This is a genomic window from Psychrobacillus sp. BL-248-WT-3, from assembly GCF_012843435.1.
Lineage (GTDB): Bacteria > Bacillota > Bacilli > Bacillales_A > Planococcaceae > Psychrobacillus.
In genome coordinates this window covers 1-56,497 of the sequence record NZ_JABAFC010000017.1, presented here as the reverse complement: position 1 = coordinate 56,497, position 56,497 = coordinate 1, and the positions used below count along the sequence as shown (strand labels likewise).

The following is a 56,497-nucleotide window of genomic DNA, read 5'->3' as shown; positions in this document are numbered from 1 at the left end:
TAGAAGCGATGCCACGAAGCTCTGCATCCTTGATCACCATACCAGACGGCATGACTGCTCCTACTTTAGCTACTACTACCTTTTGTCCAGCATCCACGTTTGGAGCTCCACATACAATTTGTAGCGTTTCGTTGCCCACGTTTACTTGACACACCTTTAGTTTATCGGCGTTTGGATGTTGTTCTAATGATTCGACTAAACCAACTACAAACTTAGGAGATAAATCGACCTCTAATTGGTAGTTTACATTATTAGTATTCAATACCTCTTGAATTTTAGCCACAAGCGCTTCATTTAGATCAACTTGTCCGTTTGCTTCTAAAGGTGCATATTTACTGAAGCCAAATATGTTAATGGCAAGAATCTCAGAAGTTTGCGCGTCCTTGACAAGCGTCACATCTCCAATAATGTCAGTAGTAACCTTTTCTGTTTTTTCAGGCGTGATTTGGATTAACAAAACGTCACCTACACCAGCTGCGTTGTAAAAAATATTCATTTGTCTTCTTTCTCCTTTGTTACTCGATTTTTAGCCAAGATAAAAATAGGCTCTAAATCTCCCTTTTCGTATATAAAAGATAATGAGGTGATCGGCACAGTTCCTACTGTAAAGAAATGCATAGTCATTTGAGCTAATACATCGTAGCCTGTCTCATTTCTTATATCACCAATAATCATAACATCTTGATGGGGTACAGAAACAGTCATATCTCCAGAAATCTGTTTTTTCATATCTTTTAGAAGCGATTCGTTCAATATTCTGCTTGCATCATAGCCATCATTATTGTTAAAAAAGTAAAAAGTATTACCGGCAACTTCATCTGTCTTATAATTTGTTTTTAAGTTTCTGACTTGGAAAAGAGCTCTCTCACGTATTTCAGTCTCACGCAAGCCCCAGCCTGATAACATTTTCTCATCTATTAAACGATACGTGTTACCTAAATCTAATACATAATAGATTCTTGTTTCTGCTGTATGATCCTTCGTAACAAAACGATTGCCCTCATTTGATTTTAAAGGAAAGGATGTTGAACGAATAACTGGGTACACAGCAAAATTCGGGTCCAGCAGTCCCTCCATCTCCTTTTCCATCGCTAAAAACGTTTCTAATATCGTGTAAACTACCTCATCTATTGCCTTTTCTTTTTTGGTCTCATATCTTGCCAAAATCGGAGGAATGGATAGATCTATTCCTTTTCCTAGTTCCTTATGCGTTAGGCGCAGTTTGTTTGTTTCACGATTGTAATCATACGTATATTTATCTTCTGAAATTTTTGTTTTAAATATGTTTATTAACTCAAGAGCTTTCAAAGTATCCTTCCTTTCACAATTCTTTCGCTACCTATGTGCATTCTATCTTTGGGGAGCATATAAAAACAACTATTATGTACTAAGTACTACTCCTATTTACAAAATGTAAAAACGGTTCACAAATGTGAACCGTTTTCTATTAAATAGATTGAAGAAATGATTCAATTTCTTCTCTTGTTTTGCGATCCTTGCTTACAAAACGACCTACCTCTTTACCACGGTCATAGGCGACAAAGCTCGGAATACCTAGAATATCTAACTCCACGCATAAATCTATAAACTTGTCCCGATCAACTGAAATAAATTGAAATTCAGAAAATTGTTCTTCGATTTCCCCCATAAAAGGATCAATAAAATGACAATCAGGACACCAGTCAGCGGTAAATTTAAATACAACTCTTTCATTGTCTCTCAATTGTTTAAATTGTTCTATAGAATTTAGATTTTCCATGTTACCCCTCCTACTTCGTTTGAATAGATCTTACAATCGTCATCATCTGTTCTAGATTATCTGATACGTCTTTCTCTTTGGAAATCGTAGTTAACTTAGTTCCACCTATACTGGATACCAACTCATATCTATCTTCACTATTCTTCAGAATCGCTGCATAACCAAAACGATTGTCCGCTTCAAAGGTCTCTTCCTTAATAATATTTATATTCTTATTAGACATCATTAAGTCGTAATACAATTTACTCGTAGACAATTCATTTGGGTTTATAAACAAGATATAAGAGTCTTTTCCTTTTGATAGTAGAATATTAGTTTCATCAGAATCTTCTTCAACAGAATATCCACTTGGTAAAAATAGTTTAATGTCATTTACTTCTTTGTTAGGATCTTCAGCATCCTCCGTAAAAGCCTTCTCTGCTTTTTCTAGGCCTTTAACAGCTTGTTCATCTAAAGATGCACAGCCTGCACATAAAATGACAACTAGTGACGCGAGAATTCCTCGCATCCATTTTCTCGTCAATTTCGTTCCTCCATTCAAAGCATAACTGCTATATATTTTATCGATGATTTAATTTACTTGCAACTAGTATAGCTTATTGTTCTAGATAGGATTTCATTCATATAAATCTATTTTATCATGCTTTAGCTTTAAAAAGAGTTCATATTGACCTATAAGTAATAACATGATGTGCTCAAACATATCATTTCTTTTTATTATACCATTAGTAAATACACCAATAGCTCCTTCGTTGTGACGAATCCCCTGCTTGTTGGTATAGACGTCCATTATAGGACCTAGTTCCCCTCCAGCTCTCAGCTGCTCTGCAATTTCCACGGGTAATGGTACACCAGCTCCAGTAGCAGTAAACACTTCCCCTGTTTTGATTGCTAGTGCTCCCCAGTTGCAAATGTACATAGTTCCATCGATTTCTTGTACTCCACCCTCTAATCCAATACTGAATGTTCCATCTAAAATATCCATTGCATGTTTGGCTCGGTTGATAGCACCTTGTCTAGTCACCTCATTACTCATTGGTTGGTCGGACACTAAAGAGGGCACGTCCTGATTTATAAAAATAGCATTGGGATAATATAATCTCCCTACTGTTTCTACTGCCTTAGTTTTAGCTCTATTATTAGTTGCAATCAGTATTTTATGCATCATTTCATTTCTCCTTCTTTAAAACAGAAACTGTCTTGGCCATAACTCTAAAAAAAAAATGCCACAAGGGCATTTTTTTATACATTAGCTTTAATCGTTTCTAGAGTAGTGCGGTCACACGCCTTAACTAGCTTCACGATTAATTCTTTCGCTGCAGCGTAGTCATCAGTATGAATGATAGATGATGATGTATGAATATAACGTGAACAAATACCAATAACTGCGCTCGGAACTCCTTCTAGTGAAGTATGGACACGTCCTGCGTCTGTACCACCTTGGGAGATAAAGTACTGATAAGGTATGTTATTCGTTTCAGCCATATCTAATACAAATTCTCTCATACCTCGATGAGTAATCATAGATCGGTCAAAAATACGTAGAAGTGTACCTTTCCCTAATTGACCAAACTCATTTTTATTACCAGAAGCATCATTTGCTGGACTAGCGTCTAAAGCAAAGAATAGATCCGGCTTAATCATATTTGTCGAAGCTTGTGCACCGCGAAGTCCAACCTCTTCCATTACGTTTGCACCGGAATATAGCATGTTCGGTAATTGTTCATTTTGAACTTCTTTTAATAATTCGATTGCCAGACCACAGCCATAACGGTTGTCCCAAGCCTTCGCCATTATTTTCTTATCATTTGCCATTGGAGTGAATGGGCAGACAGGGACAATTTGATCGCCAGGCTTGATACCCATACGTTTAACATCCTCTTTGTCATCTGCACCCACATCAATTAGCATATTTTTAATATCCATTGGTCTATTACGAACCTCATCACTCAACAAATGAGGTGGAATGGAGCCTATTACTCCTGGAATTGCTTGGTTATACGCAATGATTTCTACACGTTGAGCAAGTAAAACTTGGTTCCACCAGCCTCCCAGTGGCTGAAAACGAATCATACCGTTATCCGTAATACCGGAAACCATAAATCCTACCTCATCCATGTGTCCAGCAACTAAAATCTTCGGTCCATTTTCGTCACCTTTTTTTACCCCGAATATTCCACCTAAATTATCCTGTACAATTTCATCTGAATATTTAGTTAGTTCACTTCGCATAAAGGCACGAACCGCATGCTCATTTCCTGGCGCTCCTGGTAACTCAGTTAACGTTTTAAATAACGCGCGTGTTTCTTCATTCATTATTAAAGCCTCCTAAAGCCTCGTAAAGTTAATATTCACTCTTTAAATACATTCCCTCTCTATTGTAATAAAAGATTGAAGGGTTTACTACTAATAAATTTCGACATACGAAAAATTTTACGAATTCCATTTATATGATAAACTAAAATAAACACAAGGGAGGAATTAGAATGAAATTAAGAGACTATATGATGGGATTAGGTACAGGAGTTGTATTAGGTATTGTTGCAAGTCAGGCTGCCACTAAAATAAATCCAAACAAACCAGCAGATCTAGTGCTTAATAATATAAAGAACTCCTTTAAAGAAGAAGGTCCAATCGATGGGTCCTGGATTTATATGAGCCCAGAGCCGTTCCAAAAAGAAGCAATCCGTTTTGAAGTGTATAAGGGCGGAATATCTAGAATTAAAAATGGAGAACTAGAGCAATTTGAATTTGCAGCTGACTCTAAAACAGGTGCTGTAGTAGACATAGCAAAGGTTTAATCATGTCCTTTTAGTTATAAAGCATAAAACCTCTTATTAGGTGTAAATTATCCGTAGGAGGTGATGTTTCATGAGTAGTAAGAACAACAAAAAAACCATGAATAAAAGAACACATAACAGCCAGGAGCTATACAAAAATCCTACAGTTAACCCCGATACAGAACTCGGGATAGACTTTGCCGAAGTCTCTAAAAATAAGGTGACAAAACATATTACAAAAGAATCGAATAAATAATGCAAAGGTGAGTTTAATAACTCACCTTTTTTTAATTGTGGAAGTGTTGCGCATATGAGGCGAAGTATTGCGGGAATTGGGTGAAGTGTTGCGCCTTAGCTCCAAGTGTTGCATATATCAAAAGTGTTGCGCCTATACTCCAAAGTGTTGCGAGAAATGAGTGAAGTGTTGCGCTAATTTGGGTAAGTGTTGCGAGTATTGCTTCAAGTGTTGCGCATACGGAAAGTGTTGCACTAATTCACAAAGTGTTGCGCATAATACTTCAAGTCTTGCAGAGTCCTTAAGAGGGTGCGCGCCATTACACCGGAATTATTATCCAAATAATTGAAACATTCCTTCTCTTTCTAACGTATCCCTTATTAGAAAGCGAGGTGAATTTTTCAAAATGGGTAAAAGTACAAATATAATTTTTGTAGTCCTTCTGAGTTTTGTGATCAGTTACATTTTATCATCAGCATTTGCTCACTATGGTTTAAACACATCGAACTTAATCACCGGGTTCATCATAATTGGTTTGACACTCTCTGCTGTTTCTTTGTTTGGAAAACTATTTTCTGAAAAAACAGTTGTAGGAGAATAAGATCTTCACTCAAAAAAACCAGCTATAAATGCCAATAGACATTTATAGCTGGTGTATTTTTAGGAACGCGTTCTCTCTAATTTTTCTAGAACTTCCTTGCCATCCGTGGACCATTTAATCATACGGTGATAGGCATCATGGTAGAAGCTGAACCAATAATTGTTTTGTAATGCTTCGTGGACCCATTTTTGCTTAGCAAATACCGAGGTCATTGGGTAGTCATCGTAAGCCAATACCCATAATGGATTTTGATGTGCATGTGTTGGCATAAGGTCTGCCATATGGATGATTGTTTCATCCTTTTGCTTTAATAGCACAATACTATGACCATCACTATGACCACCTGTATGAATCATCTCAATATCTTCTAAAAGCTTAATAGAATCCTTGAATGTAATGACCTGTGATTGAATGGGCTCCCAGTTTTCCTTCCAATATGTATTGCTTGAACGGACATTTGGGTTCTTCATTTCATTCCACTCTACCTCTGAAACATAGATGGAAGCATTCGGAAAACTGGAAACTAATTCTCCATTTACCCATTTAGTTAGTCCACAAGCATGATCGAAATGTAAATGAGTCATTAAAATGATGTCTACATCCTCTGCAAGCAGACCTAGCTCGACCAGATTGTCATCTACCACTGACTCATCTGTAATGCCATAATTTCTGATTTGCTTGTCTGAGAACTTTCCAAATCCTAGGCCCGCTTCTAGCAAAATGTTCTTCCCTTTATGTTGAATCAATATTGGATCGGAAGGAAGTTCAATTTGATTTTTTTCATTGACCGGATATTTCTTTTCCCATAAAGGCTTTGGCACTACTCCAAACATGGCTCCCCCGTCCATATGTGTCGTACCACCTTTTAACCAAGTTAATGTCATCTCGTGAAATTTATACGTATCCATACTTTCATCCCCTTTGAATAGTATTGATCTTTTATTTTTGGCTAATAAATCTAGCCTCTAGACGATAGATTGGTTGACCTTTTGCAGAGAATTTCTCTTCATATTCAGTCATAATATTATCTTCTGGCATATTCGCATGTAAATCAAGCGATACATACGTCAATAGCATTCCATAGGCTGACATGCTTGTTAGAGAATATTCGAATAGACCTCGATTGTCTGTTTTGAAATGAATCTCAGCATTGTCTACTAAAATAGATTCATAAAGCTTTAAAAAGCCTTCATGAGTTAAACGTCGCTTTGCATGTCTAATTTTTGGCCATGGATCAGAGAAGTTTAAATAGACGCGGTGGACATCATTTTTTTGAAAATATTTTGCTAAGTCCGCACCATTAACTTTTAATAGACGCAAATTTGGTAAAGGCTGAGCTTCTATTGCATTTTCTAATGCAGAGACAATGACACTGTCATAAAGCTCGATTCCTATATAATTGATGTCGGGATTTTGTTTTGCCATTCCAGTTACAAATTGGCCTTTCCCAGTTCCTACTTCTATATGAAGTGGATTTTCGTTATCGAACACTAAATTCCATTTTCCTTTTTGTTCTTCCGGATTTGGAATCACTATTTCTGGATGAGAATTTATAAAATCCTCGGCCCAAGGTTTGTTTCTTAATCTCATTACCTTAACTCCTTTTACTTGGTGGTTTTGCTAATTTCCATGCATTATGCTCTACTCTAAATGTATAGATGCTTCCAGGAATTGTCATACAGGAAAATTCTCCGTCAACGTGCCCATACACTTGATCATTCATTTGAATGGCAAACTCGCTTGCCTGAATTTGTTTAACTTCTTTATAAGCCGTATGTTTGCCATAAAACACTGTGCCAAATATAAATAACAGCTTAGCCCGCTTCAAATGATGCACAACGGTTAGTTCAATTAAAGCATCGTTTGGTATAGAGGAAGGAGAGATTTTCATGCCTCCTCCAAAATAGGGTTGATTACACACAGTAATAAACCAAACATCTTCAAACTTTATCGTATCTCCTTGATTTAGTAAAGAGAAAGAGAATTTTTTAAACTTAAATAACTCTTTCACAAGATACAGAATGTACACTAATTTACCTAATCCTAGTCTATTTAACCACTTTTTCCATTTAGATTGATTGGCTGCGTATACAACATGTGCATCAAAGCCAAAGCCCGCATTATTTATGAAATGAAACGTATCTGAATTAGTGTGTAATACACCGATGTCCATCTGTTCTGCTGTCTGATACTCTAAAACATATTCTGTTAGCTGCTCGAGTGTTTGAAACACAAAAAAAGCCCGAGCAAAATCATTTCCACTTCCAGCAGAAACAACTCCAACTCGAACATGATTATACCCTATAGTACCTGAGAGGATTTCGTGCGCGGTACCGTCTCCACCGATTGCTATAATAAGAAGAGGGTCTTGGCTAGCTTCTGCATATTTTTTCGCTATATCGGTTGCATGCCCACTATATTCAGTTTTAAGAAGCGTAAAAGCGAAAGGGAGATGGTCTTGCCATGACTCCCAAAGCTTTTTAGCTCTCCCCTGACCTGCTATTTCATTAACAACAATTAGTACATCATTCATTTTCTATCTCGCTTTCCAGCTCCCAGCTTGCCCTAGAATAGGAGGTTGTCTGAACCAGATTAAGTAATGCCTGCGCTGCCTTAAACTGCATATGCTTCATCGGAGATGGAGACGATTTTAAAGCTTGAAACCATGCAGGAAAGCTTCTAGTATCTACTAATTGAGTCTGATAGGCAGAGCCTGGATAATCGATGTAACCATTTCTGGATAGAACTACTTTTCGGATAGGCAAATCAATATCTTCCTTTTTAAAAACCTGCAATAGAATAGATTCCATTCTATTAAGACTGATAATCGGACTTAATACCTTACTTTCGCTCTTTCCACTTTTCTTCACCCAAAAACGATCCCCACTTCCGATAAATGCATCCAAGTCTCTGCCTTCTAACATGACTATACATATAATTTCAGTAGGCAAAACGATAATAACATCTAATTCCACAGGGGCTTTTTTCAGTTTAAGGATTGGGTAATAAAACAGAAAATAATTATCAGGTAATTGTAGTGTGAGAAGTCGTAACAAGCTATCTCTCATATACTTTGGATCTACATAGGATTTTTCCATTAAAGTAGAGCTAGCCCATTTTAATTGAAAATGAAATAATTGGTCTAAATACATTCGTCGTAGCTCTTCTTTAGAACTCGGGTTATAAACAATATTAGGTTCGAAAAAAAGAGTAGTAGATTCTTCTGGAACTTCTTGATCCTCTACCTCCTTTTCATCCAATATCTCTGTAGAGGTTTCTTCTTTGTTTCGAGAAAACAATTTAGAGATAAAGGATTTTTTTTCCTCTACCTCTAAATCCTCCTCCTGCTCCTTCTCCATCCACGATGTATCTAGAGCTCCTCTTTCATAAGAAGCGTTGACTCGCTCCCATTGTTGTTTTTTTAAACGAACAAATTGAGTAGGATACCGCTTTAAATCAATTTGATAGCGGGATATATAATCCTGTAATTTGACTAACTGAGCCATTCCATTACCTCCCTCTCACACGTTTATACTGGCAAATTGCTCGTAACGTGGAGTGCTTGCAGGATTTATTTTGTAAATGATAAAATCGCGAACTTCAAAGGACTGTTTCTCCAGGTTAAACGAATCGTACATACAGGTCTCAGTTGACTTCCATTTTTTCGCAACGGTTACATGGGCATGGAAGTCCTTTGAAACGTTTAACTCTATATACCCCAGAACTTTTTGCACAACTGCATGCTGAAGTCTTTGCAATTCCTCATTTTCATCGACAGCGACATAAACTACTCGAGGGGTTTTAGCACTCCCAAAATGGGCTAGTCCCGCTGTTGTTAAAGTAAATGCTTCCCACTTTATCTCTTTCAAGGATTCGATTAAGTCTGCTAATATAGATTCATCTACTGCAGCTAAGTATGCCAGCGTAATATGAAGGTCCTCAAGAAGAGGCAACGTTTTATGTGTTTCATGCATATTAGTTGCCTTTCTAGCCTCTATAATAGACCTTCCTATTACCTCAGGAACTTTAATACCTATGAAATAATGGTTGCTCATACATTTAAAGTCGTAGGAATTTTTTGTTCAAAGGCTTTCTGGAGCTTTCTTGTTAACTCTCCAGGTTTTCCGTTTCCAATAACATTCCCATCGATTGAGATAACTGGCATCACCTCTGCACTAGTTGAGGACATGATGAATTCATCCATTTTCAGTGCTTCTTCTTTAGTAAACGCCTCTTCCACTACCTTTAATCCAATCTCTTCACAGCAATCTAACAATACTTTTCTAGTAATACCATTTAAAATCAGGTTGCTCACTGGATGTGTATACAAAACACCATCTTTAATGCCGTACATGTTTGAGGAAGAACCCTCTGTTACCGTATCACCACGATGTAAAATAGCCTCAAAGCAATCTTTCGTAACAGCTTCCTGTTTAGCGAGTACATTGCCAAGTAGGTTTAATGATTTAATATCACATCTTAACCAACGAACATCCTCTACAAAACAAGCCTTAATCCCACTTTCAAGCTGAGCAAGTGGACGTGTTGTTTCTTTCGTATAAGCTGTCAGCACGGAGCTAACTGCTGGATTAGGAAAGTTATGAATACGAGGGCTATCCCCACGTGTTACTTGTAAATAGATTTGACCATTTTGAACTTCATTCGTTTCAATTAGCTCATGTATCATTTGATGAAGTTTGTCTTTCGTATAAGGAATGACTAAGTTAATTTTATCAGCACTGGAATACAGACGATCAATATGCTCAGTCGCAGTAAATAAATCTCCGTTATAAATTTTAATAACTTCATAAATACCATCGCCAAATTGATAGCCTCGGTCTTCAAATCCAATCTTCACTTCATTTTTTTCTACGATTTGGTCGTTCCACAAAATTTTTGTCATAATTATTCATCCTCTCCTTATTTTTTACCAGCAAGCTCCACTATTGCATCTGCATAAATCGCAGTGGCTTTTATCAAATCCTCAATGTCCACATACTCATCTACCTGGTGAGCTATATCTGGTCTGCCTGGAAACAACATCCCAAACGCAACGCCTTTTTTTAGCACTCGCGCGTATGTTCCACCACCGATAGATAATAGTTCTGCCTTTTCTCCTGTTTGACGCTCATATACCTTTTGAAGGGTTTGAATCAGTATATCCTCTTTATCGACATAATGTGGCGTAGAGTTAGAGCCTAAATCAAGTGTTATACCTGTATTTTGTAACTTTTCTCTACAAGCACTTAGTTTTTCCTCAAATGGATAGCTAACTGAATAACGTAGACTTACTTGAGTACAAGAGCCTTGGGCAGGTGCATAATGAATAACTCCTGCATTTAATGTAGTTTCACCAGACACTTCATCTGCATAGTTTAAGCCTAATGCATGACCTCTGCTTTCTTCCCCGAAAGCCATAACAAGGAACTCACAGAATGCTTTAGAATGTGCGGTTAAAGGCAATGACAACAAAAATTTAGCAAGGAGGATTCCAGCGTTTACTCCATGGTCTGGCTCCATAGCATGAGCAGATTTACCACGAACTAGCACCTTAACAACTGGGCCTTCTGGAAGGACTTCGCCAGTAATTCCGTGTTCACTTGCAAAGTTATTAAATTTTTCTTTAATAGAATGAACCCCTCCAAAAATATAAGCGAATGCTTCATCTGGAACCATATTTGTACGCTTACCAGCCTGGAAAAACTGGATTGTTTCGGTCTCAGAAGAACCTGTCTGAGAAAAGATTAAATTAGCAATTCCTTTTTCTGCATTGATAATCGGAAAGTCAGCATCCGGAGCAAAGCCTAGGTCAGGCATCTCTTCTTTCTCAAAATAACGAGTCACACATCTAAATCCACTTTCTTCGTCTGAACCTATGATCAGCCTTACACGTTTCGAAAGCTCAATCCCAGATTCTTTTACTAGCTTCATCGCCATCCACGCCGCAATCGTAGGACCTTTATCATCAATTGCTCCTCGACCGTAAATGCGATCATCTGCAACAACACCTTCAAATGGAGGGTAAGTCCACCCTGTCCCTTCAGGTACTACATCCACATGACAAAGTATTCCTAACAATTCCTCGCCACTGCCCATTTCAATGTGACCAGCCATATTGTCTATATTTTTTGTAACAAAACCTTCTTTTTCCCCTTCGTTTAACATATATTGTAGTGCCTCTAGTGGTTTTACACCGAAGGGAGCTTGCTCTGTAGCCTCTTTTTCATCTAAAACACTAGGTATTTGAATTAAGGCTTGAAGCTCTTTTATAATATCCGTCTTTCTTTGTTCTGCTATATCTAACCAGTTCATTGTAATCCTCCTATGTACTATTGCATATTTCTTATTTTACACTTATTTTATTCAAACACACAGTAAAAAGAAGGTTTTTTTGACTGCTGTTAAGTTACTACATTATTTGTTCTCATTAACCAATAGAACCATACAATACTCCACCTATTTGTGGTTATTCATTTATCAATATAATTTTATTTTGTTACATAGAAAATTCAGTTATAACGGCTTTTTCTACTAGTTTCATATAAATTTCATGTATTTTTTTGTAAATAATCAGTAATTTTTATAGAAATTTCTTTGCAATTCTACTATAATAAAATTGTCAGACAATATAATTCTGACTACCAAAATTGTAAAGGGGCTGTCATTTGCAATACTACTGTTGCTTTTCGCCCAAGTCGTCCGCTAGTCTTGCCACGAGATATCAAGATGAAGGAGTGGTTATTTTTGAAACCTACTACTGATCGGATGCTCACTCGAATCAAAGATATGTATATGTTCATCCGAAACAACGGAACTGTTACTACACAAGATCTGGTCGATGAATTTGGCATCACTCCTCGAACTATTCAGAGAGATTTGAATGTACTTGCGTTTAATGATTTAATCATTAGCCCAACAAGAGGCAAATGGACCACGACGAACAAACGAGTTAAAATGACATCTTAGATACACCATATGAAAAAGAATGACCACGCCTAGGCATGGTCATTCTTTTGTTATAGACTTAATAATTCCTCTTCCGTTAGCTCTCTGTAGGACCCTTCTTCCAATGACTCATCTAGCTTCAAAGCACCCATAGACAACCGTTTTAAATATACGACTTCCTTATCTACTGCCTGGAACATTCTTTTCACTTGATGGAATTTACCTTCTGTGATGGTTAACTCAATTTCAGAAATTTGGTCACTCTTTAAAATAGTCAGGTAGCCTGGCTTCGTGTGATACCCATCATCCAAAATGACTCCTTCTTTGAATGCTACTATATCTTCTTCTGTTACTCTACCTGCTACTTTCGCATAATATACTTTAGGGACATCCTTCTTAGGAGACAATAATCGATGTGTTAGCGCTCCATCATTAGTTAAAAGCAACAGTCCAACCGTATCCTTATCAAGTCTTCCGACAGGATAGGGCTCAAAATGCTTAACATCATCATCTAATAGGTCAATTACAGTTTGATCTCTAGAATCCTCCGTTGCAGAAACTACTCCTGGTGGCTTGTTCATCATTAAGTAGATAAACTCTCTATATTCCACTATCTCTCCATAAACTGTTACTTTATCCTCTAATTCATTGACGTGATTAGATCCATTTTTAGCAACTACATCGTTTACTTCAATTGCCTTTGATTTAATAAGAACCTTTACTTCACTTCTTGTACCGTATCCCATATGAGATAGAAATTTATCTAATCGCATTTATTTCTCCTTAAAGCCTAATTTTTTCGCAATACGTGTAACTTTCTCACCTAGTAATTTCTGAGCTAATCCAAGTCGAAGCGTCACATAGCCATAAAAGGCTGCTCCCACACCAGCACAAACTATAATAACTAGCAGCGCCTCCATTTTACTATCGATTACAAATAGGTTTTGTAACCCTGACTTTACTACATACACAAGTACAAGCATAACAGCATTGATGATGAGGATGAGAAGAATTCTTCTTGCTACCATCGTAGACTTATAATGCAACGTTTTTCGTATCGCAAACAAGTTCAATCCTATAGCTACTAAATAACCACATGCAGTCGCCATAATTGCACCATCTGTTTCAAATGCTTTGATGAAAGGTGTGTTTAACAACAGCTTTGTCAAAATACCTAATAAAAGATTTAAAATGATCAGCTTTTGACGATCAATACCTTGTAGGATTGCAGTAGTCACTGGATACAAGGCAAATAAAATGGCTACCGGAGCATAGTGTGCTAACACCGTTGAACCGGTTTCACTCTGTTCATAAAATAAATGATAAAACTCCCCTGATAATACAGCAATTCCCAGGGCTGCTGGAACAGTAAGAAATAATAATATTTGAAATGACTGATCGAGCGATTTTCTCACTTGAAGAAAATCTCGTTTTGCATAATAGCTCGTAATGTAAGGTATTAAAGCCATGCTAAATCCAGTAGCCAACATCACGGGAATCATTACCAATTTATGTGCAGAGAAATTCAACATTCCTAATAAAATATTGGAAATATCCCCGCTTATACCGATAATAGACATAGCACTGTTAAAGGTGATCATATCGATGAATTGGAAAAGTGGGTTAATAACCCCAACTAGAGCAAATGGAACCGTATAAACTAAGATTTCCTTGTAAATATTTCTAAGAGAAACATCCGAGCTCGTTTTACCAGAATCATTCATCATTACATTAAATTCAGGTCTAAGCTTCTTCCAATACCAATATAGAACGACCATGCTCGCCAATGCACCAAGGAAGGCTGCAAATACTGCAAAGGAAACTGCTGTCTTTTCTGTGCCCTTCATTATGTATACTACAAAAAAACCTCCAGCTAACACAAACAGAATACGTACAATTTGTTCCCAAAGCTGTGAAATCGCAGTAGGTGTCATACGCTGATAGCCTTGGAAGAAACCTCTTATTAAACTCATAAGTGGAACAACTATAACCGCAAAGCTGACATATTTTATCACTGAAGCTACGTCACCTACAGAAAAATCAGCTTCATCATCCTTAATAATCATATGTGCAATAGGATCTGCTAAAAAGAAAAGCAGTAGAAATCCTAAAATACCAGTGATACTCATTAAAAGCATGCTGGATTTCATTAGCTTCCTACCTGTCGCATAGTCCCCTAATGCATTGTATTTCGATACAAACTTGGAAACCGCAACCGGTACCCCTGAAACTGCTATTGCTAGCATGATTGAATAGGGAGTATAAGCGTATTGATAAAGGGCAATGTACTCTTCGCCGATTATCTGATAAAAAGGAATTACATAAAGAACTCCTAAAATCCTGGATAATAAGAGACCAACCGTTAAAATCATTGTCCCTTTTAGTAAATTCGATGCCATCTAACCCGTCCAATCCTTTAAAATGTCTATATTACAGTTTACAACTGTCTCATCAAAACTACAATCATGTATAATAAAGAAAAAAGTGAAAGTGTGAATATACTATGTATGACGTAATAATAATTGGTGGGGGTCCCTCAGGACTTATGGCCGCTGCTGCAGCAGGTGCTGAAAACAAAAAGGTTTTATTGATCGAAAAAGGCAACAAGCTAGGAAAGAAATTAGCAATATCTGGCGGAGGACGATGCAATGTTACAAATAGGCTTCCTCAGGAGGAAATTGTTAAGAACATTCCCGGAAACGGTCGTTTTTTATTTTCCCCGTTTTCCGTTTTTAACAATGAGGATATTATCGCATTCTTTGAGAATTTAGGTGTCCCATTAAAAGAGGAAGACCATGGTAGAATGTTCCCGGTCTCTAACAAGGCAATGGATGTTGTGAATGCCCTTCTGGACGAATTAAAAAGATTGAAGGTAGATATTAAGCTAAACGCTCCCGTTGCTAAATTATTAATGAACGAAGAAAAGATAATCGGAATTCGATTGGCAACAGGCGAGGAAATTACTGCTGGAGCAGTAGTAGTGGCTGTTGGCGGTAAAGCTGTTCCTCAAACCGGCTCTACAGGAGATGGCTACCCGTGGGCAGAGAAGGCTGGTCATACGGTAACTGATTTATATCCAACGGAGGTGCCTCTGTTATCTAGTGAGACCTTCATCAAATCGAAGGAGCTCCAAGGCTTAGCCTTAAGAGATGTAGCTGTTTCTGTTCTAAATAAAAAAGGAAAAGTAATCATTACCCATCAAATGGACATGCTCTTTACACATTTCGGCTTAAGCGGACCTGCTATTCTACGTTGCAGCCAATTTGTTGTAAAGGAAATAAAGAAAAATGGTGGCCCGGTTTCTGTAAGAATTGATAGCCTTCCCCACTTGAACGAGGAAGAAACATTCCAAACACTTCTGTCTTCTATTAAAGACGAGCCTAAAAAAGCAGTTAAAAACGTCTGGAAAGGATTAGTTCCTGAAAGGTGGCTATTGTTTTTGTTAGAGCAAGCGAAAATTCAAGAAAGTGAGGATGGCCAAAATCTTTCTCACGAGAAGATAAGATCTCTTGCCCATCTTTTTAAACAATTTATCGTTAACGTTCACGGCACCCAGCCACTAGAGAAAGCTTTTGTTACAGGCGGTGGAGTTTCCATCAAGGAAATTGAGCCAAAAACGATGGCATCTAAGAAAAAAGAAGGATTATATTTCTGTGGTGAAATTTTAGACATACATGGATATACTGGTGGCTACAATATCACCTCTGCCCTTGTTACTGGGAAGCTAGCCGGGATGAGTGCTGCAAAAAGCCTTCTAAATTAATTGGATAAAATTTGGATTCTTTTATAAGAATGCATTGAATTTTTAAATTATTTATAATACAATGGTCTTTAATGAGCGATGACGAAGAGTAGTAATCATATGTGACGCCATAGAGAGCTGACGATTGGTGCAAGTCAGTGCAAAGCATATGATGAATGGGCTTCTGAGTTCCAAGGCCGAAATGGCAGTAGGCCTTGGCGTTTGTCTACGTTATAGGACTAGCAGCTAATCACTGCAAACAAGTGGATTACAATAGTAATCAATGAAGGTGGCACCACGGCTCTCCGTCCTTTTTGGATAGAGAGCCTTTTTGTATTCTTTTGTAAATGAGCCGAGCTGAGAAAGAGGAGAGTGTAGAGAATGACAGTTGAGACGAGAAGCTATGAAATGAAAGAAATCCAAGGAGATATGATGACTCCCATCTCCATTTACCATGCACTAAAAGGAAAAAAGAAAATGCTATTTGAATCCTCTGCTAAGCATGAGGAGAGCGGTCGGTATTCGTTTATCGTACTTAATCCGGTTGCAGAAATAATAGGTAACCAGTATCACTATGTCTTTACAGATGAACACAGAAAAGAACACACAGGACATGGTATTTTAGAAAAACTAAAAACCATTCTCCCTGAACACAAGGAGCAATACCCCTTCTCTTTTTTTGGAGGAATGCTAGGTTATTTTGGTTATGAAACCGCATTTTACAGTGAACAGATTGGAGAGTATCTCCCCGATGATTTAAATATGCCTGATATACATGCTTTGTTTTATGATACCTTTCTTGTTTACGATCATTTGAAACAAACCATAACTATTGCAGCAATCGATTTGTTCCAGAACGGTCGCACTTCTAAAAATATGATGGATTCGATTAATGAAATATATGAGGATCTTCAAGCAAGTGCTTCCCACCAAGAGGAGGAGTTAGCACAGAAGCTTTCTTTTAAGCCTTCGATTCAGAAAGAAGAATTTAAACAAATGGTAGAGAAAGCTAAGCAACATATTGTACAAGGCGACATATTTCAAGTAGTGATTTCTCAGCGTTTTAGCTCCCCTTTCACTGGGAATCCTTTCTCTCTTTATCGACAGCTTAGAACTTCTAATCCGTCACCTTACATGTTTTATATGGATTTCGGAACGTACGTCGTTTTCGGCACCTCTCCCGAAAGTCTTGTAAAAGTAAAGAATGGATATGTCACGACAAACCCTATTGCTGGTACAAAGCCTCGTGGAAAATCTCCCGAAGAAGATCAGCAAAATGCTGCTAGTTTATTGATAGACGAAAAGGAAGTAGCAGAGCATCGGATGCTTGTTGACTTGGGAAGAAATGATATAGGTAAAATATCAGAAATTGGTACGGTCCAAGTAAACAAGTATATGCAGATTGAATTGTACAAGTACGTCATGCATATAGTTTCAGAAGTAACTGGTCGTTTAAGAAAAGACACTCATGCGTTAGACGTTTTGGCTGCCTGTTTACCCGCTGGTACCGTTTCAGGAGCTCCTAAAATCCGTGCCATGCAAATTATAAACGAATTAGAATCTATAAAGCGCGGAGTATATGCAGGAGCAGTTGGTTATATTTCAGTTACAGGAGATATGGACCTCGCCTTGGCCATCCGAACAATGATTGTAAAAGACCAGATGGCTCATGTTCAGGCAGGTGCAGGAATAGTATATGATTCCATTCCGGAAAATGAATATGACGAAACCTTAAACAAAGCAAAAGCACTATTGGAGGTGATTCGATGATCCTTCTAATAGATAATTATGATTCCTTTACGTACAACCTTTATCAACAATTAGGAATGCTTGGGAAAGATGTTATGGTTGTCAGAAACGACGCTATTACCATTTCAGATATAGATGAGCTTCATCCAGAAGCAATTGTCATCTCTCCTGGTCCAGGTAATCCATTAGATGCAGGTGTTTCTATTGAAGTGATTCAAGCATTATATAAGAAGTATCCTATCCTAGGAATCTGCCTAGGTCACCAATCTATTGGGGCTGCATTTGGAGCAAATATAGTGCAGGCTAGAACAATTATGCACGGTAAAACCTCCACTATATCGCATACACAAAATGAATTATTTTCCGTCTTTGATAGCCCTATCTCCGTCATGCGTTATCACTCTCTAGTAATTGAAGAGAACAGCCTACAAGATTGCTTTGAGGTACTGGCTAGAGCTGAGGACGACCTGGAAATAATGGCTATTAAACACAGTGACTACCCTCTGTATGGATTACAATTTCATCCAGAGTCTATCGGAACTGAGCAAGGGACTCTACTGATGAAAGGTTTTATAGATACGTTAAATTAACCTTCGAAGGGAGATTTTAATGGTAGCTGCGATTGGTATTATTATTGTTCATGTTGTTGGGTTACTTTCATTGAAATTCATGTTTCGAAATGAAGAAGGCGCATCCTAATTTTTTATAGGAAAAACAGACATAGAAATATGAATAGAAGCTATGAAAAATTAAATGCTTTTATATAAGGGAAGTAGAATTGATTTTCGCTTTCGGCGGACGCTTTTTAGCGGGGGGAGCGATAAGCCATCACCCATCGCATACGCGCGTGGTTGTGATGTCTTATCTGTCTCCCTCCTCCCGCTGGAGTCGTCGCCTGTCGCTACAATCAATAACCTGTGAATGCTCGTGTTTAATAAGTAAAACGTTAATAGTGAAAGCAATGGTATATATAAAACAGAAACGATGGACAACCATAATATTTAAGGGGTTTATATAAAATGCGATTTAATGCAGTGGATTTGAAATTTCCATTATTTTTTAATTTCTTTATCATGTTAGTTGTTTTTATATTATCTAAATGGTTGATTTTCTTGGTCTTAGCTTTCATGTTTCTTATTTCTACACAGCTAAAATACCAATTTGTTATAAATGATCATCACTTGTCTTTTATAGTTTCTCTATTTGGCTTAGATATTTCCCAAAGAAAGGTGAATAAAGAAAATATAAAATTAATTGAATTTAAAAGAATAGGCTGGCACCAAAAGTCAGTGTTTGTTAGGTTAAAAAAAGGATTTACATGGAAAGTTTTTCGTTTTCAACCAGATAATTTTGATGAATACTTAGAGAGCTTCGCTACTACTAACTCAATAAAAATAAAAAGGCATAAAAATTATTGAATTCTTGGGTGCTTAGAAATCTCTTTTTATTATTGAACTATATCTATAAGTTAGGGGGACCATTCAAATATTTGAGAAGTTTAATTTCGATATAATTTATAGTGAACGCGATGATTTCACTCCTCTAGTGGTCATGATGTGTGGTGTAGCTGGTTCCGGCAAAACTACATTCTCACAACAATTAGAAAAAGAAGGCTTTGTGCGTCTTTCTATTGATGAGGAAATATGGGCCACTAATGGTCGGTATGGGATCGATTTCCCGATGGAAAAGATTGAAGAATACAAGAAAGATGCTGAAAGGAAACTGCGGAATTATTTAATTAAGTTAATTCACGATAATCGGCAGGTAGTAATTGACTTCAGTTTTTGGGATCGTGCAAGAAGGAATGAATATAAGCAACTAATTGAAAAGTCCGGCGGTAAATGGAAGCTTATTTATTTAAAAGTTCACGCTGATGATTTGCGTGAACGGCTTAAAATTCGAAACAAACGCTTTGATGCTAATGCTTTTCCTATTACAGAAGAAATTTTAACTTCCTACCTTAATGGATTCGAAGTACCAATAGGTGAAGGAGAAATTGTAATTGATAATTAGTTTATCAAGCCAATACAAAAAAGCTGCTTATCTCACGAGGAGATTAAGCAGCTTTATTATTTATTAAATTACGATGTTCACCATTTTACCAGGTATTGCGATGATTTTTTTGATCTCATTGCCATCAATCCATTGTTGAACCTGTTCAGATGCTAAGGCTAATGCTTCTAGCTCATCCTTCGTAGCATCCTTAGAAACGACAAGCTTCGCACGAACCTTCCCTTTAATTTGGACCGGGATTTCAACTTCATTGTCCACTAGCTTCGACTCATCAAACGTCGGCCAAGATTCATAAGCGACAGACCCCTCATGACCTAGTATGCTCCAAAGCTCTTCAGAAATATGAGGTACGATAGGAGAAATAAGCTTAATGAAGCCCTCTACATATTCTTTAGAAATTTTCTCAGCTTTATATCCTTCATTGATGAATACCATCATTTGAGAGATTGCTGTATTATAGTGCATTCCTTCGTAATCCTCTGTTACCTTTTTAACCGTTTGGTGATATACCTTTTCCATGTTGTCAGATGAAGTATCGCTTACTTTAGGGCTTAGCGTTCCTTCCTCTGTTACGAATAGTCTCCAAATACGATCTAGGAATCGACGTGAGCCGTCTAAGCCGTTTGTGGACCATGGTTTAGAAGAATCAAGTGGTCCCATGAACATTTCATATAAACGAAGTGAATCTGCTCCATGGCTTTTCACGATATCATCAGGATTTACTACATTTCCTTTTGACTTGGACATTTTCTCGTGATTTTCCCCTAAGATCATTCCTTGATTGAATAACTTTTGGAATGGCTCTTTTGTTGCTACAACACCGATATCATAAAGGAATTTATGCCAGAAACGTGCATATAGCAAGTGAAGTACAGCATGCTCTGCTCCACCTACATAAAGATCCACTGGCAACCATCGTTTTACTAGCTCAGGGTCAATAAGCGCTTCGTCATTATGTGGATCGATATAGCGAATATAATACCAGCAGCTACCTGCCCATTGAGGCATAGTATTTGTTTCACGACGTCCTTTTTTACCAGTGACTGGATCTACTACATTTACCCATTCTTCAATATTAGCTAATGGAGACTCTCCTGTTCCACTTGGCTTAATGTCAGTAGTCACAGGAAGCATAAGCGGAAGCTCTGATTCGTCTACTGGAGTAGAAGTTCCATCTTCCCAATGAATGATTGGAATTGGCTCTCCCCAATAACGCTGACGGCTAAATAACCAGTCACGTAGACGGTAAGTAATTTTCTTCTCACCTTTTCCATTTGCTTCAAACCATTCAATTGCTTTAGCGATTGCGTCTTGTTTATTAAGTCCATTTAAGAAATCCGAATTAACAAGTACGCCATCCTCTGTGTAGGCAGCTTCTTCAACATTTCCACCAGAAACTACTTCTACAATTGGAAGATCAAATTGTTTTGCGAACTCATAATCACGCTCATCATGTGCTGGAACTGCCATAATAGCACCAGTTCCATATGTCGCTAAAACGTAATCAGCGATCCAGATTGGCATTTTTTCACCACTAACTGGATTAATTGCATAAGCACCAGTGAATACACCTGTTTTATGCTTAGCAAGATCGGTACGCTCTAAATCACTTTTCAATTTAACTTGATCTTTATATGCTTGCACTGCCTCCATTTGCTCTGGAGTTGTAATAGTATCCACTAATTTATGCTCAGGTGCCAATACCGCATACGTTGCACCAAAAATCGTATCGGGACGAGTTGTAAATGCTTGGAATGATTGATCAGTATCCGCAACTTCAAATGTAAGCTCTGCACCTTCTGAACGTCCAATCCAGTTACGTTGCATTTCCTTTAAGCTCTCAGGCCAATCAAGGTCATCTAAATCCTCTAACAATCTATCTGCATAAGCCGTAATACGAAGAACCCATTGACGCATTGGACGACGTTCTACTGGATGTCCTCCGCGCTCGGATAGCCCATCGATTACCTCTTCATTTGCTAGTACTGTACCTAATGCTGGACACCAGTTTACCGGCACCTCATCCACATAAGCTAAGCCTTTTTTATAAAGCTGAATGAAAATCCATTGTGTCCATTTGTAGTAGGAAGGGTCCGTAGTATTAATTTCACGATCCCAATCATAGGAGAATCCAAGATCCATCATTTGACGTTTGAATGTTGCAATATTTTTTGCAGTGAACTCCGCTGGATCATTACCAGTATCAATTGCATATTGCTCAGCAGGAAGACCAAAAGCATCCCAGCCCATTGGGTGAAGTACGTTATATCCTTGTTTGCGTTTATATGCACTTAAAATATCTGTTGCTATATATCCAAGCGGATGTCCAACATGCAGTCCAACTCCAGATGGATATGGGAACATATCTAATGCATAAAATTTTGGTTTGGAAGGATCGTCAATCATTTTATATGTTTTATTTTCTTTCCAATACCTTTGCCACTTTTGCTCAATTGCTTCATGATTAAAGCTCATTTTTCTTCCTCCTTCAGGTAATGATGTTGTCTAAACCGTCATTTTACCAATAAAAACAACACCAAATAAAAAAACTCGCCCCTTAAAAAACTTAAGGGACGAGAGATATACTCACGCGGTACCACCCAAATTAGTGGAAAATTCCACTCAACTTGTCTCCTTAACGCGGAAAACGGTATAAGCTACTAATCGTTCACTTATACAGACTCAAAGGCGAGTTCAATAATTCGTAACACTAACTTGCACCATACGTTAGCTCTCTTTAGAAACGAGTGTTATTTACTATTCCTTGTCTTAGTCGAAAATTATTTATGGTTATTGCATTAATTCTAATTGAAATGAAAAGAAAACACAAGATGCACTCTCATCAAATATCGTAGAAATTAGAAAATTAAATAGCTACATTCTCTTTTACGTCTTTAATGATTAAATCAGCTTCCGTAGCATCTATAATATCTTGCACAGAATATCCCTCAAATACTTCTTTTAATTCTAGCCCATCTTCTGTTACTTCAATCATTGCCCGTTCTGTTATGATTTTATTCACAACGGCTTTACCTGTTAAAGGAAGCTCACATTGTTTTTTAATTTTTGCAGAACCATCCTTCGCGCAGTGGTCCATAATTACGATAATTTTTTTGGCACCATGCACTAAATCCATTGCGCCGCCCATTCCTTTAATCATCTTACCTGGAATCATCCAGTTAGCTAAGTCTCCCTTTTCGGAAACCTCCATTGCCCCTAAAATTGCAACGTCTACGTGCCCCCCGCGTATCATGGCAAATGACTCAGCACTTGAAAAGAAGGAAGAACCCGGAATGGTAGTAACTGTTTCCTTCCCGGCGTTGATAAGATCTGGATCGACTTCTTGCTCAGTTGGATATGGCCCGATACCTAAAAGACCATTTTCTGATTGAAGCACAACTGTTTTATCTGGAGATATAAAGTTGGCAACTAAGGTTGGAATACCTATTCCTAAATTCACGTAGTTCCCATTTTCAATTTCTTTTTCTGCTCTTCTCGCAATTTTTTCTCGTGTATTCATCCGAATCTCCCCCTTATGAACGTGTCGTTAGACGTTCGATTCTTTTTTCCTGTTCTGCTTGGAACAGACCTTGGACATAAATACTTGGCGTATGTATTTGAGCTGGATCTAAATCGCCTGTCTCAACGATTTCTTCTACCTCAGCAATTGTAATTTTCCCTGCAGCAGCCATCATTGGATTGAAATTTTGAGCTGTTTTGTTATAGATTAGGTTACCAAATTTATCTGCCTTAGCTGCGCGAATCAACGCAAAATCTGCTCTAAGTGCTTCTTCTAGAACGTATTCCTTGCCGTCATACATTCGTACCTCTTTCCCCTCTGCAACAACCGTCCCTACACCTGCAGGAGTAAAGAACGCAGGTATTCCTGCTCCACCAGCACGAATTTTTTCTGCTAAAGTACCTTGAGGAGTCAACTCTACTTCAATCTCTCCTGAAATTACTTGTCTTTCAAACTCTTTATTTTCCCCTACATAAGAGCCTATCATTTTTTTTATCTGTTTATTTTTAAGTAAAAGGCCTAGACCCCAGTCATCTACTCCACAGTTATTAGAAATTACGGTTAAATCCTTTACCCCTTTTTCAACTAACGCTAAAATTAACTGTTCTGGAATACCAACAAGTCCAAAACCACCTACCATCAACGTCATGCCATCTTCAATACCTGCAACGGCATCTTTTGCTGAATTGTATATTGGTTTCATGCTCCCCATCCCCTCTCAAAATAATTACTACTCTATTATATTCTCAAAAATCCAACAACTCCGCAAATTTTTTACATTAATCTCTAATTTTACAGTCGATTTCTATAACATTAAAATAGGAGTAAAAACCTCATTTTTCGAATAATACTAATTAAAATAAATCGGAGTCTCTCACTATCTTCTTACCATCTACGTAACTGTTCCATTAAATTTAAATTTTCTTCAAGATCAAGCATTCAAGTCTATTCCATGCCATTCACCAAAGATATTACGTGTTGCTAAATCTCTTAATCACTAAACTCGAAGTCTTCCTTCATTTCATATAGCTGAAAATAATCCTCCTTAATCACAATTGAGATAATAGTTTCCCCTTTACTAAAAAAATGGACATGCCCATTTTGTTCACTTTTTAGCTCTTCCCAACCCCAATTTTTAATTTCCTCAAAGTATTCTTTAGGTCGATAAAGTCCTTGTTCCCCACCAATATTCTTTAAAATATACTTTTCACCCTTTTTAATATTAGGATTGTCAAATTGATCTGTGCTTGATTGTGCATTAGCTGGTACTGGAATCTCTTCATTTATTCCTGCTTTTTTATAACCGCTAGCATCGTTAATCGATGGTGAACATCCGAACAACAACATTAGGCAAATGACGCATGTTACATATTTACTTATGTTCATTAAATCCCCCCTAACATTACTTTAATAAGTTTCTTAGTTTATAAAGTTGATATAGAGCTCTTTCAATATTAGACTCTTAGCCAGCCTCGGAACCCCCTAGATCCATAGTAGGAATCTGCTCCATTGTGGTACATAAAGACAGTATCATAGCGACAATCACAAAAGATAGCTCCACCAAGTTTTCTAATATTGTCAGGTGTTTTTACCCAACTAGAAGTCTTTAAATCGAAATTTCCAAGTTTCTGCAAATCTCGGTATTGTTCTTCTGTTAAAAGCTCAATACCCATGTCTGCAGCCATTTCTACTGCGCTATTTTCAGGTTTATGTTTTTTTCTTGACTCTAGTGCTTCCCGGTCGTAACAAACACTTCGACGACCTTTTGGACTTTCTGATGCACAATCATAGAAAATATATTCGTCGTGTTTCATATCGTATCCAACGACATCCGGCTCTCCACCTGTTCTTTCCATCTCATTAAGAGACCACAGTTTTTCTGTATGAGCTTCCAGCCTTTTTTGAACTTTAGACCATTCCATTTCTGTATGACGATTCATATTTGCCTCAAAACGATATTTTAATATTTGGAGTAGCTCTTCACGTTGTTCCGATGATAGCTCTTTATGTTTTTGAGTCACAATCGTTTCTCCCCTTGTCATTAGTGATTTAACCATTTAGAAAGCTATTAGCGTTGAGTTAGTATCATTTTCATCAGTTATATATTCTATGTTTGTGTAGCCAGTAGCTAATGCCTTGGAGAATATATGCTGAATGGCTAGTTGATCCTTTGAATAAATGATTACGTCTGAGCAATCTACCAGCAGGATTAAAAACTGACATTCACTTTCCATAAATTCTTGATAAGTTGCGACTTCCCTTACATCAGCCCTTTTTGGAAATCCCTTTAAATCAACAAATATAAGGTAATAATCTTTTTTTGAAATTTGTTTCCATAATTCTTCACCATTTATTGAGGAGCTATTTGGAAACAGAGGGTTTCCTAAAGTATTATTTTCAATAAAATATGATTCTCCATCACCTATTTTCCAAGTTAATTCCCTAATATTAATACACTCTAATATTTCCCATAAATGTTTGCCATAAGAATTTGGAATTTTAAATGATATACCTCTCACTAGTAATCCCCCTAGCTCTTTTTTAATAACATTTGGGCTATCGAAAAAAAGTCTATAAAGCTTTGCTCAGGTCGGTGTTGATTATTAAGAAATGATATAAGAACAGTGTTTTAAAAGTCATTTCTCTCCTTGCAGTAAAATAACCGTTAGCTTACCAAATTTCGCTTATTCAGCCTTTTTAAAATAAACCAAGCAACGATTAAATAGAGAACGTACAAGAAGATGGCAATTGCTTGATTTAATAACCATGGTATAGTTGCTAAAAATACTTCTGCTCCAACAGATTGGAACCAATCCAAAAGAAAAAGGAGCAATATAAGACTAAGAACAAACATAAAGAAAAAGCCGTTTTTGTGGTTTTTAGAGATTTTCATAATTGCAAAACCTGAAAAAAAACTAATAATACCTATGACCAATAAAATTATGAAAAATATATTCACAACCGTTTGTATATCCATATTCTACATCACCCTTCAACATAATTTATCAGTTACTTCATAGATTCCTCTCACCTACTTATTCGACTTGTGGACTAAATAACCTTTCATTTTATTTCCAAAGTTTATCTTTATATTCGAAAAAGGCCTAAGCCACTAAGGACTTAGGTCTAAAATATTTTAGCTTTGTTAAAGTTATTGGTTGATTTTGACTAACCATTCTTTTTTATAGTTACTGTAAACATTAAAAAAGGAACTTTCAAATGCCTAAAAACATAAATAGATGATGTAAATGGGGTTGGTGACAGTTTTTCAGCTTTGTTTATGCGAGTAAATTGATTAGCGCTTTATCGATCCTAAAGCTGTTCCCATTTATTGATTGGAGCGCCAGACGGCGACTCCAGTGGGATGAGTGAGACAGATAAGACATCACAACCGCGCGCGTTAGCGACGGGTGATGGCTTATCGCTCACCCCACGGAAAGCGTCCGGCTGGGGCGGAAATCAATTCTACTCTCTGATTTAATATTTCTTTGCATCCTAAATCAACCATAACCTTTAACATAGCCAATATTTTTAACCTTTCTCATTCAAGGCTGCTTGTTTTTTTAATGGTATATCGTATAGTAAGCTGGTAATAATTGAAATAAATATTAGACTGGCTAAAATTAATATCATGACTGGAGTGCCATGCGCTTCAACTAAAACTCCTCCTATTAATGGTCCAATCATACGTCCCACGGTCGCCATACTATTTACAATGCCTTGGTAGAAGCCTTCCCTGCCTTTTGGAGCCAGCTGGCTAGCAATAGTTGGAACTGCTGGCCAAACGAACATTTCCCCAAAAGTTAGAATAACCATTGCCGTGACAAACATCGTATAGTCTTCCGCAAATGCTACCACTATAAAGGAAATCATGAATATGACAAGCCCTAAAATCATCTGCGTTTTTATCTTATGTTCTAAACGATTAATAATTGGTTTAATAATCGGCTGCGCAACCAAGATCAGTATCCCATTGACCGTCCATAAAAGACTATACTGCTTTAATGTAATTCCTAAATCTAGTACATAGGTTGATATAGTCGAAGTCCATTGAACATAAATGATCCAAGTAAGCATATAACCAAATGTTACAATCATCATTGCATAAAAAGGTGCCATTTGTTTAATTTTCTTCTCTTCTCCTAAAATAGAGGCCTGATGGTTTGAAACGTTAGACATGTTTCCATAGAACTGACGAGCGATAACAAAAAAGAACACATAGGCGAGTAGATTTGCTCCAAAAATATTATTTATATTATGATCTGCAACTATTCCAGCTAAGGCTGGACCAATAGCAACACCTAAGTTTTGAGCTAAATAAATAGCATTAAATGCTTTACGTCCACCTTCCGGCCATACATTCCCCACCATCGCATACATGCTTGGGAAGATGATACCACCACTAAATCCGAGAATAGCGACTAGCCATACATATTCTGGCCAATCATGCCAAACGGTTAGCGCTGCTAACGAGAGTATGGATAACAGAATTCCAAACACTATAGATTTATAGCCGCCTATTCTGTCAAATAAAAATCCGCCTAACAAATTACCGATCACACCGGTTCCAGCGTTTAGCATCAACACTAACCCCGCCATCGTTAACGATTGACCAAGGTAGTCATGCATATAGATTGTATGTAAGGGCCATAAAAATGAATTCCCCAGTGTATTAATAAACATTCCAATAATTAAAAGCCAGACTGCTTTTGGCATCAATATTCCTCATTTCCTTAGACACTCAAAATATTGTAGCTTTTTTTAAACTGCACTTCAAGATAATTAAATCTACCAAGTCAAAGTTTCATGATAAAATAATCCTGTTAAGGAGTGAAAATAATGAACAATAACTTTCCATTCCCTTCAGACGGGAAGAGATACTTTACATGGAACCGATATTTGCGCGATACCTTTGATATGAAAATTTTCAAGGTGGCGCTTGATGCAGGGTTTGATTGTCCAAATCGAGATGGCACGGTTGCTTATGGTGGATGTACATTTTGCAGTGTTGCTGGTAGTGGCGATTTTGCAGGTGACAAAGTAGATCCTATACCAGTGCAGTTTGAAAAAATTCGAGATAAAATGCATGAGAAATGGAAGAAAGGAAAATATATTGCTTACTTTCAGGCTTATACGAATACACATGCCCCCCTCCCTGTGTTAAAAGAAAAGTTTGAAGCTGCTCTAGCACTAGAAGGAGTTGTGGGGATTTCTATTGCGACTAGACCTGACTGTTTACCAGATGACGTAGTAGAATATTTGGCAGAGTTAAATGAACGAACGTTTCTTTGGGTTGAGCTCGGACTTCAAACAGTCCATGAAAGTACAGCAAGGCTAGTTAACAGAGCCCATGATTTTAATACTTATATAGAAGGAGTCTCTAAACTAAGAAAGCATGGTATCCGTATTTGTACTCACATTATAAACGGGTTGCCATTAGAAAATAGAGAGATGATGATGGAAACAGCCAGAGAGGTAGCTAAGCTAGATGTTCAAGGGATTAAGATTCACCTTCTGCACCTATTAAAAGGAACTCCTATGGTCAAGCAGTATGAGAAAGGCATGGTCGAGTTTATGGGACGAGATGAATATATCCAGCTGGTAGCTGACCAATTAGAAGTTCTCCCGCCTGAGATGATTATTCATCGTATTACAGGAGATGGTCCTATTGATTTAATGATTGGGCCAATGTGGAGTGCCAACAAATGGGAAGTGTTGAATGGAATCGATGCTGAACTCGCTAAGAGAGAAAGCTATCAAGGAAAACTATTTACGAAGACTGGTGAGTTATTATGAAGCTAAAAAGAATTCTTCCCTATGCAAAGGAGCTTCTTCAGGATGTGATAAAAGAAGGAGATACGGTAGTTGATGCAACTGCTGGAAATGGTCATGACACCTTATTCCTTGCCAGCTTAGTTGGCAATCAGGGACATGTATTTGCATTCGATGTCCAAACAGAAGCAATTGAATCGACCTCTGAAAGACTGAGTAATGCGGCTGTCAGAGATCGTGTCTCTCTAATTTTAGATAGTCACGGCAATGTAAGTAATTATATTGATGAACAGATTTCAGCAGCTGTCTTCAATTTAGGCTACCTACCTGGTAGTAACCATGAGGTAGTTACTAGAGGTAACTCCACTATTCAAGCAATTACATCCTTATTAGATCTTCTAAAAATTGGAGGTCTCATTGTTTTAGTAGTTTATCATGGACATGAGGGTGGTAAACAAGAAAAAGATGAAGTCATTTCTTTTGTTCAACAACTCCCTCAATCTTTCGTTCATGTATTATGCTACCAATTTCTAAACCAAGAAAATGACCCTCCATTTATCATTGCCATAGAAAAAATGAAGGACAGGTGAATATATGGATGAAGGGTGGAGAAACTAACATAAAAAGGAGATTACCATGCCAAAAATTGCTTCCGTTAGTACATATAAACCTCCATACTCCCTAGAACAATCCAACATAGAACAATTAACGAAAGAGCTTTTTCAAGATAAAATCCCACAGCTTGAACGCTTGCTAAAAGTATTTGAAAACGGTGATATCAAATCGAGAAATTTTTGTGTACCACTAGAGTGGCATCAAACGAATCATTCATTTGAAGAGAGAAATTCTCTGTATATTGAGCTTACTACCAAATATAGTGTAGAAGTAATCCAAGCCTGCCTTCAAAACAGTTCTTTCCTAGAGAAGAACGTCTCCCCTGAAGAAATTGATGCTATTATCTTTGTAAGCAGCACTGGAATATCTACTCCAAGTATCGATGCGCGGGTGATGAATCATCTTCCCTTCTCAGACAGGCTAAAACGTATTCCATTGTGGGGACTAGGCTGTGCAGGCGGGGCATCAGGCATAAGCAGAGCATTTGATTACTGCAAGGCACATCCTTCTGACAAGGTGCTCGTTGTTTGTGTTGAGCTATGTAGCCTTACCTTCCAACCTAATGATTATTCTAAGAGTAATCTAGTCGGTGCCTCTCTTTTTGCAGATGGAGCGGCCTGCGTGTTAGTTTGCGGGGACGATGTGGAAATTGGAACCAAAAGACCCGTACCTCATATCATTAATACAGCGTCCAAATGGATGCCAGATTCTGAAGATGTTATGGGCTGGGAAGTAAAAAATAGTGGCTTACATGTAGTATTCTCGAAAAGCATACCGACGATTATCTCCAAATGGCTTGGCCCGTTTATGCACGAATTCTTGAGCGAGGAAAAGATTACGAGTGAGGATATCGTTAACTTTGTTGCTCATCCAGGAGGAAAAAAAGTGTTAAAGGCGTATGAGGATACCCTTCATCTATCCGAAGACCAAACCGCTACCTCAAGAGAAGTGCTAAAAAATCATGGAAATATGTCTTCTCCAACGGTTCTCTATGTATTAGAACAATTTATGCTTAAAGAAAGCGCTCCTAATGACTATGGCATGCTAGTCGCTCTAGGCCCTGGTTTTTGTGGCGAAGCAGTGCTATTAAATTGGAGGGATTGATATGTTATTTTTCATCGTTATAGCACTAGTCATAATTCAGAGATTAGTCGAAGTAGCTGTTGCTAAGAGAAACGAGAAACGAATGCTAGCTCAAGGGGCCTACGAAGTGGGAGCTTCCCATTACCCTTACATGCTAGCACTTCATATAAGCTTCTTTCTTTTTCTAATTGCAGAGGTTGTTTTACTGGATCGAGGAATTTCTCCATTATTCCCAGTATTTTTATTCGTTTTCTTGTTAGTCCAATTACTTCGCGTGTGGTGCCTGACATCTCTCGGAAAGTTTTGGAATACCAAAATAATTATACTTCCTGGCGCTAACGTAGTTACAAAAGGTCCATATCTATATTTCAGACACCCTAACTATATTGTTGTTTGTACCGAAATCCTGTTACTTCCCCTGATGTTCCAGGCATATTTTACAGCACTTGCGTTCACGCTATTAAACCTTGCAATGCTTTCCGTTCGGATTCCATTAGAAGAGAAGGCTTTAATAGAAGCAACAGATTATGAAGAAGCATTAAAAAAGAAGAAGATTTCAGCTTCCTAGCTGGTATCTTCTTCTTTTTGCTTTTTAGATTAAGCTTGTTTCGTTACAGCCTCTTCGACTGCGCGAGCGACAATATAATGGACTGCAGGATCTAATGGGTTTGGTATTAGCTCACCCGGTCTTGTATAATCCACAATTGCCTTCGCCGCTGCAATCAGCATTGGATACGTGATTTCTTTAGCTCCAGCGTTTAAAGCACCTTTAAAAATTCCTGGGAATCCTATTACATTATTTACTGAGCGACCATCTGCAGCAAAAGCTGCTCCAGCTGCAATCGCTTCAGATGGAAGGATTTCTGGATTAGGGTTAGAAAGCGCTAATATGATTTGACCTTTTCGCACCATCTCCGGTTTTATCAAACCTTGAACACCAGTAGTAGCTACGATAATATCACAGTTCTCCATCATTTCTTCTAAAGAATTCATTGTCTGACCACCGTACTGAAGCAGACGCTCTTTTGCCGCTTCCTGACGATCCAATCCATATACATCTTCTACTCCATAGGCCATTAACATACGGCATATAGCTAATCCAGCTGCTCCTAAGCCTATCTGACCAATCCTTGCCTTTTTGATGTCTACCTCGGTAGCTCGACATGCAGAAAGTATAGCAGACAATGCTACCACTGCAGTTCCATGCTGGTCATCATGCATAACAGGGATCGGAAGCTCTGCTTTTAATCTTTCTTCTATTTCAAAGCAATGTGGTGAACCGATATCTTCAAGCAATATTGCACCAAATCCTTGGTGAATATGCTTAATAGTTTCTACTACTTCGTCCGGATCGCTCGTATCTAATAGAATCGGTATACCGCTCAATCCTACAAACTGATCTAACAGTACAGATTTCCCCTCCATTACTGGCATACCTGCAACAGAACCGATGTTACCTAACCCTAATATAGCAGTTCCATCCGTAACAATAGCTACTGAATTTCCGATAGAAGTAAAATATTGAGCCTTGTCTGGTTCATTGACAATCTCCATGCAAACACTAGCAACACCAGGTGTGTAGATTCTTTGAAGGTCCCCTAGTGAACGAACGTCATATCTGCTCTTCATCGCAATCTTTCCACCTTCATGCGCTTTCAACACATCATCACTGATTGCTTGAATTTTCACACCGTTTCCAATAGCTTCTATATTACTTATAATTTTTTCAAAATCTTTTTTAGACTTGCTTGTAACAGATATGTCGCGAATAGTAGTTAAAGCACCACTTTTTAAAGTTGTAATATCCCCTATATCGCCTTCTCCCATTCCAATGGCAGTTGCTACCTTAGCAAAGTTACCAGGTTTAGAAGGTGTTTCTACTATTATATTACGAATAATATGTTGGTTTTCCATAGTTTTCTCCTAATCTCTCACTATTTTTGAATTATATGATTATAACACAAAAATTCTATTTGTTTGATAATGAAACATTTAATATAGATAAAAGTGATAGTTAAGTAAGTACTTTCCTCATATATGTAACCCTTCTCTTTAAAATTACTTTTTCCGCAATCACAAAGTGGTATAATTAGGAAAATATAGGAGGTCATTATGGATATTATTACGTTAATCATTATTTTGAGTTTAATCATGCTAGGAGTAATATCATTCACACTTTTTATAAGAAGACTATTAATAAATACCACACCAAGATCGTTTCATACCTCTTCTGAATCAGATATTGATAAAAAATTGGACAAAATTATCATGCTGTTAGAAGACAATAAATATTCAAAATAGAAACACTGAACATAATTAGTCTCCCTTTCAGGTCTTGAAATAGTAAGCATATCTTTGATATAGAGGTAAAAACTTGTTCGAGCGAAGAACCATAGCGAAGAAAAACCACTAAAATTCTACTGTTCGTAAAATTTTAGTGGTTTTTTATTTCTAAGGTGGCTTTGTTCTAGTCACTTATTAAGGTTTATTATATTTTTTAACTTTGTTAAAGTTATTGGTTGATTTTGACTGAAAAAAATTTTTTATAGTGACTGTAAACATAAACAAAGGTACTTTCAAATGACTATTAAGAACATAAATAGATGATGTAATTGGGGTTGGTGACAGTTTTTCAGCTTTGTTTATGCGAGTAAATTTTTTAGCGATTTATCGATGCTAAAGCTGTTCCATTTATTGATTGGAGCGCCAGACGGCGACTCCTACGGGATGAGTGAGACAGATAAGACATCACAACCACGCGCGTTAGCGATGGGTGATGGCTTATCGCTCACCCCGAGGAAAGCGTCCGGCTGGTGCGGAGATCAATTCTACTCACTGATTTAAGATTTCTTTGCATCATAAATCAACCCTAACCTTTAACATAGCCTATTTTTTTCAAATGATGGATTATTCGTTTGTATATTTTAAGGAATTGTAATTCAAATTATACATGTCCTTCGTTTCGATTGAAGCATTTCTATTTGTACTTCAGTTTCTAGTGGCCAGTTAATTATTACACGATATACCCGATGGATCGTAATACATTATTAATGAAGGAGTGGGAATACGTAAATATTTCTTCCCTTTCTGGCTCTAGATACAAGTCATGAAAGCAATTCTTCCATTCCTTAAATTGATAATCCGAAAGCTCTTGTTTTTTCAGCCATACTTTAGCAGCTGCTGTATCCGTAATTTTATCTCTTTCCCCTGTCATCAATAGTAAAGGAACATTAGGAATAGATTCATGATATTGACTTACCGTTTTCATCTCATTTTCCAGCTCTTTATACCAGCCATGTGAAATTATTGTTCGATAATAAGGATCATCAACTAGATTTTGATAAGCGCCGTAGTTTCTAGTGAGTTCCTTGAGCTGAATATCGTGGTTTATCTTTTGCTGTACGGAGATTTTAGCTAAAGTCTTCGTCCATTTAGATGGAAGCTTGTTTAACTGTAGCCATGGCGATGTCAAGATAACACCTGCATACTGGACCTCTATTTTATGTAACATTTTCATCACCAGCGTTGCCCCAAGACCATGTCCAATGATGAATATAGGAAGATCATAGGAAACTGCCACCTGTACTGCTTGTTTTATGTATTCTTTGTAAAGATCAAAAGATTCATCATGGATCGTTTTAGCTCTCACCAACTCCCCATGTCCAGGTAGATCTCCCATTACTATATGGCAATTAGAGCTTCTCAATTTTTCGATTAACCAAGCATAGCGTCTGTGATGCTCATAGGCACTATGAACAATTATTACTACTGCTTTTGCTTTTTCATCTGATTCCCATTTCCACATGTTCAACATACCTCATTTCTAAAACACTCTCCACGTACTATTTATTTCCTTCTTCCCATTTGTTTGATAGGATTAATTATATTCTAATAAAATAAAGGAGTGTGTCTATTTTGATTTATCCTTACAAAGATAAAAAACCTTCGATCGATGAATCAGTTTATATTGCTGATTATGTCACAATTACAGGGGATGTTACAATCGGACCAGAGACTACAATTTGGTTTAATACGGTAATTAGAGGGGACGTTGCCCCTACTGTGATCGGAAGTAGAGTAAGCATTCAAGATTTAAGTTGCCTACACCAAAGTCCCAATAACCCACTAATCATTGAAGATGAGGTCACTGTCGGCCATCAGGTCACTTTACATAGCTGCACAATCCGAAAAGGTGCTTTAATTGGCATGGGTTCCATTATATTAGATGGCGCTGAAATAGGTGAGGGTGCTTTTATTGGAGCAGGAAGCTTGGTTCCCCAAGGCAAAAAAATTCCACCTAATACGCTTGCTTTTGGAAGTCCAGCAAAGGTTATACGAGAATTAAATGAGGAAGATAAAAAAGATGTCCAACGAATTATTCATGAGTATGCGGAAAAAGGACAATACTATAAATCAGTAAAACCAATTTAAAAATGTTTAAGAAACTAAAGTATTCTTATATTTTATATAATTTATACTCATTAATCCATTAAGAGTAAACGCACCCAATTATTAATCTCCTTTAAATACACTTAGTTCTCAGATCATCTGTATAAAAGTATAAAAAGAACAGAAGGTATTAAGAGATCAATCTCTTAATACCTTCTGTTTTTATAAGAGGCATTCTGTAATAGAAGACTCTTTTATAGACCAGCCTTTTGCTTTAATAGCTCTGCTTTGTCTGTTCTTTCCCATGGTGCATCAATATCTGTACGTCCAAAATGTCCGTAAGCAGCAGTTTGCTTGTAGATTGGGCGACGAAGGTCTAACATTTTAATAATGCCAGCTGGGCGAAGGTCAAATAGCTCACGGATATAAGTTACCAAATCTGCTTCGGATACTTTACCTGTTTCAAATGTATCAATAGCAATTGATACAGGCTGTGCTACACCGATTGCATAAGCAAGCTGTACCTCACAACGATCAGCAAGACCAGCTGCAACAATATTCTTTGCCACATAACGAGCTGCATAAGCTGCAGAACGGTCTACTTTTGTTGGATCCTTACCAGAGAAAGCTCCTCCTCCATGACGAGCATACCCACCGTAAGTATCTACGATAATTTTACGACCTGTCAAACCTGCATCCCCTTGCGGACCACCGATAACAAAGCGACCAGTCGGGTTGATAAAGTACTTTGTTTCGTCTGTTATTAAATTAGTAGGAACTACTGGTTTAATCACATGCTCTTTTAAATCTTTTTGAATTTGTTCTAACGTTACTTCCGGATGATGCTGTGTGGAAATAACAATCGTATCGATATGAACTGGATTGTTATTTTCGTCATATTCTACTGTTACTTGTGTTTTACCATCTGGTCGTAAGTAATCTAATGTTTCGTCTTTACGAACCTCAGCTAATCGGCGAGCTAATTTGTGGGCTAGGCTAATTGGAAGTGGCATAAGCTCTGGTGTTTCATTACAAGCATAGCCAAACATTAAACCTTGGTCCCCAGCTCCGATTGCTTCAATATCAGAATCAGACATCGAACCTTCTCGAGCTTCTAGTGCTTGGTCAACTCCCATAGCGATATCAACCGATTGCTCATCGATAGCTGTAAGAACTGCTGACGTTTCTGAGTCAAAACCATATTTAGCTCGCGTATATCCAATTTCTTGAATAGTAGCTCGCACTACTTTTGGAATGTCTACATAAGTAGAGGTTGTGATTTCTCCAGCAACTAAAACCAAACCTGTAGTAACTGTTGTTTCACAAGCTACACGAGCGTTTGGATCTTCCGTTAAAATCGCATCTAAGATAGCATCTGATATTTGGTCACAAATTTTATCTGGATGACCTTCTGTTACTGATTCCGATGTAAATAATCGTCTTTGTGTCAAAAAAATTCCCTCCTATGTCCTGCGAGATTTCTCTCAGGAATTGATACGGTACTCATTCCCATGTCAAGCCTATAGTAAACTTGAAGCCGTTTCGGACTTGGCACACAAGGATTTAGGGCGATGTAATATAAAAAAACCTCTCACTCACGTAGTTACATGAGGAAAGGGATTAATATCATAAACACCTTTCACTCTTATCAATCAAGGAATTTCACCTTGTATCAGGTTTGGCACCTTTGTAACGTAAGTATAATTACAGGTTGCCGGGTTTCATAGGGCCTGAACCCCTCCACACGCTCGGAATAAGAGTATCCGTTCAATTCACCATCATACGTATATTAGCAAAATAAGTCAACAGGTAAATTTGTTATTTATTCACAATTACTAAAAAAAATCATTTTTTGAGCTTTAATTAGTGTAGACTATTTAGTTTAATGTGTTATACTATTTCACATATCAACGAAAAATCCTCTTTATGATGTTTCCGTGAAGAGCTAAAAACTTTAAATAAAGGATGGTAATACTATATGAATTCAATCGATACTGTGAGCGAACTGAACGAATTGTTAGCTGGTAACAACATTAGCCTGCAATTATCAGTACCACAATTAGTGGAAAAAGCTACGTCAAGAGGAGAAGCAGTACTAACTTCCACTGGAGCTGTTAAAGCAGAGACGGGCAAATATACAGGACGTTCTCCAAAAGACAAGTATATTGTTGATGAACCTATCTCAAAAGACAAAATCGATTGGGGATCTGTAAACCAACCTATCTCATCTTCGCACTTTGAAGCATTATATTCAAAGGTTATGAACTATTTAAAGGAAAAAAATGAACTATTCGTCTTTAAAGGATACGCTGGTGCAGACAAGGATTCACGTTTAAGCATTCAAGTAATCAACGAATACGCGTGGCATAACCTGTTTGCTCACCAATTATTCATTCGTCCTTCTGAAGAGGAGTTAATATCTCATAAAGCAGACTTCACTGTCATTAGTGCTCCGAACTTCAAAGCAAATCCTGCTGTTGACGGAACTAATTCAGAAACTTTTATCATTGTATCTATGGAAAAACGCATCGTTTTAATCGGTGGTACGGAATACGCAGGAGAAATGAAAAAGTCTATATTCTCTATTATGAACTATTTATTGCCTGAACAAAATATTTTGCCAATGCACTGCTCTGCTAACGTTGGAGAAAAAGGCGATGTAACATTATTCTTCGGTCTATCAGGTACTGGAAAAACTACATTATCTGCTGATGCTGGAAGAAAACTAATCGGTGATGATGAGCACGGCTGGTCTGATAATGGCGTATTTAATATCGAAGGCGGCTGCTATGCAAAATGTATCGACCTAACAAGAGAAAATGAACCACAAATTTTTGACGCTATCAAATTTGGTACTGTTTTAGAAAACGTAGTTGTAGACCCTACTACTCGTACTGCTGATTATACTGATAGCTCTTTAACTGAAAATACTCGTGCAGCTTATCCAATTCAATATATAGATAATATTGTGGATCCATCTGTTGCTGGTCACCCAAATACAATCATCTTCTTAACTGCAGATGCATTTGGAGTATTACCTCCAATCAGTAAGCTTACTAAAGAGCAAGCAATGTATCACTTCTTGAGTGGATTTACTTCTAAGCTTGCTGGTACAGAGCGTGGAATTACTTCTCCACAACCTGCATTCTCAACATGCTTCGGTTCTCCATTCCTACCATTACATGCAACTGTGTATGCTGAAATGCTTGGGAAGAAAATCGATGAGCACGGTGCTCAAGTATTCTTAGTAAACACTGGTTGGACTGGTGGAGAATATGGTGTAGGAAGCCGTATGAAGCTTTCTTACACACGTACGATGGTTCGTGCAGCAATCGAAGGTAAATTAACTGATGTAGAAACAACTAAAGATGCAGTATTTGGATTAGATATTCCTACTAGCATTGACGGAGTTCCTTCTGAGGTATTAATCCCTCGTAACGCATGGGAAGATAAAGCGGCTTATGATCAAAAAGCATCTGAGCTAGCTCAATCCTTCCGCGAAAACTTCCAAAAGTTTGGAAGCGTCTCTGAAGAGATATCACTAAAAGGCGGTCCTACTGCTTAATTCAATTAAAACTTAAGCGGCTAATGCAAAAAAAGCCTACTTCTAAAAACAAAAAGCTCTGCAATTTTACTCTGAATGTAAAATTGACGGAGCTTTTTTTGATTAAAGTTAAATATGTCTAATGGGTTTGTGTTGGAGAGAAAAACGAAAAACACAGTGCCGTTTTGAAGTGTTTCTATTATTGGATATTTTTAGAAATATTGAGAAATTTATGATAGTATATATTTAAGATTTTAATTAATTTGGAGGTGAAATTAATCTATGTTGACAATCTTAATAATTATTGGAGCTTTTTTAATGCCGATATTAGCTATTATTTTTTGTCTTAACCTAATAGAAATAATAAAAAAAGTAAAGAAGGATGAATCTACTACTAAAAATACATTTTGGATGACAACATCTTTTATTCTAATTGTATGGAGCATTTCACTTAGCGCTTTATTCAGTTTTACTACTAATACCCAATAAGATAAGAATATTCTTTTAAACACCTGTATAACTAAAGAAAAAAGCGCTTAAATTCTGAGCGTCTTTACTGTTTTCATATAGAGATTACATTGTAGAAATATCTGCTGTTTAAGCCAATTATCCTCTATACACAGCTAACTATTTCCTAGGAAATCCCCTCTCCTGAGTCGCTTATGCTTGGACTCCGATCATAAACCTAAGCACTACATCTTAATTAGATTATTTTCCATAGAATTTGAAGAAACCAAACGGCAGAATATATACCAATGAATAGGTGGTTCTCTTAATCAGGGGCCTTTATAGATCTATACTAATCTCTTAAAATTATCAAAAGATGGGAGTCGCAAAAATGAAGAAATGGTTGTTTCTAATGTTATTTTGCATCACCTTAATCCTACCTGCTTGTTCTCAAAGTGAAGAAGACAAACAGGAATATTTGGGGGTTATTAGTGAGGGGAAAGTTTTGGGTTATGAATACACTGTAATAAAAGAGAAGAATAGTAACTTATGGAAGGTTAGATACAAAGAGGATATAACGATTATCGAAGAGAGTACTGCCAATAAAGAAGATTTATTAAAATTTAGGAATGCTGTAATTGACAGTAAATTAGTATTAGCAAAACTTATTACATCGGTATCATATTTATTAATTGTTACTATTACCACGCTTATCCTTTATAAAAAAAATAGAAAGATGCTTAAAGATGGCAGCGCAATGATAACTATTTTTGTAGGCATTGCTGTGTATATTGCCTTTAAAGCGTCTTTTGATTTAAGCAGTTTATTACACGACACTAAATACTTCTATTTGACCCTTACTATTTAAATTAAAACAGTGTGAATGTCCATCGTCTTTGTCATACGTACAACTCCATATGAAAGAGGTTATGTTAATGAGAATGAATGCTACCTTTCTACTCCGTTTTAAGGCCTTCATGATTGATTACATTTTTATACTAGTTTATTTAGCCCTTCTCTTTGTGATCAATGTATTCTTGTTCCCATCTTTACAAGCGTTTTTCAATGGTTCTTTAATAGTAGCTCAGGTTACAGGTTTTTTAATGGTAACTTTTCCAGTGTCGCTATATTTTATAGTTTTTGACTCACCTATTGGAGGGCAGTCTATTGGAAAAAGAAAAACTGGTATACAAGTGGTTTATAAAAACGGAGAAGCAATAACACTCTTCCGAGCAACTTTTAGAACCGGCCTAAAATTTTTACCATGGGAGTTGTCACATTTCCTTGTTTATCGGCTCGTTTATATAGGTGATGGCGAAATACCACTCTCCTACTATCTGGTTGGTGGACTGATTTATACACTTATGTTTGCATATATTTTGACCGCCATTTTTACTAAGAAAAAACAATCTCTTTATGATATTCTGGCAGGAACAGAGGTTGTTAGGAGATAAAACTTTAGTGGAACAAGGGGGGAATCGATTGAAAAAACTCTGCTTAGCAATATTCACAATGGTGCTGATATTAGTCATCACAGGCTGTTCCAAGCTTGAACCTATGACGTTTGAGGAGATTTACTCAGGAGACTTAACAGAAGTATCCAAAATAGAGATTAGACACGGTAATGGAGAACTTAAAGAGATTACAGATCAATCAATTATAAACTCTTGGCTTGATAGTATAAAAAACATAGTATTTGAACCTTCTACAAACCAAGAGGGGCAAGTTGGTTCTCTATATAATGTTGATCTTTTTAACGGGAAAAATTTAACCCTCTCCTTTTCTACTACACAAATAAATGATTTTTATTACAATGAAAATGAGCAAATATTGGAGAAATTACATTCTTTGTTCAATGAAAATTAAAGCTCGTACTAATATGTAATAAACTGAAAAAAATAATAAGAGGTAACAGACTAAGTCCATTACCTCTCCCCATATATAAAGGAATACTATTCCTCAAAGTCGTCATGATATTCCATTTCAGTTGAAATTGGGAATATTGCTTTTATCTCTTCAGCCTTTTCTTCATCTACGTTTGAAAAAATGATTTCAGCTCCATATTGCCCAATCTCTAATTGTTCTTCCCCATTTGTGTTGAAAAACATGGTGAACCATTTCAGTCCCCCGATTGGATCTTGAGAATAATTTCGGAAAAATAATCTGTTCTCATCGTTTAAATTTACGGTAAAAACCTTCATTAACCCTTCATTCAGTGCCTCAAAGCTTTTTTCGGAAAGCTCATTGACTACTTCCTCTTCTTCAGCCCAGCAATGTATCACTACTTCCGAATACTCATTCGTATACTGATCCCATAAGTCCTCCCAAAAGCTTAAATCTATTGGGAACACCGTCTTCTCCTCTAAACTCATTGACTCTACTTTAACAACTAACTGACCCACTTATTTGCCTCCTCCATGTTTTTTCATCCATATACACACGTCCTTCACTACTTGTCGATTGACTTTAGAAGGAAAGTAATGTGTGTAGTCTGGATAATACCATGTCTCTACAATTTTGTTATACCCTATTAAAGCCTGTTCTAACACTTTTGCATGCTCAATTGATACATTCACATCTTCTCTCCCATGAATGATTAACACAGGTGCATGAATTTCTTCGATTTGATTTAATACATTTCTTCCCTCATATTCTTCCTCACGGTTGGAGGGAGTTCCACCTATTACGCGCTTCATCATTCTTCGCATATCCAGTCTTTCCTCATATGTGAGATAAATATCAGATACTCCCGCCCAGGAAACAAGCGAGCTGATGTCTTCCCTTATAACAGCTGTCCATAAGGCCATCATGCCACCCCTAGAAAAGGCAAATAGATGGACTTTGTCGGGGTTGCAAAATTGTTTTAATACATCCACCGCATAAACGGCATCCCATCGATCCTCGCCACCAAACTCATCTCGTCCTTCTCCGCCTCGATTTCCACGGTAATAAGGGGCAAAGACAACAAGTCCTTGAGAAGCAAATTGAGCAATTCGTGCAGGGCGAACCATGCCAACGCCTTGGATCCCTCCTCTGCAATACAGCATTCCATCATAATTTCCCTCTTTAATCGGGTATGCTAGCATTCCTTTTATCCGTAAGCCACAGGACCAGTATGTAATTTCTTTTAAATACACGTTCGGATTTGGAGACGGATACACACGAATTCTATCAATCGTTCCATCTTTCTTCATAATTCATCACCTCTTTAAGGATGGCTTCCATTCCTTTGTCCTTCATATGAAAGCTTAAATTCGGACAAGCTTCTAGATCTTTTGACGTGAGCCAGACTGCTCCATCTGTTTCATAATGTACTGTCTCTGTATGTATATCCTTCACCTCTGCTATAAATACCGCCTTACAAAATGGTTTCACATCATGAACTACATATTCGGCAAACCATTCTAATCGGTATACTGCTACATTCGTTTCTTCTAAAGTTTCTCGGATAGCAGCTTCCTCTATAGTTTCATATACCTCTTTTTTACCACCAGGAAACTCTATCCCTCTTTTAGGATGGTTAGTTAGCAACCATTTATGACCTTTCTGTGCTAAAACGAGCACATGCTGAGGCTCTATTGAAAAGTTACCTTTTTCAAAACTAAGATCCACCCTATATCCATTTAAATCATTAAAAGAAATCATGTATGTACTCTCCCTTGTATTTCATTGCTTGATGTTGCTGTTTGACTTATATTTACTTTAAAAGTTTATCATAGGCAAATAAAAAAAGGTTTAGCATAAAACTAAACCAGGAGTCTAAATAATAATAAACAAGTAAACAAGCATGATTCCTAAATCCGCTATACTATGACTGACAATGGATGGAACAATAGTATGAAATCTTGAGCGAAAAATGCCCCACATAATTCCTGCAAGGAAAACCATCAAGGTAGCGAAAACAGGTATATGGAAAATAGGCATGACCACTACAAAATGATATAGGGCATAAAAAAATGCCGTTATAATAATTGTAAGCTTTGATCCAAGTCGATGTAGTAATCGGTCATACATAAACCTTCTCCAATAAAACTCTTCTAATATAGGGTTAATGAAAATAAGGAAAAGTACAAGGAAAATTACTTTCGCTCCTGTAAAATCCCATTGGACAAGAGCTACTTCCAAGCCTTCTTGATCTATAGCTATCGATTGAAGCAAGTAGGCAAAACTATAAATAGCTATTAAGCAAATAATTCCGCTTATAATCCCCACAGTCATCGAGTACTTCGGTTGAGGGAATAGTAAACGAGTACGTGATTTCCTTCTATAGCTTACTAGGATTGGAACAACCAGTAACCAACCATAGAAGAGCAAAAATGTAATGGCTATATTCTTTATAAGGACAAGACCTAAAATGATCATGATAGTAGGTCCAATTAGTAAAATCAGCTGTTTAACCATATACCCTCCTAATTATTTCTAATTTATCATTAGAAAAAAGACTTGGCAATGCACCAAGTCTTAACCTTCCCACTTTTCTTGCTCCTGTTGTTTATAATTTTTGCCGCCTTCTTGACTGTTTTGGCCAGCGTTAACCTTTGCCTTATCTTGTGGAGAAAGATGTAAAAGGGAGCTTGCATTGCGGTAAGTAGTTGTATCGTTACCTTTACCATTAACATTTTTAGTCATTACAGATGCCTACTTTCTTTAAAAAATGGAAGCTGTTCAATAAATGCTTGAGATTCTCTGTCACTAAACTCGTGGATTAGAGCATATAGTTTCTTGATTCGGTTGTCATATTCTTCATTAGAAAAATCATTACTATAATACTTTAATGGCACATGGGCTCTCCAAAAGGTATTCATGTCTTTGTGATACAGCTGATAAAACAAAGTTTCAAAAACTGGGATAATATCCTGCCTTGCTGTTATTTCATATTCCCATGGCGATTCATCTGGATACAAGTATACTCTCCGTTGACTCAACGAAACGTAAGCTTTAATTTCTGTCATATCACACATCCTTTTCGTGTAGTATGTTCCCAAAACAAAAAAACATGCACCATATAAGGTACATGTTTTTCTCTTACGCTTGTACGTCTACTACTGTCCCTTTAAAAGGATGTGTAGCAGGTTGAGGCATACTCTCTAGCATTTCCACTGCTGCTACAGTTTCCATATTAAGTGCATTTTTCATAACACTCATTTGAACTGTTTGTTGTAGCTGTGCTAGCTGAGAAGACATGATGGAGTTAATATCCAAAATAATTCCCCCTTACAAGCTTATTATCGACATAAAGTTCAGTTATTCCATTATTTATTGGAATCCCCTAAAAAGGCATTTAGCATCCATTGGTGTTTCTCAATTTTTTGATAAATCGCATTTAGAATGTCCTCTGTCATATCATCCTCGTCCTTAGCTGCCTCTTCCATCCCTTTTTTCAAGGATTTCATAATTTTATCATAGTCTTTCACAACTGTTTCTACCATTTCCTCAGCAGTTTCTTTATTATTTGCTTCCTTCACCTCAGAAAGCTCTAGATGCTCTTTTAACGTAGCAGTTGGCTTTCCTCCTAAAGTTAATAAGCGTTCTGCTATTTCATCCATATTTAAAGTTGTTTCGTTATATAGTTCTTCAAACTTTGCATGTAATGTAAAGAATTGCGGTCCTTTTACATACCAATGAAAATTATGTAATTTTGTATACATGACTGAAAATGTTGCTACTAGATTATTTAGTTCTTTATTTAATGCTGCTGACATAATTTTGACACTCTCCTCTAGAATTATAATTGCTTTCTCTTTTCATATACCTCTTATTTTCTTACAATAAACATAAGACATTAAAATGGAGTGAGCAAATATGGTATTTTGGATCTTAGGTATAGCAATTATATTCAGTATTGTTGGTTTTACCTTTCTATATAAATTAGCAACAAAAGAAAATATATCCGCTATTGACCCTAAACCGAAGGATACAGACGCATGAAGCGAATCCTATTAAGTATTTTTCGCTTCTATCAAAAATTTATATCACCATTGTCTCCACCTAGCTGTCGCTTCTATCCAACATGCTCTCACTATGGAGTGGAGGCAGTAGAGAAACATGGTGCCATAAAAGGTAGCTACCTAACGGTTAAACGTATATCTAAATGTCATCCATTTCATGAGGGTGGATTTGACCCAGTTCCAGAAGAATGGCCTTTGAAGAAAAAATAATTCAAAGGCTATTTTTTCTTGCCTTTTTGAACAAAATACTGTAAGCTAATAAAGTTCTTATCCATTAAAACGTAATCATTACTATTTAGAAAGGTTGATAAATTTGAAACGTCTTTTCCTATTATGCATATTAACGTTTATTTTATTCATCACTGCTTGTGGGAAGCAAGAAGAAGCAACCACGGCAGAAGGTGGCCAATTAGATATATACACAACTGTTTATCCGCTCCAATATTTCACCGAACGAATTGGAGGAAATGAAGTAAAGGTCCAATCTATTTATCCACCAGGTGCCAATGAGCATACATTTGAACCTACTCAAAAGGACATGATTGCTCTGGCTGACGCTGATTTATTCTTTTACATCGGTTTGGGCCTAGAAGGATTTGTAGAAAATGCAAAAAAGACTTTAGCTGAGGAAAATGTAGAAATGGTAGCCGTAATTGATGGCGTGCCAGACAGTGCTTTAGAAGTGAACGAGGATGAGCATGACCATCATGATAAGGAAGGTACAGATGAACATGATCACGAAGGTCATGAGGAAGATTCTGCAGAAGCAGACGAACATAATCATGATTCAGAGGAAAATGGAGATGGACATGAAGGCCATGAACACGGAGATACCGATCCACACGTATGGATTTCTCCAAAAATCAGTCAAGATCTAGCTTTAACAGTAAAAAACAAGCTAGTCGAAGTTTCTCCAGAAAATGAAAAATTATTTGAAGAGAACTATCAAGCACTTGTTAGCGAGCTTCAACAATTAGATACTGACTTTGAAGAAATGTCTCACGCTGCATCATCTAAAACGTTTTTTGTTTCCCATGCAGCATTTGGTTATTTAGCTGACACATATGGCCTAGAACAAATTGCTATTGCGGGCTTAAACTCTCAGCAGGAGCCTTCTCAAAAGGAGCTAACTAAGATCATTGACATGGCTAAAGAGAAAAATGTAGAGTATATTCTTTTTGAACAAAACGTAAACTCTAAGCTAACAGAAGTCATTCAAAAAGAAATTGGGGCAGAAAGCCTAGTGCTCCACAATCTAGGTGTCCTTTCTAAAGAGGATATAGCAAATGAAGAAACTTACTTTACTTTAATGCAAAAAAATCTAGAAATTTTAAAAACAGCTTTAAATTAGAAAGTTTTCTAGTTAGAAACGCGAGAATGTTGATATAACGACATTCTCGCGTTTCTTTTATTATGAAGAGTCACCTATATTAGTTGCTCTACTGATATTATTGGTGTGACCGACCGATTTTATGGCAGAACCGACCGATTCCTAATTTATTGCCATCCACTTTCTAATTATGAAAGTCTATCTAAGTTATGAATCCGTAAGTACTGTTTTATTTCATCGTATAACGCTTCGACTTCTTTTGAGCTATCTAGCCGCAGGATGGGACTTTGGGATAGTTCCATTTCATAGCGCTGTGCCACATATGTCCCTCCTTGACTTTTATCGGTTTCCGTTAAGTAGGTTTTGCACCATTCTATAAAGTCGTTCGTATATAATCCATGCTCGTCTAGCCACGATTGTTTACTAGTTTTACGGGAAATTTCTCTTTTTCTTATGCGGTCCATTCTTTCATTCTCCGGTAAAGACAGAAAGACTAAAAGTTCTCGATTGGAAAAGCCATCAGGATGCCATGAAAAAATAGAGCCCGAGACTACATAACACTTGTTAGAAGTAATATCTCGCTGATACATTTCTCTTCTTATTTCAATTGGGTTATTTTCTAGAAACGTATCGTCCTTCCACAGATAGGAATCGGTATCGATCCATTTTATTTGCTCTCGGTGTGCAAAATATTCACCTAATGTACTCTTCCCCGTTCCAGATCCACCTATAATTTGAATTCTCATACGTTTCCCCTCCTCATAGCAAAAGAATAACCCGTAAAAAAAGCCGAGAAAGCTGTTCTCTCGGCTTTATAAATATTCATGAAGCTTTCTTCTTAAAATTTTATTGGAAGCATTTCTAGGTAGCTCCTCGATAAAATAATAACGGACAGGCTGTTTATATGTAGCAAGCTGGGGTTTCATAAATGATTTTAATTCTTCTTCGGTAACCTCGCTCTTCAGCACAACAAAGGCAATCGGTACGTGTCCCCATTTATCATCCTGAATACCAGTTACTCCGGCTTCTTTTACAGCACTATGCTTAACTATGGCCTGCTCCACTTCAGCAGGATAAATATTTTCCCCACCCGAAATGATTAAATCTGATCTACGGTCGACGACGTATAAATAACCTTCGTCATCTATATAGCCCATATCTCCCGTATGGAGCCACCCATCATCCTGTGGATCCGTGGAAGCTGCTGCTCCAATATAACCCTTCGTAACATGTGGTCCTTTAATACAAATTTCTCCTATCTCCTTTTCTCCTGAAATACGTATTTCTGCGAAAAAGAGTGGCTTTCCTGCTGAGCCTAGCTTACGAATAGCATCCTCACTAGACAATGTCGTAGTTTGTGAGGACGTTTCCGTCATACCATATGTCTGTAAAACAGGTATCTTACATTTAATCGCTCGCTCCAAGTAATGGAGAGGAACAGGCCCTCCACCGACTAGCATAGATTGGAAAGTATCCGGGAATGTTTGATTCCGTTCCTCTAACACACTAATCAATCTTTCTAACGTTACAGCGACAACAGACATTCTAGTAACTGTTCCATTTAAAATTTCCTCTATAGACTTATTTGCATCAAACTTTGTATGGAGGCTGACTGTCATACCATATAGAACGGAACGCATTAGAATAGAAAATCCGCTAATATGAAACAATGGCATTGCGCATAACCAGCAATCATTAGGCTGAACACCTAAATTTAAAGCAGATCCCATTGCACTCATCACATGATTTTCTAGTGTTTGTCGAACACCCTTTGGCTTCCCTGTCGTACCAGATGTGTACATAATAGTGATTGTTCTATCCTTTGGCCATTCAGCGTCTATTTGAAATTGCTTGTTTGAGGCTCCTGTAACCTGATTAAAGGATATCCGGTTACCATACATCAAACTTCTATCTAACCGATCGACTAATAATACGTCAGACTGACTATCATTTAATTGATAAATCAGCTCGTCCTCTGTTAAACGTTCATTAAGCATGACTAGCTCACAGCCTAATTGCATGCAGCCATGTAAAACTGTCACTAGCTGTGGGCTGGACGACGCCAATATGGCAATTCTCATCCCTTTGTTAACACCTAATTTATGTAGCTTCTCGGCAAAGTCTATTGCCTCCTGCTGTAATTGTGAGAATGTCCATTGTTGGTCTTCAAATATGATAGCTAATCTATTTGGCGTAAGACTTGCTCGTTTAACCAAGAGATTAGGGTACATAATAAACAACTCCTTTATTAAGTAAAGCACAAGCAAATGCATTTCTATCTTTTAAAAAAAGCTGCCCTTAAAGGACAGCTTAGAGAAATCATAAAATATCTTACTAAATCACGGGAAACGTGGGAATTGACCGAAGTCTGGTTTACGTTTTTCTTTAAACGCATCGCGACCTTCTTTAGCTTCCTCAGTTGTGTAATAAAGAAGTGTTGCATCTCCAGCTAATTGTTGAAGACCAGCAAGTCCATCTGTATCAGCATTCATAGCTGCTTTTAAGAAACGAAGTGCGGTTGGGCTCTTTTCTAGCATTTCCTCACACCATTGAACAGTCTCGTCCTCTAATTGCTCATAAGGAACAACAGTGTTAACTAAGCCCATATCTAACGCTTGTTTTGCATCATATTGACGGCATAGGTACCAAATTTCACGTGCTTTCTTGTGACCAATGATACGAGCTAAATAGCCTGAACCATATCCAGCATCAAAGGAGCCTACGTTTGGACCAGTTTGTCCAAAAATAGCATTGTCCGCAGCGATTGTTAAGTCACAAACTACGTGTAATACATGACCTCCACCAATTGCATATCCAGCTACCATAGCTACAACTGGCTTAGGAATTACACGGATTAAACGTTGTAGGTCTAGAACATTAAGACGTGGGATTTCATCCTCGCCTACATATCCACCATGACCTCGAACCTTTTGGTCTCCGCCTGAACAGAAAGCTTTTTCGCCTTCTCCAGTTAAAATAATTACTCCAACGTTTTTGTCATCGCGAGCACGAGAAAATGCGTCGATCATTTCCATCACTGTTTTAGGACGGAAAGCATTTCGCACTTCTGGGCGATTAATCGTTACTTTAGCAATTCCATTATAGAATTCATATTTAATGTCCTCATATGTATGTAATGTTGTCCATTCACGAGTCATCTTACATCCTCCTTCAAAATTATATCCTCTACTATTGTAGCAAACAATTTGGGATTTTCCACATGAATTGCATGGCCCACACCATTTATTATTTTCCAGTCAGCATTTGGTAATATAGCTAACATCTTTTTAGCAATTTCACAGAACTTCTTATCTAGCTCTCCCGTTAACATGATTACTGGAAATTCAAGAGAGACTAGCTTATCCCATAAGGAAGGCTGCACTCCAGTGCTAAAGCCCTTCAAGCTATTCGACAAGCCTATTGCTGTTTGAGACATTCGCTCTTCTCTTATCTGTTGCTGCTTCTTCAGTGATAAACTCTTTTGCGAATCAAACAAAGGAATCTGCTCCCAGTAATCTGTAAATGCGAGAACACCGTCTACTAGAATTTTTTCAGCTAGCTTGCTATCCGCTGATTTTCTTTGTATACGTGCTTCCTCATCCTTTAAGCCTGGAGAACTGCTTTCAAGTATTAAACAGTCGACCTCATACTTACTTGCATAGGCAAGTGCCAATCTACCACCCATAGAATACCCTATAAGCGTAAAATGATCCCAGCCTATCTGTTGGATTAGTGCATGTAGATCCTCCACCTGCTCCTGAGCAAAGTAACGACTCGCATTTTCAGGCTTGTCACTTTCCCCGTGGCCAATTAAATCAATGGTTAGCAGTTCAATAGAAGGACCTAGAGAAGCGATAACTTCCTCCCATGTCTTACTAGATCCAGTAAATCCATGCAGAAGGACCGCCTTCTTCTTGGCGCCTGTATTGTACCTTTTAACTTTCATCTGAATGGACCTAACGGTTATTAAGCTTTCCAAGTGACATCCAGCTCCTTAGTGATTGCTGCCCAAAGCTTTCGATGAGTTTCTGTATTGTTTTGTCGATCCGTACGAACTTCAATCATACGTATATTCTTCGTTTTATCCTTACTTAAGACAGCTTGAAAATCTTCCTTAGTATGTACTACATCATATTGAGCATCGTACATAGTAGCAATAGCTGAAAACTCAAGCCCTGTAGGTGTCCCGAACAAATGCTCAAAGTAATTAGTTTCCGTAGATTGTGGCAAGTAAGAGAATATGCCTCCTCCATCATTATTCATAATAACAATGGTTAAATCTGTTTCGCTAAAACGAGTGACAATTAATCCATTTACGTCATGGAGAAATGCCAAATCCCCGATTAATAGATAGCCAGGTCTTTTAGTTGCTGCTTGAATACCTAAAGCCGTAGATACGACTCCATCAATCCCGTTTGTCCCTCTATTGGCATATACATGGACATCCTTATAGGTTTTATTGAAAAAGGTGTCTACATCACGTATAGGCATACTGCTACTTGCTATTAAATCCGTTTTGTCTGGAAGTCCCTCAAATAATGTTCCTGCTAACGCACCCTCGTCGGTTTGCTCTGAAATATACGTCTGAATATGATTCGTTGCTATATCATTAGCCTTAGACCATTTTTCTAGATAGCTAGATGATTGCTTTTCTTCTATCTGTAACCAAAGAGATGACGGATCTACTTGTAAGTGATGAGTTACGACATGAAGAGAATCTCTAAATAATGGGCTTTCATCCACAGCTATAAAGGTTTTAGGAGGGTTTGCCTCAAGAAACTTCATAAGCGGCTTAGAAACCGGCTGAGCACCAAAACGAATGACTGCATCAGGGATAGCTGATTGCATAAACGCTTCACTTTTTAAAATAGCGTCATATTGGTCTATACATAAATGCATACAATCCATTGGCACATTACTTCGAAGCGTCGACAATGGATCCGCTAGTACTGGCCATTGTATAGCTTTCACAAACTCCCAGAAACCTACTGTTGAATTTAGGGAATCCCCTACAATAATAAGTCCCTTCTCTGTGTCTGTTATTAACTGAGTATACCAATGGATGCATTCTTTACTTGGCATAAGCCTCCCTAGTTCTGTTTGCTGCATTTGAGACAAGGAAGCTGGCCGATCCATTTCTAACAATAGCGGCTCCCGAAACGGCACGTTGATATGAACTGGTCCCATCGGTGCAGTCCTTGTAGAAGAAACTGCACGATGAATATGTCTCTCTATAAACGCAAGGCTTTCTTCTCTTTCCTCAGGTAAAGGAAAATCGACCGACCATTTGACATGCTTACCAAATAGGTGAATTTGGTCTATCGCTTGAGGAGCGCCGACCTCTCTAAGTTCATGTGGGCGATCCGCTGTCACAATAAGTAATGGTATTCTTGCATAGTATGCTTCCACTATCGCAGGAAAGAAATTCGCAGCAGCAGTTCCAGAAGTACACAATAGAACTACAGGATTCTTTTTCGCTTTGGCAATTCCTAAAGCAAAATATCCAGCAGAACGCTCATCAATTTGTCTATATAAGTTAAAGCCTGTCGATTTTGCAAAACCATATGCTAAAGGAGTGGATCTAGATCCTGGGCATAGTACGATATCCTCTATGCCCGCTTGTCTAATAGTTTCTACAAATCGATTTACATAAGATGTTAGAAAGCTCGCGTTAGTCATTCATATTTCCTCCCAAAGTTCGAAGCATTGGTCGGAATTTGACTCTCGTTTCTTCAAACTCTTCAAAAGAGGTAGATTCTGAAACTAAACCGCCCCCAGCATATAAGTACGCGTATTGGTTTTCTATGAGAGCAGAACGAATACCTACCGCAAACTCTCCATCTCCCTCGGCATTCACCCAGCCGATTGGAGCGGCATAATAACCACGGTTCATTTGTTCAGATTCTCTAATAATCTCAATAGCCTCTTGTCGAGGTTCACCACCAAGTGCTGGTGTCGGATGCATAGCTTCCACAAACTCGAAAAGAGAAGAGCTTCCTTTAATTTTCCCCTCTATAGGTGTAAATAAATGCTGAATATCTCTTATTTTCATAAGCTTTGGTCTAGCTGGAATCTTAACCTGCTCACAATACTGCTCAAATACTTTTCTAATCATCTGAACAACATATTCATGTTCCATTAAGTTTTTATTATCCGATAATAGCGCATCTCCAAGCTTCTTATCTTCCACTTGGTCTTTTCCTCTTCGAACGGATCCAGCCAAACCAGCAGATTCAACCTTGCCATTTTCCAATTTTACTAATCTCTCTGGAGTCGCCCCAAAGAAAGTCTTGTCTTCTTTCTCAAGACCAAATAAATAACTTTCAGGTTGCTCCATCGATGCATTGTAAATTGCTGTAGATGGTGAAAAGATATCATCAAAGGTTAACTTTAGGGAGCGCCCAATAACTACCTTGTTTACTTCCTTATTACGAATTCTTTCCGTTACAGTTTCAACCGCTGATAAGTATTCTTCCTTTAATCTATCTTCTCGTTGAAGAAGTTGTGGCTTTTTATGGACCTTCAGTTCTTTCACTTGAGCTGTATGGATTAAAGTATCTCTTTCTATACGTAAGCGCTCAAAAGCAGCAGAGCTGTCCTCTTCCTCTGTAATATGATGAATACTTACAAAAGCCTGATCGTCCTGTATAACTAATTGAAATGTAGCCACGGCAAAAAAACTAGACGGGAAGCTATTCCATTCCGATGATATATTGTTTGAAGGATCGAAAGAGAATCCACCAAATAGAATTGGAGACACATCTGCTTTCTCTATTAATGAACAAGCACAAAGGTCATCCCATTTTTGAGCTATATCGCTGTATCTATTTTTCTCTAAATCATTAGACAGTACATAGGCGTGTCCAAGTCCAACCAATGTGAACGTTTTCTCTTTGTTTTGCCAAAAGAATCGTTTCCCTTTATAGTAATCCTCCCCAGCTTCAAAAAAAGCATGAGCAGACATTCTAGATACTTCTATTGTTTCGGTATAAAAACGTAATGTTGATTTATTTTGCCCGGTGGTGTTCGGCATATATATGACCTCCGTATAAATTACCTGCTAATTTAAGTTCATGTTTTATTACTCTACCCTTTATCATACAACTTTCTCCACGTTTCGGCACACATTTAGCTACAAATGTATGCTAAAATTGAAGTTGATTCTTTAAAAGGAGAGAAATTTATATGTCACAAGAACTACAAGCTGATAAAGGCTGGCGTATATGGTGGAAGTTAACAAGACCACACACGTTAACTGCATCGTTTGCGCCTGTCTTTTTAGGTACAATGATTGCCCTTTATTACGTAAATATTGATTGGCCTTTATTCTTAGCAATGCTCATTGCGTGCTTGTTTATACAAGCTGCTACGAATATGTTTAATGAGTACTACGACTTTGAAAGAGGTCTAGATAGTGAAGAATCTATCGGCATTGGTGGCGCGATAGTCCGCAATGGTGTTAAACCAAAGACCGTGCTTCAATTAGCCTTAGTACTATACGTCCTAGCCGCTCTGTTAGGTATTTATATTTGTTCCCAATCATCTTGGCTTTTATTGATCGTTGGAGCCGTTTGTATGCTCATTGGATACTTATATACTGGTGGACCTTACCCAATAGCTTATACACCGTTTGGAGAACTATTCAGTGGTGTGGTTATGGGAATGTTTATTGTTTTAATTGCTACATACATTCAGGTAGGTTCTATACCAAACTTTGCCTTGTTCCTATCTATCCCTAGCACTCTGCTTGTCGCTGCTATTATGCTTTCTAATAATATTCGAGATATTGTAGAGGATACAAAAGGCGGTAGAAAAACAATGGCTATCTTAATAGGTAGAGACAATGCTATTAATGTGTTAGCCCTATTTTTTATCGTTTCTTATGTATGGATCATCTTATTAGTAATACTTCAGATTCTTACACCTTGGGCTTTACTAGTCTTACTAAGTGCAAAGAAACCAATAGATGCTATAAAACTATTTAAAGCAAAAGAGAATCACCTCGAAGTCGGATTAGCAATGAAAAACACCGCTCTTACGAATACCATTTTCGTATTTCTTTTAGGAATTGGCTTGTTAATAGGATTTTTACTATGATGGTCAGTCAGGAAGTTAACCCTTCCTGGCTTTTTTATTTGTGAAGTTTAAGTTAGAGGTTGCAGAAGTGTAAACGAAGAAAGAAAAGTCTAACCAAATAATTGATTTCGCGTAGTTTCTTTAGAATCGGACGGTTTTGTTTAATAATCGGTCGGTTAGGCAAAATAATCGGTTGGTTCTCTTCAATAATCGGTCGGTTTTACCTGATAATCGGACGGTTCTCTTCAATAATCGGTCGGTGGAAGAACTTTTAGAAGTAAATCTCTTCACAAGAAGATAATGCCCAAATGCTATAATGGATCACTTTAGTGTAATCGTTCTGCTAACAATATTTGAAAGGAAATTCACGAATAAGTGCAGCATAGATTCACTTTTCTTGATACTTCTTCCCGCCTGGATTTACAATGTTATAACAATCCTTACATATCATAAAGGCACAATAAAAAAGACAACCACCGAAGTGATTGTCTTTTTACAGTTATGACCCCTACGGGATTCGAACCCGTGTTACCGCCGTGAAAGGGCGGTGTCTTAACCGCTTGACCAAGGGGCCTTATATATGGCGGAGAAGGAGGGATTTGAACCCTCGCGCCGGTTGCCCGACCTACACCCTTAGCAGGGGCGCCTCTTCAGCCACTTGAGTACTTCCCCATATATATGGCTCCGAAGGTAGGACTCGAACCTACGACCAATCGGTTAACAGCCGATTGCTCTACCACTGAGCTACTTCGGAATAATGGTGGGCCTAAATGGACTCGAACCATCGACCTCACGCTTATCAGGCGTGCGCTCTAACCAGCTGAGCTATAGGCCCATTAATTGGAGCGGGTGAAGAGAATCGAACTCTCATCATCAGCTTGGAAGGCTGAGGTTTTACCACTAAACTACACCCGCGTGATAAATGGTGGCTCAGGACGGAATCGAACCGCCGACACAAGGATTTTCAGTCCTTTGCTCTACCGACTGAGCTACTGAGCCTCTTCGATTTATGCTAAGCGGCACAACTCTTTGTCAGCTTCACTCACTCATTCAGTCACGTACTTTAGTACGCTCCTTCTTTCGTTCGATTGCATCCTCGATTTGCTTGCTTATCCTAAATCTCTAACATATTGAATAATAAATGGCGGTCCCGACCGGGATCGAACCGGCGATCTCCTGCGTGACAGGCAGGCATGTTAACCGCTACACCACGGGACCATTTGGTTGCGGGGACAGGATTTGAACCTGTGACCTTCGGGTTATGAGCCCGACGAGCTACCGAACTGCTCCACCCCGCGACAATAAGAGTAGTTGAAATTTAAATCAACTATGTATTTAATAACTTTTCCGTCTTCCAAGCTTACTTGAAGTCGACGTTATGTATAATTTCCCACTAACAATAAGATGGAGGAGGAAGAGGGATTCGAACCCCCGCGCGGTATGACCCGCCTGTCGGTTTTCAAGACCGATCCCTTCAGCCAGACTTGGGTATTCCTCCGAAAAATTATGTTGGTGGACCTTGCAGGACTCGAACCTGCGACCGGACGGTTATGAGCCGTCTGCTCTAACCAACTGAGCTAAAGGTCCTTAAGATGGCGGCAGAGGGAGTCGAACCCACGACCTTTCGGGTATGAACCGAATGCTCTAGCCAGCTGAGCTACGCCGCCAGGAACTTTAAAAGAAAATTTTATATTTGGTGGAGCCTAGCGGGATCGAACCGCTGACCTCCTGCGTGCAAGGCAGGCGCTCTCCCAGCTGAGCTAAGGCCCCAAATTTTTATTAATAACTGGTCGGGAAGACAGGATTCGAACCTGCGACCCCTTGGTCCCAAACCAAGTGCTCTACCAAGCTGAGCTACTTCCCGTATATATATTGGCGCGCCCGGCAGGAGTCGAACCCACAACCTTCTGATCCGTAGTCAGACGCTCTATCCAATTGAGCTACGGGCG

63 protein-coding genes, 13 tRNA genes, 1 riboswitch and 2 other annotated features (1 of these 79 cut by a window edge) are annotated in these 56,497 nt (G+C 37.8%); of the genes, 23 read left to right on the top strand and 53 right to left on the bottom strand.

What is annotated here, in order from left to right; genetic code table 11:
* From ytpR to HF876_RS10535, 6 genes are all read right to left on the bottom strand, one after another.
* Positions 1–496 carry the 5' portion of a YtpR family tRNA-binding protein gene (ytpR, locus tag HF876_RS10560; RefSeq protein ID WP_169360021.1) on the bottom strand. The gene continues 110 nt to the left of window position 1, outside the view, so 496 of the gene's 606 nt are visible here — the first part of the coding sequence; the start codon lies at positions 494–496; its stop codon lies off the left edge, out of view.
* Positions 493–1,308 carry a DUF1444 family protein gene (locus HF876_RS10555; protein WP_169360020.1) on the bottom strand — a complete coding sequence of 272 codons (816 nt, stop codon included), beginning with the start codon at positions 1,306–1,308 and terminating at the stop codon, positions 493–495. The genes ytpR and HF876_RS10555 overlap by 4 nt, the downstream gene beginning before the upstream one ends.
* 139 nt (positions 1,309–1,447) lie before the next feature.
* Positions 1,448–1,759 (bottom strand): thioredoxin family protein, encoded by a 312-nt coding sequence (locus HF876_RS10550; protein ID WP_169360019.1) that lies wholly within the window; start codon positions 1,757–1,759, stop codon positions 1,448–1,450.
* Between the two features lie 10 nt (positions 1,760–1,769).
* Positions 1,770–2,282, bottom strand: coding sequence for a hypothetical protein (locus HF876_RS10545; protein ID WP_240949727.1), 513 nt, complete (start codon positions 2,280–2,282; stop codon positions 1,770–1,772).
* Positions 2,283–2,375: 93 nt separating this feature from the next.
* Entirely contained in the window at positions 2,376–2,927 is a 552-nt protein-coding gene (locus tag HF876_RS10540; RefSeq protein WP_346764065.1) for a DUF84 family protein, read from the bottom strand.
* Positions 2,928–3,001: 74 nt separating this feature from the next.
* Entirely contained in the window at positions 3,002–4,075 is a 1,074-nt protein-coding gene (locus HF876_RS10535) for a M42 family metallopeptidase (RefSeq protein WP_169360018.1), read from the bottom strand.
* Positions 4,076–4,245: 170 nt separating this feature from the next.
* On the opposite strand from HF876_RS10535, the gene HF876_RS10530 reads away from it, so the two are divergent.
* From HF876_RS10530 to HF876_RS10520, 3 genes are all read left to right on the top strand, one after another.
* Positions 4,246–4,560, top strand: a complete 315-nt coding sequence (locus HF876_RS10530; protein ID WP_169360017.1) for a hypothetical protein — start codon at positions 4,246–4,248, stop codon at positions 4,558–4,560.
* Positions 4,561–4,630: 70 nt separating this feature from the next.
* Entirely contained in the window at positions 4,631–4,795 is a 165-nt protein-coding gene (locus tag HF876_RS10525; RefSeq protein WP_169360016.1) for a hypothetical protein, read from the top strand.
* A gap of 385 nt (positions 4,796–5,180) precedes the next feature.
* Positions 5,181–5,375 (top strand): hypothetical protein, encoded by a 195-nt coding sequence (locus HF876_RS10520; protein ID WP_169360015.1) that lies wholly within the window; start codon positions 5,181–5,183, stop codon positions 5,373–5,375.
* 59 nt (positions 5,376–5,434) lie between these two features.
* Here HF876_RS10520 and HF876_RS10515 read toward each other — a convergent pair whose 3' ends face one another.
* The 7 genes from HF876_RS10515 to pepV are packed head-to-tail and all read right to left on the bottom strand — an operon-like array spanning position 5,435 to position 11,687.
* A complete protein-coding gene (locus HF876_RS10515; RefSeq protein WP_169360014.1) occupies positions 5,435–6,283 on the bottom strand; it encodes a YtnP family quorum-quenching lactonase in 849 nt (282 codons plus the stop codon).
* A 31-nt stretch (positions 6,284–6,314) separates the two neighbouring features.
* Positions 6,315–6,965 (bottom strand): tRNA (guanosine(46)-N7)-methyltransferase TrmB, encoded by a 651-nt coding sequence (gene trmB / locus HF876_RS10510; protein WP_169360013.1) that lies wholly within the window; start codon positions 6,963–6,965, stop codon positions 6,315–6,317.
* 4 nt (positions 6,966–6,969) lie between these two features.
* Positions 6,970–7,908 carry a diacylglycerol/lipid kinase family protein gene (locus HF876_RS10505; protein WP_169360012.1) on the bottom strand — a complete coding sequence of 313 codons (939 nt, stop codon included), beginning with the start codon at positions 7,906–7,908 and terminating at the stop codon, positions 6,970–6,972.
* Positions 7,901–8,881 carry a nuclease-related domain-containing protein gene (locus HF876_RS10500; protein ID WP_169360011.1) on the bottom strand — a complete coding sequence of 327 codons (981 nt, stop codon included), beginning with the start codon at positions 8,879–8,881 and terminating at the stop codon, positions 7,901–7,903. Before HF876_RS10500 ends, HF876_RS10505 begins: the two co-directional genes overlap by 8 nt.
* Positions 8,882–8,896: 15 nt before the next feature.
* Positions 8,897–9,430: an RNA 2',3'-cyclic phosphodiesterase gene (gene thpR / locus HF876_RS10495; protein ID WP_169360010.1), complete on the bottom strand. Its 534-nt coding sequence runs from the start codon at positions 9,428–9,430 to the stop codon at positions 8,897–8,899.
* On the bottom strand, positions 9,427–10,278 hold the full coding sequence (dat, locus tag HF876_RS10490) for a D-amino-acid transaminase (RefSeq protein WP_169360009.1): 852 nt from the start codon (positions 10,276–10,278) through the stop codon (positions 9,427–9,429). The genes thpR and dat overlap by 4 nt, the downstream gene beginning before the upstream one ends.
* Positions 10,279–10,295: 17 nt before the next feature.
* Positions 10,296–11,687 (bottom strand): dipeptidase PepV, encoded by a 1,392-nt coding sequence (gene pepV, locus HF876_RS10485; protein WP_169360008.1) that lies wholly within the window; start codon positions 11,685–11,687, stop codon positions 10,296–10,298.
* Between the two features lie 432 nt (positions 11,688–12,119).
* Between pepV and HF876_RS10480 the strand changes: the two genes are divergently transcribed.
* Complete coding sequence (locus tag HF876_RS10480; protein WP_169360007.1) at positions 12,120–12,341, top strand: DeoR family transcriptional regulator; 222 nt, start codon at positions 12,120–12,122, stop codon at positions 12,339–12,341.
* 50 nt (positions 12,342–12,391) lie between these two features.
* On the opposite strand, the gene HF876_RS10475 is transcribed toward HF876_RS10480, so the two are convergent.
* Both HF876_RS10475 and HF876_RS10470 read right to left on the bottom strand, forming a co-directional pair.
* Positions 12,392–13,093, bottom strand: a complete 702-nt coding sequence (locus tag HF876_RS10475; protein WP_169360006.1) for a pseudouridine synthase — start codon at positions 13,091–13,093, stop codon at positions 12,392–12,394.
* Positions 13,094–14,719: a putative polysaccharide biosynthesis protein gene (locus HF876_RS10470; protein WP_169360005.1), complete on the bottom strand. Its 1,626-nt coding sequence runs from the start codon at positions 14,717–14,719 to the stop codon at positions 13,094–13,096. It abuts the gene before it with no gap.
* A 104-nt stretch (positions 14,720–14,823) separates the two neighbouring features.
* Between HF876_RS10470 and HF876_RS10465 the strand changes: the two genes are divergently transcribed.
* The 5 genes from HF876_RS10465 to HF876_RS10445 all read left to right on the top strand — a co-directional run bounded on the left by HF876_RS10465 (position 14,824) and on the right by HF876_RS10445 (position 19,824).
* A complete protein-coding gene (locus HF876_RS10465) occupies positions 14,824–16,083 on the top strand; it encodes a BaiN/RdsA family NAD(P)/FAD-dependent oxidoreductase (protein ID WP_169360004.1) in 1,260 nt (419 codons plus the stop codon).
* Between the two features lie 69 nt (positions 16,084–16,152).
* Positions 16,153–16,378, top strand: a binding site (T-box leader).
* Between the two features lie 65 nt (positions 16,379–16,443).
* Positions 16,444–17,832, top strand: a complete 1,389-nt coding sequence (trpE, locus tag HF876_RS10460; RefSeq protein WP_169360003.1) for an anthranilate synthase component I — start codon at positions 16,444–16,446, stop codon at positions 17,830–17,832.
* Positions 17,829–18,401 carry an anthranilate synthase component II gene (locus HF876_RS10455; RefSeq protein WP_169360002.1) on the top strand — a complete coding sequence of 191 codons (573 nt, stop codon included), beginning with the start codon at positions 17,829–17,831 and terminating at the stop codon, positions 18,399–18,401. Before trpE ends, HF876_RS10455 begins: the two co-directional genes overlap by 4 nt.
* A gap of 429 nt (positions 18,402–18,830) precedes the next feature.
* Entirely contained in the window at positions 18,831–19,229 is a 399-nt protein-coding gene (locus HF876_RS10450; RefSeq protein WP_169360001.1) for a hypothetical protein, read from the top strand.
* A gap of 67 nt (positions 19,230–19,296) precedes the next feature.
* Positions 19,297–19,824 carry an AAA family ATPase gene (locus HF876_RS10445; RefSeq protein ID WP_169360033.1) on the top strand — a complete coding sequence of 176 codons (528 nt, stop codon included), beginning with the start codon at positions 19,297–19,299 and terminating at the stop codon, positions 19,822–19,824.
* A 63-nt stretch (positions 19,825–19,887) separates the two neighbouring features.
* Here the strand turns inward: HF876_RS10445 and leuS are convergent, their stop codons facing one another.
* The 8 genes from leuS to HF876_RS10405 form a co-directional block, all read right to left on the bottom strand.
* Positions 19,888–22,299, bottom strand: a complete 2,412-nt coding sequence (gene leuS, locus HF876_RS10440) for a leucine--tRNA ligase (RefSeq protein ID WP_169360000.1) — start codon at positions 22,297–22,299, stop codon at positions 19,888–19,890.
* Positions 22,300–22,390: 91 nt separating this feature from the next.
* Positions 22,391–22,604, bottom strand: a binding site (T-box leader).
* 86 nt (positions 22,605–22,690) lie between these two features.
* Positions 22,691–23,344 (bottom strand): 3-oxoacid CoA-transferase subunit B, encoded by a 654-nt coding sequence (locus tag HF876_RS10435; RefSeq protein ID WP_169359999.1) that lies wholly within the window; start codon positions 23,342–23,344, stop codon positions 22,691–22,693.
* 13 nt (positions 23,345–23,357) lie between these two features.
* Positions 23,358–24,047: a CoA transferase subunit A gene (locus HF876_RS10430; RefSeq protein ID WP_169359998.1), complete on the bottom strand. Its 690-nt coding sequence runs from the start codon at positions 24,045–24,047 to the stop codon at positions 23,358–23,360.
* 287 nt (positions 24,048–24,334) lie between these two features.
* Positions 24,335–24,730 (bottom strand): hypothetical protein, encoded by a 396-nt coding sequence (locus tag HF876_RS10425; protein ID WP_169359997.1) that lies wholly within the window; start codon positions 24,728–24,730, stop codon positions 24,335–24,337.
* A 68-nt stretch (positions 24,731–24,798) separates the two neighbouring features.
* Positions 24,799–25,386 (bottom strand): DUF4256 domain-containing protein, encoded by a 588-nt coding sequence (locus tag HF876_RS10420; protein WP_205964079.1) that lies wholly within the window; start codon positions 25,384–25,386, stop codon positions 24,799–24,801.
* 15 nt (positions 25,387–25,401) lie between these two features.
* The gene (locus tag HF876_RS10415) at positions 25,402–25,863 is read right to left on the bottom strand and encodes a DUF2691 family protein (RefSeq protein ID WP_169359995.1); all 462 of its coding nucleotides are present in this window, start codon (positions 25,861–25,863) and stop codon (positions 25,402–25,404) included.
* A 146-nt stretch (positions 25,864–26,009) separates the two neighbouring features.
* A complete protein-coding gene (locus tag HF876_RS10410; protein WP_169359994.1) occupies positions 26,010–26,321 on the bottom strand; it encodes a hypothetical protein in 312 nt (103 codons plus the stop codon).
* 554 nt (positions 26,322–26,875) lie between these two features.
* Positions 26,876–28,060, bottom strand: coding sequence for an MDR family MFS transporter (locus tag HF876_RS10405; RefSeq protein ID WP_169359993.1), 1,185 nt, complete (start codon positions 28,058–28,060; stop codon positions 26,876–26,878).
* 123 nt (positions 28,061–28,183) lie between these two features.
* Between HF876_RS10405 and mnmL the strand changes: the two genes are divergently transcribed.
* From mnmL to HF876_RS10385, 4 genes are read left to right on the top strand one after another with little or no spacing between them, the layout of a single operon-like run.
* A complete protein-coding gene (mnmL, locus tag HF876_RS10400) occupies positions 28,184–29,140 on the top strand; it encodes a tRNA modification radical SAM protein MnmL/YtqA (protein ID WP_169359992.1) in 957 nt (318 codons plus the stop codon).
* Entirely contained in the window at positions 29,137–29,706 is a 570-nt protein-coding gene (mnmM, locus tag HF876_RS10395; protein WP_169359991.1) for a tRNA 5-(aminomethyl)-2-thiouridylate-methyltransferase MnmM, read from the top strand. Before mnmL ends, mnmM begins: the two co-directional genes overlap by 4 nt.
* A 46-nt stretch (positions 29,707–29,752) precedes the next feature.
* On the top strand, positions 29,753–30,835 hold the full coding sequence (locus HF876_RS10390) for a type III polyketide synthase (RefSeq protein ID WP_169359990.1): 1,083 nt from the start codon (positions 29,753–29,755) through the stop codon (positions 30,833–30,835).
* 1 nt (position 30,836) lies between these two features.
* Positions 30,837–31,382, top strand: a complete 546-nt coding sequence (locus HF876_RS10385) for an isoprenylcysteine carboxyl methyltransferase family protein (RefSeq protein WP_169359989.1) — start codon at positions 30,837–30,839, stop codon at positions 31,380–31,382.
* 29 nt (positions 31,383–31,411) lie between these two features.
* Here the strand turns inward: HF876_RS10385 and HF876_RS10380 are convergent, their stop codons facing one another.
* Positions 31,412–32,728 carry an NAD-dependent malic enzyme gene (locus HF876_RS10380; protein ID WP_169359988.1) on the bottom strand — a complete coding sequence of 439 codons (1,317 nt, stop codon included), beginning with the start codon at positions 32,726–32,728 and terminating at the stop codon, positions 31,412–31,414.
* A 198-nt stretch (positions 32,729–32,926) separates the two neighbouring features.
* Between HF876_RS10380 and HF876_RS10375 the strand changes: the two genes are divergently transcribed.
* Entirely contained in the window at positions 32,927–33,115 is a 189-nt protein-coding gene (locus HF876_RS10375; protein ID WP_169359987.1) for a DUF4083 family protein, read from the top strand.
* Positions 33,116–33,827: 712 nt separating this feature from the next.
* On the opposite strand, the gene HF876_RS10370 is transcribed toward HF876_RS10375, so the two are convergent.
* Positions 33,828–34,619 carry an alpha/beta hydrolase gene (locus HF876_RS10370; protein WP_169359986.1) on the bottom strand — a complete coding sequence of 264 codons (792 nt, stop codon included), beginning with the start codon at positions 34,617–34,619 and terminating at the stop codon, positions 33,828–33,830.
* 110 nt (positions 34,620–34,729) lie between these two features.
* Between HF876_RS10370 and HF876_RS10365 the strand changes: the two genes are divergently transcribed.
* Positions 34,730–35,245 (top strand): gamma carbonic anhydrase, encoded by a 516-nt coding sequence (locus tag HF876_RS10365; protein WP_169359985.1) that lies wholly within the window; start codon positions 34,730–34,732, stop codon positions 35,243–35,245.
* Positions 35,246–35,457: 212 nt separating this feature from the next.
* On the opposite strand, the gene metK is transcribed toward HF876_RS10365, so the two are convergent.
* Positions 35,458–36,654: a methionine adenosyltransferase gene (gene metK, locus HF876_RS10360; RefSeq protein ID WP_169359984.1), complete on the bottom strand. Its 1,197-nt coding sequence runs from the start codon at positions 36,652–36,654 to the stop codon at positions 35,458–35,460.
* A 191-nt stretch (positions 36,655–36,845) separates the two neighbouring features.
* Positions 36,846–36,963, bottom strand: a riboswitch (SAM riboswitch).
* 218 nt (positions 36,964–37,181) lie between these two features.
* Between metK and pckA the strand changes: the two genes are divergently transcribed.
* The 4 genes from pckA to HF876_RS10340 all read left to right on the top strand — a co-directional run bounded on the left by pckA (position 37,182) and on the right by HF876_RS10340 (position 41,060).
* Positions 37,182–38,768 (top strand): phosphoenolpyruvate carboxykinase (ATP), encoded by a 1,587-nt coding sequence (gene pckA / locus HF876_RS10355; protein WP_169359983.1) that lies wholly within the window; start codon positions 37,182–37,184, stop codon positions 38,766–38,768.
* Between the two features lie 817 nt (positions 38,769–39,585).
* Positions 39,586–40,062, top strand: coding sequence for a hypothetical protein (locus HF876_RS10350; protein WP_169359982.1), 477 nt, complete (start codon positions 39,586–39,588; stop codon positions 40,060–40,062).
* A gap of 67 nt (positions 40,063–40,129) precedes the next feature.
* Positions 40,130–40,648: an RDD family protein gene (locus tag HF876_RS10345; protein WP_240949726.1), complete on the top strand. Its 519-nt coding sequence runs from the start codon at positions 40,130–40,132 to the stop codon at positions 40,646–40,648.
* Between the two features lie 28 nt (positions 40,649–40,676).
* The gene (locus tag HF876_RS10340; RefSeq protein ID WP_169359981.1) at positions 40,677–41,060 is read left to right on the top strand and encodes a hypothetical protein; all 384 of its coding nucleotides are present in this window, start codon (positions 40,677–40,679) and stop codon (positions 41,058–41,060) included.
* 86 nt (positions 41,061–41,146) lie between these two features.
* On the opposite strand, the gene HF876_RS10335 is transcribed toward HF876_RS10340, so the two are convergent.
* The 8 genes from HF876_RS10335 to HF876_RS10300 form a co-directional block, all read right to left on the bottom strand.
* On the bottom strand, positions 41,147–41,596 hold the full coding sequence (locus HF876_RS10335) for a hypothetical protein (RefSeq protein ID WP_169359980.1): 450 nt from the start codon (positions 41,594–41,596) through the stop codon (positions 41,147–41,149).
* A complete protein-coding gene (locus tag HF876_RS10330) occupies positions 41,597–42,388 on the bottom strand; it encodes an alpha/beta hydrolase family protein (protein WP_169359979.1) in 792 nt (263 codons plus the stop codon).
* Positions 42,366–42,839 (bottom strand): NUDIX domain-containing protein, encoded by a 474-nt coding sequence (locus HF876_RS10325; RefSeq protein ID WP_169359978.1) that lies wholly within the window; start codon positions 42,837–42,839, stop codon positions 42,366–42,368. Before HF876_RS10325 ends, HF876_RS10330 begins: the two co-directional genes overlap by 23 nt.
* A gap of 114 nt (positions 42,840–42,953) precedes the next feature.
* On the bottom strand, positions 42,954–43,595 hold the full coding sequence (locus HF876_RS10320; protein WP_169359977.1) for a CPBP family intramembrane glutamic endopeptidase: 642 nt from the start codon (positions 43,593–43,595) through the stop codon (positions 42,954–42,956).
* A gap of 60 nt (positions 43,596–43,655) precedes the next feature.
* Positions 43,656–43,823, bottom strand: coding sequence for a hypothetical protein (locus HF876_RS10315; RefSeq protein WP_169359976.1), 168 nt, complete (start codon positions 43,821–43,823; stop codon positions 43,656–43,658).
* Complete coding sequence (locus HF876_RS10310; protein ID WP_169359975.1) at positions 43,823–44,146, bottom strand: transposase; 324 nt, start codon at positions 44,144–44,146, stop codon at positions 43,823–43,825. Before HF876_RS10310 ends, HF876_RS10315 begins: the two co-directional genes overlap by 1 nt.
* Positions 44,147–44,219: 73 nt before the next feature.
* The gene (locus HF876_RS10305) at positions 44,220–44,396 is read right to left on the bottom strand and encodes a putative motility protein (RefSeq protein WP_169359974.1); all 177 of its coding nucleotides are present in this window, start codon (positions 44,394–44,396) and stop codon (positions 44,220–44,222) included.
* A 50-nt stretch (positions 44,397–44,446) separates the two neighbouring features.
* On the bottom strand, positions 44,447–44,896 hold the full coding sequence (locus HF876_RS10300; protein WP_169359973.1) for a Dps family protein: 450 nt from the start codon (positions 44,894–44,896) through the stop codon (positions 44,447–44,449).
* Between the two features lie 100 nt (positions 44,897–44,996).
* On the opposite strand from HF876_RS10300, the gene HF876_RS19155 reads away from it, so the two are divergent.
* The 3 genes from HF876_RS19155 to HF876_RS10290 all read left to right on the top strand — a co-directional run bounded on the left by HF876_RS19155 (position 44,997) and on the right by HF876_RS10290 (position 46,493).
* Positions 44,997–45,122 (top strand): hypothetical protein, encoded by a 126-nt coding sequence (locus HF876_RS19155; protein WP_277347104.1) that lies wholly within the window; start codon positions 44,997–44,999, stop codon positions 45,120–45,122.
* On the top strand, positions 45,119–45,352 hold the full coding sequence (yidD, locus tag HF876_RS10295) for a membrane protein insertion efficiency factor YidD (protein ID WP_169359972.1): 234 nt from the start codon (positions 45,119–45,121) through the stop codon (positions 45,350–45,352). The genes HF876_RS19155 and yidD overlap by 4 nt, the downstream gene beginning before the upstream one ends.
* A 103-nt stretch (positions 45,353–45,455) precedes the next feature.
* On the top strand, positions 45,456–46,493 hold the full coding sequence (locus tag HF876_RS10290; protein ID WP_169359971.1) for a metal ABC transporter solute-binding protein, Zn/Mn family: 1,038 nt from the start codon (positions 45,456–45,458) through the stop codon (positions 46,491–46,493).
* Positions 46,494–46,660: 167 nt separating this feature from the next.
* Here the strand turns inward: HF876_RS10290 and HF876_RS10285 are convergent, their stop codons facing one another.
* The 6 genes from HF876_RS10285 to HF876_RS10260 form a co-directional block, all read right to left on the bottom strand.
* On the bottom strand, positions 46,661–47,218 hold the full coding sequence (locus tag HF876_RS10285) for an AAA family ATPase (RefSeq protein WP_169359970.1): 558 nt from the start codon (positions 47,216–47,218) through the stop codon (positions 46,661–46,663).
* A 66-nt stretch (positions 47,219–47,284) separates the two neighbouring features.
* Positions 47,285–48,703: an o-succinylbenzoate--CoA ligase gene (locus HF876_RS10280; protein ID WP_169359969.1), complete on the bottom strand. Its 1,419-nt coding sequence runs from the start codon at positions 48,701–48,703 to the stop codon at positions 47,285–47,287.
* 108 nt (positions 48,704–48,811) lie between these two features.
* On the bottom strand, positions 48,812–49,630 hold the full coding sequence (gene menB / locus HF876_RS10275) for a 1,4-dihydroxy-2-naphthoyl-CoA synthase (RefSeq protein WP_169359968.1): 819 nt from the start codon (positions 49,628–49,630) through the stop codon (positions 48,812–48,814).
* A complete protein-coding gene (menH, locus tag HF876_RS10270; RefSeq protein ID WP_240949725.1) occupies positions 49,627–50,451 on the bottom strand; it encodes a 2-succinyl-6-hydroxy-2,4-cyclohexadiene-1-carboxylate synthase in 825 nt (274 codons plus the stop codon). The genes menB and menH overlap by 4 nt, the downstream gene beginning before the upstream one ends.
* On the bottom strand, positions 50,439–52,151 hold the full coding sequence (menD, locus tag HF876_RS10265; protein WP_169359967.1) for a 2-succinyl-5-enolpyruvyl-6-hydroxy-3-cyclohexene-1-carboxylic-acid synthase: 1,713 nt from the start codon (positions 52,149–52,151) through the stop codon (positions 50,439–50,441). Before menD ends, menH begins: the two co-directional genes overlap by 13 nt.
* Positions 52,144–53,505: an isochorismate synthase gene (locus HF876_RS10260; protein ID WP_169359966.1), complete on the bottom strand. Its 1,362-nt coding sequence runs from the start codon at positions 53,503–53,505 to the stop codon at positions 52,144–52,146. Before HF876_RS10260 ends, menD begins: the two co-directional genes overlap by 8 nt.
* A 152-nt stretch (positions 53,506–53,657) precedes the next feature.
* Between HF876_RS10260 and HF876_RS10255 the strand changes: the two genes are divergently transcribed.
* The gene (locus HF876_RS10255; protein ID WP_169359965.1) at positions 53,658–54,569 is read left to right on the top strand and encodes a 1,4-dihydroxy-2-naphthoate polyprenyltransferase; all 912 of its coding nucleotides are present in this window, start codon (positions 53,658–53,660) and stop codon (positions 54,567–54,569) included.
* Positions 54,570–55,050: 481 nt separating this feature from the next.
* Here HF876_RS10255 and HF876_RS10250 read toward each other — a convergent pair.
* From HF876_RS10250 to HF876_RS10190, 13 genes are all read right to left on the bottom strand, one after another.
* A tRNA-Glu gene (locus HF876_RS10250) sits at positions 55,051–55,122 on the bottom strand.
* A 7-nt stretch (positions 55,123–55,129) separates the two neighbouring features.
* Positions 55,130–55,220, bottom strand: a tRNA-Ser gene (locus HF876_RS10245).
* Between the two features lie 7 nt (positions 55,221–55,227).
* Positions 55,228–55,302, bottom strand: a tRNA-Asn gene (locus HF876_RS10240).
* Between the two features lie 4 nt (positions 55,303–55,306).
* Positions 55,307–55,383, bottom strand: a tRNA-Ile gene (locus HF876_RS10235).
* Between the two features lie 6 nt (positions 55,384–55,389).
* Positions 55,390–55,463, bottom strand: a tRNA-Gly gene (locus HF876_RS10230).
* Between the two features lie 8 nt (positions 55,464–55,471).
* A tRNA-Phe gene (locus HF876_RS10225) sits at positions 55,472–55,547 on the bottom strand.
* A 143-nt stretch (positions 55,548–55,690) separates the two neighbouring features.
* Positions 55,691–55,766, bottom strand: a tRNA-Asp gene (locus HF876_RS10220).
* Positions 55,767–55,769: 3 nt separating this feature from the next.
* A tRNA-Met gene (locus HF876_RS10215) sits at positions 55,770–55,846 on the bottom strand.
* Positions 55,847–55,953: 107 nt separating this feature from the next.
* Positions 55,954–56,046 (bottom strand) — tRNA-Ser (locus HF876_RS10210).
* A 12-nt stretch (positions 56,047–56,058) separates the two neighbouring features.
* Positions 56,059–56,135: transfer RNA gene (locus HF876_RS10205), tRNA-Ile, on the bottom strand.
* A 6-nt stretch (positions 56,136–56,141) separates the two neighbouring features.
* Positions 56,142–56,215: transfer RNA gene (locus HF876_RS10200), tRNA-Met, on the bottom strand.
* Positions 56,216–56,242: 27 nt separating this feature from the next.
* Positions 56,243–56,318: transfer RNA gene (locus HF876_RS10195), tRNA-Ala, on the bottom strand.
* Positions 56,319–56,335: 17 nt separating this feature from the next.
* Positions 56,336–56,412 (bottom strand) — tRNA-Pro (locus HF876_RS10190).
* Between the last annotated feature and the right edge of the window lie 85 nt (positions 56,413–56,497).

What these genes read in the sequence shown, in the direction of transcription:
- HF876_RS10450 (WP_169360001.1), top strand. Translation starts at nt 18,831, where the DNA reads ATGCGATTTAATGCAGTGGATTTGAAATTTCCATTATTTTTTAATTTC.
- HF876_RS10505 (WP_169360012.1), bottom strand. Translation starts at nt 7,908, where the DNA reads ATGAATGATGTACTAATTGTTGTTAATGAAATAGCAGGTCAGGGGAGA.
- HF876_RS10380 (WP_169359988.1), bottom strand. Translation starts at nt 32,728, where the DNA reads ATGGAAAACCAACATATTATTCGTAATATAATAGTAGAAACACCTTCT.
- thpR (WP_169360010.1), bottom strand. Translation starts at nt 9,430, where the DNA reads ATGAGCAACCATTATTTCATAGGTATTAAAGTTCCTGAGGTAATAGGA.
- HF876_RS10345 (WP_240949726.1), top strand. Translation starts at nt 40,130, where the DNA reads ATGAGAATGAATGCTACCTTTCTACTCCGTTTTAAGGCCTTCATGATT.
- HF876_RS10540 (WP_346764065.1), bottom strand. Translation starts at nt 2,927, where the DNA reads ATGATGCATAAAATACTGATTGCAACTAATAATAGAGCTAAAACTAAG.
- HF876_RS10530 (WP_169360017.1), top strand. Translation starts at nt 4,246, where the DNA reads ATGAAATTAAGAGACTATATGATGGGATTAGGTACAGGAGTTGTATTA.
- HF876_RS10330 (WP_169359979.1), bottom strand. Translation starts at nt 42,388, where the DNA reads ATGAAGAAAGATGGAACGATTGATAGAATTCGTGTGTATCCGTCTCCA.
- HF876_RS10320 (WP_169359977.1), bottom strand. Translation starts at nt 43,595, where the DNA reads ATGGTTAAACAGCTGATTTTACTAATTGGACCTACTATCATGATCATT.
- trmB (WP_169360013.1), bottom strand. Translation starts at nt 6,965, where the DNA reads ATGAGATTAAGAAACAAACCTTGGGCCGAGGATTTTATAAATTCTCAT.
- HF876_RS10325 (WP_169359978.1), bottom strand. Translation starts at nt 42,839, where the DNA reads ATGATTTCTTTTAATGATTTAAATGGATATAGGGTGGATCTTAGTTTT.
- HF876_RS19155 (WP_277347104.1), top strand. Translation starts at nt 44,997, where the DNA reads ATGGTATTTTGGATCTTAGGTATAGCAATTATATTCAGTATTGTTGGT.
- mnmM (WP_169359991.1), top strand. Translation starts at nt 29,137, where the DNA reads ATGAAGCTAAAAAGAATTCTTCCCTATGCAAAGGAGCTTCTTCAGGAT.
- HF876_RS10315 (WP_169359976.1), bottom strand. Translation starts at nt 43,823, where the DNA reads ATGACTAAAAATGTTAATGGTAAAGGTAACGATACAACTACTTACCGC.
- pepV (WP_169360008.1), bottom strand. Translation starts at nt 11,687, where the DNA reads ATGAACTGGTTAGATATAGCAGAACAAAGAAAGACGGATATTATAAAA.
- dat (WP_169360009.1), bottom strand. Translation starts at nt 10,278, where the DNA reads ATGACAAAAATTTTGTGGAACGACCAAATCGTAGAAAAAAATGAAGTG.
- HF876_RS10350 (WP_169359982.1), top strand. Translation starts at nt 39,586, where the DNA reads ATGAAGAAATGGTTGTTTCTAATGTTATTTTGCATCACCTTAATCCTA.
- trpE (WP_169360003.1), top strand. Translation starts at nt 16,444, where the DNA reads ATGACAGTTGAGACGAGAAGCTATGAAATGAAAGAAATCCAAGGAGAT.
- HF876_RS10535 (WP_169360018.1), bottom strand. Translation starts at nt 4,075, where the DNA reads ATGAATGAAGAAACACGCGCGTTATTTAAAACGTTAACTGAGTTACCA.
- HF876_RS10550 (WP_169360019.1), bottom strand. Translation starts at nt 1,759, where the DNA reads ATGGAAAATCTAAATTCTATAGAACAATTTAAACAATTGAGAGACAAT.
- HF876_RS10525 (WP_169360016.1), top strand. Translation starts at nt 4,631, where the DNA reads ATGAGTAGTAAGAACAACAAAAAAACCATGAATAAAAGAACACATAAC.
- HF876_RS10285 (WP_169359970.1), bottom strand. Translation starts at nt 47,218, where the DNA reads ATGAGAATTCAAATTATAGGTGGATCTGGAACGGGGAAGAGTACATTA.
- menD (WP_169359967.1), bottom strand. Translation starts at nt 52,151, where the DNA reads ATGACTAACGCGAGCTTTCTAACATCTTATGTAAATCGATTTGTAGAA.
- HF876_RS10500 (WP_169360011.1), bottom strand. Translation starts at nt 8,881, where the DNA reads ATGGCTCAGTTAGTCAAATTACAGGATTATATATCCCGCTATCAAATT.
- HF876_RS10410 (WP_169359994.1), bottom strand. Translation starts at nt 26,321, where the DNA reads ATGGATATACAAACGGTTGTGAATATATTTTTCATAATTTTATTGGTC.
- HF876_RS10255 (WP_169359965.1), top strand. Translation starts at nt 53,658, where the DNA reads ATGTCACAAGAACTACAAGCTGATAAAGGCTGGCGTATATGGTGGAAG.
- mnmL (WP_169359992.1), top strand. Translation starts at nt 28,184, where the DNA reads ATGAACAATAACTTTCCATTCCCTTCAGACGGGAAGAGATACTTTACA.
- HF876_RS10370 (WP_169359986.1), bottom strand. Translation starts at nt 34,619, where the DNA reads ATGTGGAAATGGGAATCAGATGAAAAAGCAAAAGCAGTAGTAATAATT.
- HF876_RS10300 (WP_169359973.1), bottom strand. Translation starts at nt 44,896, where the DNA reads ATGTCAGCAGCATTAAATAAAGAACTAAATAATCTAGTAGCAACATTT.
- HF876_RS10405 (WP_169359993.1), bottom strand. Translation starts at nt 28,060, where the DNA reads ATGCCAAAAGCAGTCTGGCTTTTAATTATTGGAATGTTTATTAATACA.
- HF876_RS10465 (WP_169360004.1), top strand. Translation starts at nt 14,824, where the DNA reads ATGTATGACGTAATAATAATTGGTGGGGGTCCCTCAGGACTTATGGCC.
- HF876_RS10435 (WP_169359999.1), bottom strand. Translation starts at nt 23,344, where the DNA reads ATGAATACACGAGAAAAAATTGCGAGAAGAGCAGAAAAAGAAATTGAA.
- HF876_RS10385 (WP_169359989.1), top strand. Translation starts at nt 30,837, where the DNA reads ATGTTATTTTTCATCGTTATAGCACTAGTCATAATTCAGAGATTAGTC.
- HF876_RS10310 (WP_169359975.1), bottom strand. Translation starts at nt 44,146, where the DNA reads ATGACAGAAATTAAAGCTTACGTTTCGTTGAGTCAACGGAGAGTATAC.
- HF876_RS10520 (WP_169360015.1), top strand. Translation starts at nt 5,181, where the DNA reads ATGGGTAAAAGTACAAATATAATTTTTGTAGTCCTTCTGAGTTTTGTG.
- HF876_RS10455 (WP_169360002.1), top strand. Translation starts at nt 17,829, where the DNA reads ATGATCCTTCTAATAGATAATTATGATTCCTTTACGTACAACCTTTAT.
- HF876_RS10475 (WP_169360006.1), bottom strand. Translation starts at nt 13,093, where the DNA reads ATGCGATTAGATAAATTTCTATCTCATATGGGATACGGTACAAGAAGT.
- HF876_RS10260 (WP_169359966.1), bottom strand. Translation starts at nt 53,505, where the DNA reads ATGCCGAACACCACCGGGCAAAATAAATCAACATTACGTTTTTATACC.
- HF876_RS10515 (WP_169360014.1), bottom strand. Translation starts at nt 6,283, where the DNA reads ATGGATACGTATAAATTTCACGAGATGACATTAACTTGGTTAAAAGGT.
- HF876_RS10390 (WP_169359990.1), top strand. Translation starts at nt 29,753, where the DNA reads ATGCCAAAAATTGCTTCCGTTAGTACATATAAACCTCCATACTCCCTA.
- leuS (WP_169360000.1), bottom strand. Translation starts at nt 22,299, where the DNA reads ATGAGCTTTAATCATGAAGCAATTGAGCAAAAGTGGCAAAGGTATTGG.
- HF876_RS10420 (WP_205964079.1), bottom strand. Translation starts at nt 25,386, where the DNA reads ATGACAAGGGGAGAAACGATTGTGACTCAAAAACATAAAGAGCTATCA.
- HF876_RS10425 (WP_169359997.1), bottom strand. Translation starts at nt 24,730, where the DNA reads ATGAACATAAGTAAATATGTAACATGCGTCATTTGCCTAATGTTGTTG.
- yidD (WP_169359972.1), top strand. Translation starts at nt 45,119, where the DNA reads ATGAAGCGAATCCTATTAAGTATTTTTCGCTTCTATCAAAAATTTATA.
- HF876_RS10470 (WP_169360005.1), bottom strand. Translation starts at nt 14,719, where the DNA reads ATGGCATCGAATTTACTAAAAGGGACAATGATTTTAACGGTTGGTCTC.
- HF876_RS10280 (WP_169359969.1), bottom strand. Translation starts at nt 48,703, where the DNA reads ATGTACCCTAATCTCTTGGTTAAACGAGCAAGTCTTACGCCAAATAGA.
- HF876_RS10375 (WP_169359987.1), top strand. Translation starts at nt 32,927, where the DNA reads ATGGATATTATTACGTTAATCATTATTTTGAGTTTAATCATGCTAGGA.
- HF876_RS10430 (WP_169359998.1), bottom strand. Translation starts at nt 24,047, where the DNA reads ATGAAACCAATATACAATTCAGCAAAAGATGCCGTTGCAGGTATTGAA.
- pckA (WP_169359983.1), top strand. Translation starts at nt 37,182, where the DNA reads ATGAATTCAATCGATACTGTGAGCGAACTGAACGAATTGTTAGCTGGT.
- menB (WP_169359968.1), bottom strand. Translation starts at nt 49,630, where the DNA reads ATGACTCGTGAATGGACAACATTACATACATATGAGGACATTAAATAT.